Origin of the sequence: Pseudoalteromonas xiamenensis (assembly GCF_030994125.1) — a bacterium.
In the GTDB taxonomy this organism is placed as follows: Bacteria; Pseudomonadota; Gammaproteobacteria; order Enterobacterales; family Alteromonadaceae; genus Pseudoalteromonas; species Pseudoalteromonas xiamenensis_B.
In genome coordinates this window covers 1,844,707-1,901,511 of the sequence record NZ_CP099917.1, presented here as the reverse complement: position 1 = coordinate 1,901,511, position 56,805 = coordinate 1,844,707, and the positions used below count along the sequence as shown (strand labels likewise).

Annotated in this window: 57 protein-coding genes, 1 tRNA gene and 1 pseudogene (2 of these 59 cut by a window edge); 44 read left to right on the top strand and 15 right to left on the bottom strand. The window is 44.6% G+C overall.

Annotated features, from left to right (window positions below):
• The 5 genes in view from NI389_RS08810 to NI389_RS08790 are tightly spaced (at most 57 nt apart) and all read left to right on the top strand, a layout consistent with a single transcriptional unit that may run on beyond the window.
• Positions 1–263: the 3' portion of a hypothetical protein gene (locus NI389_RS08810; protein ID WP_208844428.1), read on the top strand. Its footprint begins 70 nt before the window's first position; only the last 263 of its 333 coding nucleotides appear in the window; the start codon falls outside the window, past its left edge; the stop codon is at positions 261–263.
• A 1-nt stretch (position 264) separates the two neighbouring features.
• Positions 265–1,917, top strand: coding sequence for an Lcl C-terminal domain-containing protein (locus tag NI389_RS08805; RefSeq protein ID WP_308359329.1), 1,653 nt, complete (start codon positions 265–267; stop codon positions 1,915–1,917).
• A gap of 10 nt (positions 1,918–1,927) precedes the next feature.
• Positions 1,928–2,227, top strand: coding sequence for a hypothetical protein (locus NI389_RS08800; protein WP_308359328.1), 300 nt, complete (start codon positions 1,928–1,930; stop codon positions 2,225–2,227).
• Positions 2,205–2,462 (top strand): Lcl C-terminal domain-containing protein, encoded by a 258-nt coding sequence (locus NI389_RS08795; RefSeq protein ID WP_308359326.1) that lies wholly within the window; start codon positions 2,205–2,207, stop codon positions 2,460–2,462. The genes NI389_RS08800 and NI389_RS08795 overlap by 23 nt, the downstream gene beginning before the upstream one ends.
• Before the next feature lie 57 nt (positions 2,463–2,519).
• Complete coding sequence (locus tag NI389_RS08790; protein WP_208844425.1) at positions 2,520–3,287, top strand: YggN family protein; 768 nt, start codon at positions 2,520–2,522, stop codon at positions 3,285–3,287.
• 24 nt (positions 3,288–3,311) lie between these two features.
• Here NI389_RS08790 and NI389_RS08785 read toward each other — a convergent pair whose 3' ends face one another.
• The 6 genes from NI389_RS08785 to NI389_RS08760 all read right to left on the bottom strand — a co-directional run bounded on the left by NI389_RS08785 (position 3,312) and on the right by NI389_RS08760 (position 7,507).
• Complete coding sequence (locus NI389_RS08785; RefSeq protein WP_308359325.1) at positions 3,312–4,142, bottom strand: amidohydrolase family protein; 831 nt, start codon at positions 4,140–4,142, stop codon at positions 3,312–3,314.
• The gene (locus tag NI389_RS08780; protein ID WP_308359323.1) at positions 4,142–4,873 is read right to left on the bottom strand and encodes an SDR family NAD(P)-dependent oxidoreductase; all 732 of its coding nucleotides are present in this window, start codon (positions 4,871–4,873) and stop codon (positions 4,142–4,144) included. The genes NI389_RS08785 and NI389_RS08780 overlap by 1 nt, the downstream gene beginning before the upstream one ends.
• Before the next feature lie 9 nt (positions 4,874–4,882).
• Positions 4,883–5,371, bottom strand: coding sequence for an FKBP-type peptidyl-prolyl cis-trans isomerase (locus NI389_RS08775; RefSeq protein WP_308359321.1), 489 nt, complete (start codon positions 5,369–5,371; stop codon positions 4,883–4,885).
• A 42-nt stretch (positions 5,372–5,413) separates the two neighbouring features.
• On the bottom strand, positions 5,414–6,886 hold the full coding sequence (locus NI389_RS08770) for a transglycosylase SLT domain-containing protein (protein WP_308359319.1): 1,473 nt from the start codon (positions 6,884–6,886) through the stop codon (positions 5,414–5,416).
• A 90-nt stretch (positions 6,887–6,976) separates the two neighbouring features.
• Positions 6,977–7,255 (bottom strand): cell division protein ZapA, encoded by a 279-nt coding sequence (locus NI389_RS08765; protein WP_308359317.1) that lies wholly within the window; start codon positions 7,253–7,255, stop codon positions 6,977–6,979.
• A 33-nt stretch (positions 7,256–7,288) separates the two neighbouring features.
• Positions 7,289–7,507, bottom strand: coding sequence for a DUF904 domain-containing protein (locus NI389_RS08760; protein WP_308359315.1), 219 nt, complete (start codon positions 7,505–7,507; stop codon positions 7,289–7,291).
• A gap of 205 nt (positions 7,508–7,712) precedes the next feature.
• On the opposite strand from NI389_RS08760, the gene NI389_RS08755 reads away from it, so the two are divergent.
• Positions 7,713–8,549: a 23S rRNA (adenine(2030)-N(6))-methyltransferase RlmJ gene (locus NI389_RS08755; protein WP_308359313.1), complete on the top strand. Its 837-nt coding sequence runs from the start codon at positions 7,713–7,715 to the stop codon at positions 8,547–8,549.
• Positions 8,550–8,581: 32 nt separating this feature from the next.
• Here the strand turns inward: NI389_RS08755 and NI389_RS08750 are convergent, their stop codons facing one another.
• Positions 8,582–9,334, bottom strand: coding sequence for a substrate-binding periplasmic protein (locus NI389_RS08750; RefSeq protein ID WP_308359311.1), 753 nt, complete (start codon positions 9,332–9,334; stop codon positions 8,582–8,584).
• A gap of 165 nt (positions 9,335–9,499) precedes the next feature.
• Between NI389_RS08750 and NI389_RS08745 the strand changes: the two genes are divergently transcribed.
• On the top strand, positions 9,500–10,774 hold the full coding sequence (locus tag NI389_RS08745; RefSeq protein WP_308359309.1) for an EAL and HDOD domain-containing protein: 1,275 nt from the start codon (positions 9,500–9,502) through the stop codon (positions 10,772–10,774).
• A gap of 53 nt (positions 10,775–10,827) precedes the next feature.
• Here the strand turns inward: NI389_RS08745 and ppx are convergent, their stop codons facing one another.
• From ppx to NI389_RS08730, 3 genes are all read right to left on the bottom strand, one after another.
• Entirely contained in the window at positions 10,828–12,312 is a 1,485-nt protein-coding gene (ppx, locus tag NI389_RS08740) for an exopolyphosphatase (RefSeq protein WP_308359307.1), read from the bottom strand.
• A 3-nt stretch (positions 12,313–12,315) separates the two neighbouring features.
• Entirely contained in the window at positions 12,316–14,391 is a 2,076-nt protein-coding gene (ppk1, locus tag NI389_RS08735; protein WP_308359305.1) for a polyphosphate kinase 1, read from the bottom strand.
• A gap of 96 nt (positions 14,392–14,487) precedes the next feature.
• Complete coding sequence (locus NI389_RS08730; RefSeq protein ID WP_208844415.1) at positions 14,488–14,997, bottom strand: glycine cleavage system protein R; 510 nt, start codon at positions 14,995–14,997, stop codon at positions 14,488–14,490.
• A 321-nt stretch (positions 14,998–15,318) separates the two neighbouring features.
• Between NI389_RS08730 and NI389_RS08725 the strand changes: the two are divergent.
• The 10 genes and pseudogenes from NI389_RS08725 (at position 15,319) to NI389_RS08680 (ending at position 26,161) form a co-directional block, all read left to right on the top strand.
• Positions 15,319–17,553 (top strand): annotated as a pseudogene (locus NI389_RS08725) (ABC transporter permease subunit).
• 14 nt (positions 17,554–17,567) lie between these two features.
• Positions 17,568–19,217, top strand: a complete 1,650-nt coding sequence (pstA, locus tag NI389_RS08720) for a phosphate ABC transporter permease PstA (protein ID WP_308359302.1) — start codon at positions 17,568–17,570, stop codon at positions 19,215–19,217.
• A 28-nt stretch (positions 19,218–19,245) separates the two neighbouring features.
• Complete coding sequence (gene pstB / locus NI389_RS08715) at positions 19,246–20,073, top strand: phosphate ABC transporter ATP-binding protein PstB (RefSeq protein WP_208844413.1); 828 nt, start codon at positions 19,246–19,248, stop codon at positions 20,071–20,073.
• Between the two features lie 30 nt (positions 20,074–20,103).
• A complete protein-coding gene (phoU, locus tag NI389_RS08710; protein WP_208844412.1) occupies positions 20,104–20,805 on the top strand; it encodes a phosphate signaling complex protein PhoU in 702 nt (233 codons plus the stop codon).
• Between the two features lie 141 nt (positions 20,806–20,946).
• A complete protein-coding gene (locus NI389_RS08705; protein WP_308359300.1) occupies positions 20,947–21,624 on the top strand; it encodes a TIGR00153 family protein in 678 nt (225 codons plus the stop codon).
• Positions 21,625–21,662: 38 nt separating this feature from the next.
• On the top strand, positions 21,663–22,931 hold the full coding sequence (locus NI389_RS08700) for an inorganic phosphate transporter (protein WP_308359299.1): 1,269 nt from the start codon (positions 21,663–21,665) through the stop codon (positions 22,929–22,931).
• Positions 22,932–23,009: 78 nt separating this feature from the next.
• Entirely contained in the window at positions 23,010–23,921 is a 912-nt protein-coding gene (locus tag NI389_RS08695; protein ID WP_308359298.1) for a hydrogen peroxide-inducible genes activator, read from the top strand.
• 237 nt (positions 23,922–24,158) lie between these two features.
• Positions 24,159–24,689, top strand: a complete 531-nt coding sequence (locus tag NI389_RS08690) for an RNA polymerase sigma factor (protein WP_308359296.1) — start codon at positions 24,159–24,161, stop codon at positions 24,687–24,689.
• Positions 24,682–25,269: a hypothetical protein gene (locus NI389_RS08685; protein ID WP_308359295.1), complete on the top strand. Its 588-nt coding sequence runs from the start codon at positions 24,682–24,684 to the stop codon at positions 25,267–25,269. Before NI389_RS08690 ends, NI389_RS08685 begins: the two co-directional genes overlap by 8 nt.
• A 1-nt stretch (position 25,270) precedes the next feature.
• Positions 25,271–26,161 carry a hypothetical protein gene (locus NI389_RS08680; RefSeq protein WP_308359294.1) on the top strand — a complete coding sequence of 297 codons (891 nt, stop codon included), beginning with the start codon at positions 25,271–25,273 and terminating at the stop codon, positions 26,159–26,161.
• Positions 26,162–26,205: 44 nt separating this feature from the next.
• Here NI389_RS08680 and NI389_RS08675 read toward each other — a convergent pair whose 3' ends face one another.
• Positions 26,206–26,403, bottom strand: a complete 198-nt coding sequence (locus NI389_RS08675; protein WP_208844405.1) for a hypothetical protein — start codon at positions 26,401–26,403, stop codon at positions 26,206–26,208.
• A gap of 212 nt (positions 26,404–26,615) precedes the next feature.
• Positions 26,616–29,126, bottom strand: a complete 2,511-nt coding sequence (locus NI389_RS08670; protein ID WP_308359290.1) for an EAL domain-containing protein — start codon at positions 29,124–29,126, stop codon at positions 26,616–26,618.
• A gap of 229 nt (positions 29,127–29,355) precedes the next feature.
• Between NI389_RS08670 and queA the strand changes: the two genes are divergently transcribed.
• The 8 genes from queA to NI389_RS08630 all read left to right on the top strand — a co-directional run bounded on the left by queA (position 29,356) and on the right by NI389_RS08630 (position 38,549).
• Positions 29,356–30,396: a tRNA preQ1(34) S-adenosylmethionine ribosyltransferase-isomerase QueA gene (queA, locus tag NI389_RS08665; RefSeq protein WP_308359288.1), complete on the top strand. Its 1,041-nt coding sequence runs from the start codon at positions 29,356–29,358 to the stop codon at positions 30,394–30,396.
• Positions 30,397–30,568: 172 nt separating this feature from the next.
• Entirely contained in the window at positions 30,569–31,696 is a 1,128-nt protein-coding gene (tgt, locus tag NI389_RS08660; RefSeq protein WP_308359286.1) for a tRNA guanosine(34) transglycosylase Tgt, read from the top strand.
• Positions 31,697–31,731: 35 nt separating this feature from the next.
• Entirely contained in the window at positions 31,732–32,070 is a 339-nt protein-coding gene (gene yajC, locus NI389_RS08655; RefSeq protein WP_208844403.1) for a preprotein translocase subunit YajC, read from the top strand.
• A 16-nt stretch (positions 32,071–32,086) separates the two neighbouring features.
• The gene (gene secD, locus NI389_RS08650; protein WP_208844402.1) at positions 32,087–33,946 is read left to right on the top strand and encodes a protein translocase subunit SecD; all 1,860 of its coding nucleotides are present in this window, start codon (positions 32,087–32,089) and stop codon (positions 33,944–33,946) included.
• A gap of 9 nt (positions 33,947–33,955) precedes the next feature.
• The gene (gene secF, locus NI389_RS08645; protein ID WP_308359283.1) at positions 33,956–34,900 is read left to right on the top strand and encodes a protein translocase subunit SecF; all 945 of its coding nucleotides are present in this window, start codon (positions 33,956–33,958) and stop codon (positions 34,898–34,900) included.
• Between the two features lie 76 nt (positions 34,901–34,976).
• Positions 34,977–35,495, top strand: coding sequence for a hypothetical protein (locus tag NI389_RS08640; RefSeq protein ID WP_308359281.1), 519 nt, complete (start codon positions 34,977–34,979; stop codon positions 35,493–35,495).
• 268 nt (positions 35,496–35,763) lie between these two features.
• Complete coding sequence (locus NI389_RS08635) at positions 35,764–37,551, top strand: bifunctional diguanylate cyclase/phosphodiesterase (protein ID WP_308359279.1); 1,788 nt, start codon at positions 35,764–35,766, stop codon at positions 37,549–37,551.
• A gap of 185 nt (positions 37,552–37,736) precedes the next feature.
• Positions 37,737–38,549, top strand: a complete 813-nt coding sequence (locus tag NI389_RS08630; protein ID WP_308359277.1) for a substrate-binding periplasmic protein — start codon at positions 37,737–37,739, stop codon at positions 38,547–38,549.
• 70 nt (positions 38,550–38,619) lie between these two features.
• Here NI389_RS08630 and suhB read toward each other — a convergent pair whose 3' ends face one another.
• Entirely contained in the window at positions 38,620–39,423 is an 804-nt protein-coding gene (gene suhB, locus NI389_RS08625; RefSeq protein ID WP_308359276.1) for an inositol-1-monophosphatase, read from the bottom strand.
• Positions 39,424–39,630: 207 nt separating this feature from the next.
• On the opposite strand from suhB, the gene trmJ reads away from it, so the two are divergent.
• From trmJ to NI389_RS08550, 15 genes are all read left to right on the top strand, one after another.
• The gene (gene trmJ / locus NI389_RS08620) at positions 39,631–40,368 is read left to right on the top strand and encodes a tRNA (cytosine(32)/uridine(32)-2'-O)-methyltransferase TrmJ (protein WP_308359274.1); all 738 of its coding nucleotides are present in this window, start codon (positions 39,631–39,633) and stop codon (positions 40,366–40,368) included.
• Between the two features lie 181 nt (positions 40,369–40,549).
• Positions 40,550–41,041 (top strand): Fe-S cluster assembly transcriptional regulator IscR, encoded by a 492-nt coding sequence (gene iscR, locus NI389_RS08615; protein ID WP_308359272.1) that lies wholly within the window; start codon positions 40,550–40,552, stop codon positions 41,039–41,041.
• Positions 41,042–41,064: 23 nt separating this feature from the next.
• Positions 41,065–42,279: an IscS subfamily cysteine desulfurase gene (locus NI389_RS08610; RefSeq protein WP_308359271.1), complete on the top strand. Its 1,215-nt coding sequence runs from the start codon at positions 41,065–41,067 to the stop codon at positions 42,277–42,279.
• Between the two features lie 81 nt (positions 42,280–42,360).
• A complete protein-coding gene (gene iscU, locus NI389_RS08605) occupies positions 42,361–42,744 on the top strand; it encodes a Fe-S cluster assembly scaffold IscU (protein ID WP_308359269.1) in 384 nt (127 codons plus the stop codon).
• A gap of 14 nt (positions 42,745–42,758) precedes the next feature.
• Positions 42,759–43,082 carry an iron-sulfur cluster assembly protein IscA gene (gene iscA, locus NI389_RS08600; RefSeq protein ID WP_208844394.1) on the top strand — a complete coding sequence of 108 codons (324 nt, stop codon included), beginning with the start codon at positions 42,759–42,761 and terminating at the stop codon, positions 43,080–43,082.
• 71 nt (positions 43,083–43,153) lie between these two features.
• A complete protein-coding gene (hscB, locus tag NI389_RS08595; RefSeq protein ID WP_308359266.1) occupies positions 43,154–43,678 on the top strand; it encodes a co-chaperone HscB in 525 nt (174 codons plus the stop codon).
• Between the two features lie 46 nt (positions 43,679–43,724).
• Positions 43,725–45,587: a Fe-S protein assembly chaperone HscA gene (gene hscA, locus NI389_RS08590; protein ID WP_308359264.1), complete on the top strand. Its 1,863-nt coding sequence runs from the start codon at positions 43,725–43,727 to the stop codon at positions 45,585–45,587.
• Between the two features lies 1 nt (position 45,588).
• A complete protein-coding gene (gene fdx / locus NI389_RS08585; RefSeq protein ID WP_208844391.1) occupies positions 45,589–45,927 on the top strand; it encodes an ISC system 2Fe-2S type ferredoxin in 339 nt (112 codons plus the stop codon).
• 195 nt (positions 45,928–46,122) lie between these two features.
• Positions 46,123–47,553 carry an NAD-dependent succinate-semialdehyde dehydrogenase gene (locus tag NI389_RS08580; RefSeq protein ID WP_308359260.1) on the top strand — a complete coding sequence of 477 codons (1,431 nt, stop codon included), beginning with the start codon at positions 46,123–46,125 and terminating at the stop codon, positions 47,551–47,553.
• 109 nt (positions 47,554–47,662) lie between these two features.
• On the top strand, positions 47,663–48,580 hold the full coding sequence (locus NI389_RS08575; protein WP_308359258.1) for a nucleotidyltransferase family protein: 918 nt from the start codon (positions 47,663–47,665) through the stop codon (positions 48,578–48,580).
• Positions 48,581–48,587: 7 nt separating this feature from the next.
• A complete protein-coding gene (locus tag NI389_RS08570) occupies positions 48,588–49,658 on the top strand; it encodes a phosphotransferase enzyme family protein (RefSeq protein WP_308359256.1) in 1,071 nt (356 codons plus the stop codon).
• 130 nt (positions 49,659–49,788) lie between these two features.
• Complete coding sequence (locus NI389_RS08565) at positions 49,789–51,171, top strand: Gfo/Idh/MocA family protein (protein WP_308359255.1); 1,383 nt, start codon at positions 49,789–49,791, stop codon at positions 51,169–51,171.
• A 73-nt stretch (positions 51,172–51,244) separates the two neighbouring features.
• Positions 51,245–51,499: a hypothetical protein gene (locus tag NI389_RS08560; protein ID WP_308359253.1), complete on the top strand. Its 255-nt coding sequence runs from the start codon at positions 51,245–51,247 to the stop codon at positions 51,497–51,499.
• Between the two features lie 3 nt (positions 51,500–51,502).
• Positions 51,503–52,126 carry a nicotinamide riboside transporter PnuC gene (gene pnuC / locus NI389_RS08555; RefSeq protein WP_308359251.1) on the top strand — a complete coding sequence of 208 codons (624 nt, stop codon included), beginning with the start codon at positions 51,503–51,505 and terminating at the stop codon, positions 52,124–52,126.
• Positions 52,113–52,919, top strand: coding sequence for a phosphotransferase (locus NI389_RS08550; protein WP_308359249.1), 807 nt, complete (start codon positions 52,113–52,115; stop codon positions 52,917–52,919). The genes pnuC and NI389_RS08550 overlap by 14 nt, the downstream gene beginning before the upstream one ends.
• Positions 52,920–52,925: 6 nt before the next feature.
• Here NI389_RS08550 and NI389_RS08545 read toward each other — a convergent pair whose 3' ends face one another.
• Entirely contained in the window at positions 52,926–53,108 is a 183-nt protein-coding gene (locus NI389_RS08545; RefSeq protein ID WP_308359248.1) for a helix-turn-helix domain-containing protein, read from the bottom strand.
• 213 nt (positions 53,109–53,321) lie between these two features.
• On the opposite strand from NI389_RS08545, the gene NI389_RS08540 reads away from it, so the two are divergent.
• A tRNA-Arg gene (locus NI389_RS08540) sits at positions 53,322–53,396 on the top strand.
• A 17-nt stretch (positions 53,397–53,413) separates the two neighbouring features.
• Here NI389_RS08540 and NI389_RS08535 read toward each other — a convergent pair.
• A complete protein-coding gene (locus NI389_RS08535) occupies positions 53,414–54,391 on the bottom strand; it encodes a zinc transporter ZntB (protein WP_308359247.1) in 978 nt (325 codons plus the stop codon).
• Between the two features lie 226 nt (positions 54,392–54,617).
• On the opposite strand from NI389_RS08535, the gene NI389_RS08530 reads away from it, so the two are divergent.
• The 3 genes in view from NI389_RS08530 to NI389_RS08520 are tightly spaced (at most 13 nt apart) and all read left to right on the top strand, a layout consistent with a single transcriptional unit that may run on beyond the window.
• Positions 54,618–55,046, top strand: coding sequence for an ATP-dependent zinc protease family protein (locus NI389_RS08530; protein ID WP_308359245.1), 429 nt, complete (start codon positions 54,618–54,620; stop codon positions 55,044–55,046).
• 13 nt (positions 55,047–55,059) lie between these two features.
• Entirely contained in the window at positions 55,060–55,965 is a 906-nt protein-coding gene (gene rimK / locus NI389_RS08525) for a 30S ribosomal protein S6--L-glutamate ligase (RefSeq protein WP_308359244.1), read from the top strand.
• A protein-coding gene (locus NI389_RS08520; protein ID WP_308359242.1) for a succinylglutamate desuccinylase/aspartoacylase family protein crosses the window boundary here: on the top strand, positions 55,952–56,805 show its 5' portion. 208 nt of this gene lie beyond the right edge of the window; the window shows 854 of its 1,062 coding nt (coding positions 1–854); its start codon is at positions 55,952–55,954; the stop codon falls past the right edge of the window. Before rimK ends, NI389_RS08520 begins: the two co-directional genes overlap by 14 nt.

Below are 56,805 nucleotides of genomic sequence, written 5' to 3'. Positions count from 1 at the left end.
TGGTGATAGTCAACGGGGATAACCATCCTAAGATCAAGGTTACCCACATGGGTCTTGTACCGTTTAAAGAAGAATTACCACGTAATCGACGTGAAGCTAAAGAGCGAGATTTGGAAATCGTTCAGATTTCGCATAATGATGTCTTTGGCGAGGTCAAACGTTTGTTGTTTATACAAGCGCTTGATGGTAAAGAATATAAAGTTGATTACAGTAAAATAGGCACAAAATTGTTTGTGCGTATTCATCAGGATAGTTATTTATAACATGAAATCATATCACGCCATTGTATTGTTCATTTGTACCTTGCTATCTGCCTGCGGAGGCGGTGGAGGAGGAAGTGGCAATGGCAGTGTTAAAGCCAGCGTCAATGTTGGTGATGATATTAGTGCAGACGAAAAAACGTCAGTCAAACTTTCAGCGGTGGTATCACCATCTGGTGGTACGGTGACTTGGTCTGTAAGCCAAGGTGACAGCATCGATGGTTTGCCCGAAGAAGGCGAATCTATCGATCTGGAGATACCGGATGTTAAATCAAATAGCACTTATACAATCAAAGCAGACTATCGAGCGCCCGATGGTAGCCTTGTGTCGGACACTCTCGTTCTTCAAGTCGCTTCACTCAATCAGGTACCAACCGTCTCGGTTACACAGACTGGGCCGGAAGAGCTTCCAAGTAAATGGGGTGATACCGTTGTGCTTAGCGCAGAGGAGTCTGAAGATCCAGATGAAAATGGCCAAATCGTCTCATATCAATGGCAGCAAACTGGCGGTGTGAGCATAACACCTGCATCGCTCACAGACAGTACACTACAGTTTGAGCACCCGTTACTTGCGGCGAGTTCTACAGTGAGTTGGCAAGTTACCGTCACAGATGATGAAGGTGGACAAGCGAGTAACAGTATTTCAATTGTCTTGGCAAAGAACGACCAACTTGTTTTTGCCAAAGCTGGAAATGATGAACTGATAACCGAATATGAAACCGTTACGTTGGATGGATCTTCAAGTCAAAGTGTAAGCGCTGACTATCGCTGCAATTGGCAGCTAATCAGCGGACCTTCGGTTACATTAGCTGATGCCAATGCGTGCGTAACAACCTATATGGCACCTGATGTGGATGCCGAAGTAGCAATGACGTGGCAGCTTACGGTAACAGACGTGGCGGGCTACACGGGGACAGACAGTAAAGTCGTGACAATCACACCGATGAAACTTGGTTACCTCAATGACTCCGGGCAAGTTAGTTGTTATAACACAACTGCCAAAATAGAGTGTGCGAGTAGTAATGATTTTGCGGGTCAAGACGCTAAAACAGGGCGTGATAGTGTAGTTGCAAGGCTTGCTAAAACTGGACAAGGCGACAATGGATTTGATTTTACCAAACTTGACGCGTTTGCAGATGAGTTACCCAATGACAGCACATCGTTTAGCTGCGTTCGGGATAACGTGACCGGTCTCATTTGGGAAGTGAAAGAAGTGCCTGTCGGAACATTACCAAATGTAACGTTACGTGCCTCTCATAACCGCTACACTTGGGGATTTGCGGGTGTCACAGGCAGTGTTTTCGGGGCAGCAAATAGCACGTGTGAAAGTGACGTCAATTGTTCGCTTGAGGCCTATGTGCAAGCCGTGAACGCAACAAATTACTGTGGTGGTGTGAATTGGCGTGTGCCTACTTATGTGGAGTTAATGGGATTATTAGATTTTGAAAAACGTAGTCAGAACGTAATGATACCTACCCATTATTTTCCTAACAGCCCAGCAGCATCACTCAATGGAAACTTGTACTACTGGACCAAACAGACGAGTGCAGATGGTACCAGCTTGTCCCAAGCTTACGTGATTGACTTACAGACGGGCAATGACGTTGCCTACCCGAAAGCGAACACCGCGTATGTTCGTTTAGTGAGAACCCCATAGGAGTTTCTACATGAAGCAAAAGTTCAGTTTAGTCTTTGCTCTGTTGGTGCTGCCTTCGATTGCGTTTGCTCAAACATGTTTCACCTCTCAAATTCCAGCTTCAACACCGACGACGCGATTCGCGGTGAATGAAGATGGCACGGTGTCTGACTCGAAAACAGGCCTTATGTGGCAATTGTGTTCATATGGTCAAACGTATTCAGTCGCGGATAAGGTGTGCACGGGCACCGCAGCGAGAGTCACATGGCAGCAAGCTCTTGTGGTTGCAAAAGCAAATGATGATTGGCATGAATACAACAGCCAACCATGATGATTGGCATGTACCTAACATCAAAGAATTATCAACCGTTGTTGAGCATCAATGTGTTGAGCCGTCGATAAATGAAAACGTGTTTATTGGTACACGTAACGAAAACTATTGGACCAGTACATCGGATCAGGTAAGAACCGATCATGCGTGGGTCTACCAATTCGCCGATGGTAAAAATAACCTCAAAGAAAAAATTTCCGACTTGTATATTCGGCTCGTTCGATTCGAAAAATAAGCTTCCCGCTGTTTCCAAATTTTGCTACGCTCTTCGCGATATTGGTGGGAGAGTTACATGCGTGTTGTTAGTTTAGTCGTTGCGTTTGCATTACAGTGCGGTGCCGTACAGGCTGCGACAAGTAAGTGTGATGTCGAGCTTGGTCATGGTTTGATCATTACGGATGACAGCATTCGCATTGTCGATAACAACCAAACGCGTGTACAAATCAATCACGATGATCAATTACTTATCGGTGGGTATTGGATCAATCTTAATGAAGCCGATACCATTGTATTACGGGAATATTCCCAAGGGATCCGTGATACGGTGCCGGAGCTCGTGAACCTCGCCACAGATGGGGTCAACTTAGGCTTGTCGGCCATTGAACAAGTCGTTGAAAGTATGTCAGACAAAGAACCTGAAGTACTTAAAACGCAGCTTCAATATGTCGAGCGGGCACTAATGGACAAGTTTAAGCGTGGAGATGACTTTTTCTTTATTGCGCCACAGTCGCTTTCTAAAATTGATGATTTTTTTACAAAAGAGATCAGTCAAAAAATCCATTCAGCCGTTCATGGTTCGTTGGGGGCTATTTTAGTGTCGTTGGGAGATGCGTTTAAATCTCGTGAAGGCAATATCGAAGATAGGATCAACGATATGGGACAGCGTATGGATATCATTTCTAAAGAAATTGATAAGTCATTGCAAAAGAAAGCACATCAACTTGAAGCGAAAGCTACAGAATATTGTGAATGTTTGAATCGTTTAGACGATACGGAGTCACGTTTACAGGCAATTGTACCGCAATTGCTGGATTATGATTTAGTGAGAATTCGTTCTTAACTCAAGTCTGCCAAGCGTGCCCGACTACAAGCCATAGCACCTTTTTGCATTGAAATAAGCTACTTTGTAAAAACTCGATGGCGATGGCCACGACGTTAAATAATGCTGCCACACCATTTCATACGTCATTTGCTGTAGGCATACCGGATAATTGGATGCGAGCATTATTCTATCCTCACCAAATGCCGCAATAAGGAGTTCAAACGCTTTTTTTGCTTCTACAGGGTTGGACAGCATTTCTTGCCCCGAATACTTTATCCAAATGTTGGGTGCGCTGGCTAATTCCTGTAAAACGTCAAGCAAGTTTTCTCTTTCTTCCAAAAGTCCAAAGTGCGTGACGACAATGCGAAGTTCAGGACACGCAAGAGCGAGTTTGAGCAGTGTTTTTCGCGCCAATTCCAGTCCGAAATGACCTTGAGCTTCCCAAATAAGCGAGCGTTCACTCAGCGATGCTAAATTCGCAAGTACATTTGGTGATTGTAGGCGCTGATAGTCTTCGTTTTCTGTAATATCCCGAATACCAATCAAAGCTTCTTTAGGCAGCTGTTCCAGACGATGCAAAAACTCGTGTGGCTCTGCATCAATGGGGCAATAAGCGATTGCTCTATAGGGAAATTGGCCGAGTGTTTTCGCTAGCCACTGAAGTTCACGCTCAGGATGTGTATTATCGAAGCCGGCTTCGATATGTACAATGCCTTTGAGGGCAAATGAAGTGATGTTTTGGATGTCCTTTAAACCGTGGTCTTGCTTGATTTTATCAAGATTTTTCCAAGGCGGCGGTGTTGAGCCCACAAGCCAAGAATAGTTGCCTTCTTGAAGTGCAAAAAAATGCAAGTGAGGGTCAATAATGTCCATTATTGTGCTGTATATCCGCCATCGATGGCTTGTAGGCTGCCCGTAATAAAGGATGCGTCGTCACTCAGCAAAAATGCAGTAAGCGCAGCAACTTCCCCGGGTTGACCTAGACGGCCTAGAGGCTGTAGAGCGGCCTCTTCACTAATAATATCTTGCTTATTTGCGCCAGAGCGCGCGCAGTATTTATCGATAGCATTGTGAAAAAGCGGTGTCTCGATTGTACCCGGACATACGGCATTAGCACGAATGTTGAACGGTGCATAATCCAACGCGGTTGTTTTAGCGATAGACGCGAGAGCTGCTTTTGTAAGGTTGTAAGCAAAAGAATTTCGTTTACCTACGAATGCCTGATCGGATGCGACAAGTACAATCGAGCCTGTGTTTACGGCCTTCATTGTCGGGAGTACGGCTTGAATAGCGGCATACGCCCCTTTGACGTTCAAAGCGAACATCGCATCGAGGGTATCTTCATCCGTTTGCTCAATATTAGCACTCAGGTGCTTTCCCGCATTTGAAACCAGTGCATCAACGCGTTGGGTTTCGGCAACAATCGTCTGAATCGTTTGTTTAACGGCAGTGACATCTGATACATCACAATGGCGATATTCACCTAATTCACTTGGGTGAATATCGAGATTAAACACCCGATAATTCAGATCTTGTAATTTTTTGACGACAGCATGGCCGATACCCAAACTGCCGCCCGTAACGATTGCAACGCGTTGAGACATAACGAATCCTTAGTGCGAGTGGCCACAACCGCCAGCAGCATGTACGTGACCGTGAGCTAATTCTTCCGCCGTTGCTTCACGCACTGAAACTAACTCAACAGCAAACGTTAAGGTTTTGCCAGCTAAAGGATGGTTCAAGTCACAATCTGCATTGAAACGACCTACTTTAACGATAGTGACTTGGTGACGACCTTGATCAGTGTGAATGATTGCAGTCATACCCGGTTTCCATACCTTTGCACCTTGTAGGTGTTTAAGTGGAATACGTTGTACAAATTCGTCGCGACGCTCACCATACGCTTCTGCAGGTTCTAGCGTTACACTGAATTTATCACCAGCCGCTTTACCTTCCATCGCAGCTTCAAGACCAGGCAGCATGCCTTCATTGCCGTGCAAGTAAACGAGCGGCTCACCGCTTGTGTGGCTGCTTTCAATTTGGTTGTCTGCTTCGCTTAGCGTGTAGTGAAATTCAACTACGGTATCTTTTGCAACTTGCATGATAAATTCTCGAAAAAGTGAAAACGGTTATTCTACGTGAGCTTAACGCGGTTGGCTATTTTGTTTCAATTTTAGTTGGAGATCGGCAAGCGGATCGTTGGATGACATTGGTTCTGGGGAAAGCGGACGGGGAAGTTTAACGGTGAGTATTTGCCCCAGTTTGAGCAAGGACTTTCTGCCTAGTTTATTCCAGTCACTTAAATCACGCATACTGACATGGTATTGCTGACTGATAGACCAAAGCGACTCACCTGACGCGACGATATGTTGGTGATCGGCGAGCGTTATTTTCGGTTTATTGAGTTTGGCTAAGAAGGGGCTGATTTCATAGTCGACCAATAAATTAGCCTTTTTCGTAGGGCGGCTGACTTTGAGTGTATCACCCACTTTGAGTAGATTGTCTTGCTTGTTGTTTAACGTACGTAGCGAGTCTAGGCTCATACGGTGGTTCTTTGCTATCTTGTACAGGGTATCCCCAGAAATTACACGATAGTTCAGGGTAAAATGTTCTTTAAAAAAAGGTTTACTTACGAGCGCCGATTCAGCAAATGGAAACAACACATTTTGTGGCCCTTTTGGTGAACTACGGTGTTGTAAAAAACCGGTATTCAAACGATGAAGCTTGTCTTTGTCTACTCCCGAAAGTTTAGCCAGTACTGCAAAGTCAAAAGGCTGTCCAATATCCAAAACGGTCGTGATCGGCCTGTTGGCAATAAACGGTTGCTTAAACTTCCCATGTTGAGTTTTCAGCAAGTAAGACAGGGCGAGTAATTTAGGTACGTACTCAGAGGTTTCTTTTGGTAATTTCAGGTGCCAAAAATGTGTACTTTTTCCTTGTTTGCGATTTTTTACAATGGCTTGTTTTACACGCCCTTCACCACTGTTGTAGGCAGCAATGGCATGCAACCAGTCACCGTTAAACCGTGTATGGAGGTATTTTAAATAAGCCAATGCCGCGTCCGTTGAGGCCAACACATCGAGTCTTCCCTCATACCATTCATCTCGTTTTATACCAAAGTGATGAGCGGTAGAAGGCATTAATTGCCACACGCCGAGCGCTTGCTCAGATGAACGTGCTTTTAGGCGAAAATCACTTTCAACAAATGGCAGCAATGCCAGTTCCATCGGTAAATGCAGTTGTTTAACGCGTTTAACGATGTGATAGAGATACGGTTCAGCTCGTCTATTTGCACTGGTGAGATAGGTCGGTTGCTGCAAATACCAGTCGATACGTTTTTGTAAACGCGGATGAGATTGGGTATTGAATTTTAGGTTCGCGCCGATTTCGTCCCAAAGGTTATGGTAAGTCACTGGTGCAGTCGGCTTTTGGGGCGATTTCACTTCGGATTTCGGCGCCTCGACTTTACGTGTTGGGACGTCGAGCGACGCGACAACCTGCTGGGCCGAGGCGTTTTGTACGCTAAAAGGCGTTGGTTTCTCGGCAGTTGGGAGCGATTTACAAGCCCCCAAAATTGAGATGGAAAATATAAAAATCAATAGCTTAAGGTGAGACATCTGCACTTCCTCATATCATCCATTATTGTAGCAGGAGATCCATTCCACTGCGTAGGATTGTGCAACAAATAACCAAGCTAGTGTGCCTGATTATTTCGTCGAGCTCAACTTTTCACACAGCGTTTTGAGCGCAGAAGACGTGTTGTTGGCGTCTTTATTAAGTGCATTCACTTCATGGCAAAGGTGTAGCGCCGCCATTAATAAGGCATTGTGCTCATTTCGTACTGTCGAGCGATTCTTCATTTCCTCGACTCGTCGATTCAACAGCGAAACCGCATCATAAAGTTCCTGCTCTTGACCTAGCGTACAGGTAAACTGCTGTGGTTTACCAAGTACGTCAGCGGTCACTTGAATCGTTTTGTTGGCCATAATGATGTGGAAATCTTTATTTCGTTAAGCGAATTAATCGACGCTTTGAAGCTTCGACAGTAATCCAGCCAATGCAGTGCTGGTTTCTTTCTGTTTTTCTTCGCTTTCTAGGATCTCTAGTTGCAGGGTTTCATTCTCGTCAATCAGTTTTCCAACTTGTTCCTTCAATGAGGAGACTTCACTATTGAGTTGTTGGTTTTTCTCTAATAATTTTTCAATCAGCTGTTCGAGTTGAGGAAGAATTTCGTTCATGTAAATAGCGCTCATAGTTACGGTGATTGGTGCCGCCAATGTAAATCAAACGCCAAGGCAATACCAGTATTTACGCTACTTTGTGCTGATTTTTGTGAAGATTTCGGCGATAATGCCGATAACAAATGTTTCCGTTCATTTTTAATTCATCGACTGACTAATAAATCATCGATGTTTTTGTTCGCTTCAGCGTTTTGAGGACACTATGCTCAGCTACCGACATTCTTTTCACGCGGGGAATCCTGCGGATGTAATAAAACACTTAGTACTGGCGCAAGTTCTCGATTACATGAATCGTAAGGACAAGCCGTATGATTACATTGATACGCATTCGGGAGCTGGTTTCTTCGAACTCGCGAGTAGTGATGCGCAGAAGACGCTGGAATTTGAACAGGGGATTGGGAAGCTTTGGCATGCTCCACTTTCGCATCCAGCACTTCTTGATTATGTCGAACTAGTAAAACAGTTCAACAAAGAGAAATTGGCTTTTTATCCAGGCTCACCAAAAGTGGCAGAGTCGTATCTTCGTCGCCAAGATAAAGGGTGGTTTTTTGAACTTCATCCACAAGATTTAAAGCGACTCGAAGCGAACACAGAGCACAAGAAGTCATTGCGCGTAAGGGCAGAAGACGGATTTAAGGGGTTACTTGGTTTGCTGCCACCTTCAAGTCGTCGAGCGGTTGTATTGATGGATCCGCCCTATGAAATAAAAAAAGATTACGATACGGCAGTGGAATCCATTGTGAAGGCGTATAAGAAGTTTGGTTCAGCTACGTACATGATTTGGTATCCGGTGGTTGAACGTGAACGAATTGACGGTATGGAAACCCAATTGAAAGCATCTGGTGTCAGAAACATTCAGTTGTATGAATTGGCGACGAGCGCGGATACGTTGGAGCGCGGTATGACCGCATCAGGGATGATAGTGATAAATCCGCCTTGGACATTGACCAAAACGATGTCAGAAGTGTTACCAGAATTGACTGCATTGCTAAGTGATGCAGGTGGCTTCTATCGCTGCGAAGAGCTTGTGCCTGAATAAAGGAACGCCTAGCGCCACATTTCACTGGCAAATCAGTTAGGATCGTGGGGCAAAGTATGTAAATTCGTCACATAGCTTTGCTCTATTTCTGTAACCCGACCACTGTCACGCAACACTCGTATAGCAGCATTTAACTTCGGTAAAAGTAGGTGATGTTTGGCGAGCAAACGCAAATGCAAAGAACCGCTGGAATGCTCTGCCTTGAATTCGAAATCAATTCCGAGTTTTTCACCCCAGTATCGAGCGGGTAAATCACCGATGATTATTCGGTCCACTCGTCCCATCTTTAGTGCCTGCAGTAATTCCCTTTCTGAACTAAAATCAAGGCGCTCAAATAACATGTCGTCGTGGTAGTAATACCCTCTCACTGTGCCGACCTGTTGACCTCTTAGCAATGGGCCTTTTGGTGTTTTCTGTTGAGTGACCACAAATTCTTTGATGTCCATGATGGGCACGGAAAAAACAAACTTTGGGTTACGCTTTTCTTCTTCGGTAAGCCAGCTTGGGCTTAGAATATCGAAATCGATTTGCTCAGTGTTCAAGTATTGAATGGTTCGTTTAGCGGGCAACTCTAGATTCTCGCCTTGAATATTGGCCGTGGTCAAAATAGCTTTAACAATTTCTGGGAGAATGCCGGGTTTGTCTGCATCGTGGGTGTAATACGGATAATAGTTACCTGAGCCGCTTAGACAATATTTTAAGGTCGTAGCAACTGGGTTAGGAGTATCTTCACTCGCCACTGAGGCGAACGGCAGAAGGAAATAGATTATTAAGATAAACCTCATTTGCTCATCATAGCGTATTTTTTTCACAATGCAAAACTGTTGCTTTGTCTCTAAATTTTTTCAATTTTGTTATCGCTTTGGTTTGCCGTGGCCGAATTGTTACCGTATGCTCAAAGTATAGATAGTAAGTGTAAATCACATTAATTAGCTTGATGTAGGAATGGGATGTTAATGAGCGGTATTGAAGCGAAAGTAAAGAATTCGACCGTGCAGTTTATTGCTCGACAGGCAATCCTTGACGCGGAACAGAACATATTCGCCTACGAATTATTATATCGAGATTCACACAATAATGCGTTTCCGGTGGGAGTGAGCGATGCGCAAGCAACTGGGCGTTTGTTCTTCAATTCACTAATGTTTATTGGTATTGACCGCTTAGCGGCTGGCCAACGCGCATTTATTAATTTATCGGACGAGTCTTTACTACAAGAACTACCAAGGTTGTTAAAACCAAACAATTTAGTGATCGAAATCGTTGAGCGCTCACAAAATATTCCCTCGTTAGTTGAAACGGTGACTAAGCTCAAGAAGCAAGGGTACAAATTTGCGCTCGATGATTACGACGGCGACGAAAAGTGGGAGCCGTTACTCGGGTTGATGGATTACATCAAGTTAGAAGTGCAAGAACCATTAATTAAGACCACGATGGCATTAAAAAAATTAAAACGCCAATTCGCCAACGTGAAAATAGTGGTTGAACGTATTGAAGACATGAACACCTACGAGTACTTGAAGCAAGCTGGTTGTGATTTGTTCCAAGGCTATTACTTTGCCCACCCAGAAATGATGAATCATGGCAACATTGAGCCATCAAAAATGGTGGTATTCGAATTACTACGTTGCACTGCAAAAGCAAATATCAACTTCAAAGAAGTTCAAACTATGGTGGCAAAGGACATCAGTTTGACTGCGCGTATTCTAAAGTTGGCGAACGCCCGCTCAGGTGAAGGACGGTTAGAAATGAAATCCATTTCACAGGCCGTTGTTTATCTTGGTGAAGACGCTATTCGACAATTTGTTCGCGTACTTGCGTTAAGTGAACTTGGTGTCGACAAGCCGACAGAACTAACCAAAATGGGGCTCGCTCGCGCTCGATTTCTTGAGGTATTTCTATTCCCTGGAGGCCCAGAAATGGCCGAGCAGGGCTATTTGATTGGTTTGATGTCCATCCTTGACGCCATTCTAGAAATAGAACTCGCTGCAATTGTTGCTGAGTTCTCTTTGGATTCTTCGCTCTCTAGTGCGCTGCTGTCCTATCAAGGTATGCTCGGGGGCAGTTTACAACTTGCTTTAGCTGTTGAACGCAACGATTGGCAAGAAGCGGAAAATATTCTACTTGCTATTCGTCCAGCCACGCCAGTTACAAGCTTGTATGAAATGGCATTAGAATCCCGTCAGTACAGTGATGACATTTTCAGTGTGGTGAGTGACATCGCTTAACGCAATGTCACTTTGCTTCACGTCCAACCAAGCAAGCGGAATGTGCTTGTCCTCTAATTGAACTGCAAATGGAAATTGATTGAGCGCCAGTAATTGGCCTCTCGGTCTAAATCTGCAGCAAAGAGTGTATGCTGTTCAAGCCATTCAGGGTCTTCAAATTGTATGGTGAGACTTTGTTCTGTCGGGTGCAATTGAACCGCTGGTCGTAGTTCTGGCTGTCGCTTTTGGTTGAGCAGTACAGCGAGTCGAAACACGAGAAGTAATCTAAAAAAATGGTGATTGCTGAGTGTTAAAAAAAACGGCATCTCATTAATTTTCAGCTTCTTACGGTAAAAACGGATCAAGCTGCTCAGCAACTGTTGTTGTTCTTGTGTAAACCCAGGTAACTGTGTGTTACTCACAATATAGGCGCTGTGCTTATGTAAAGCCGAAGAGTTTATCGACAGGCCTACTTCATGAAGTTGTGCAGCCCATTTCAGCAACTTGATGTCCATTTTTCCCAGTTGCCAAAGCTCACTGACTTGCGCAGCGAGTTGTTGAATCGAGTCGCAAATGTTTGAGGCATGAGTGGTGTCCACCGCATAACGTTCACTCAGGGTGTTGATGGTATTTGCCCGAATGTCGACGTCATAGTACGACTGCTGCATGTCGTGCAGTAACCCTTCGCGAAGCGCGAAATCACAGTAATGCATTTCTTTCAGTTGTAACTGATTAAACACGGCAATGAGCACGGCCAGCCCTCCCGGCAAACTGGTTACACGGTCTGGTGTTATGCCTTTCACTTGCAGCTCACTGAGTGAATTCGCTGTCGCTAAGTCCGCTTTTATGCTGTTCAAGCGCTCTAACGTGATGAGCGGGTCTTGCCAGCGATCTTGGCAAATTGCACTGATTGCTTTAATTGTTCCGGAAGTGCCATAACAAATTTGCCAACCGTGTTGGCAATATTTACCGGAAATATTTTCTAACTCTTGTTCCGCTGCAATAATGGCTTTACTGAGGCGTTTTTCTGTTAATTTATCATCAGCAAAGTAGCGTTGAGTGAGGGTAACACAGCCACAATTGCGACTCGCAAGTAAGCTGTGCTGTTGATGTTTACCGATAATAAGCTCGGTACTTCCACCACCAATATCGACAACCAGACGATGGTGAGCATCATGTAAGTGCCTAGCAACTCCTTGATAAATCAAACGAGCTTCTTCTTGGCCTGAAATCACTTCGATTCGGTAGGGAAAAACTTTTGCCGCAAGACTCAGAAATTGTTGAATATTTTTAGTTTTTCTCAGTGTGTAGGTAGCGACAACTTTGACGTTTTCGGCTGGAAAACCTTGCAACGTGGCGGCGAACTGTTGCAATACAGCGATACCACGTTCAATGGCTTCTAAAGACAAATTATCGTCCTCATCTAAACCCATCGCGAGAAAGACACGTTGTTTTTCACGGTGCAACAGTTGCATCTGGCCATCCACTTCGCGTGCAACAACCAGATGAAAACTATTTGAACCCAAATCGACAGCAGCAATAGCAGGGTAGTCTGACATTTATTAAGTGCTCTCCCACTTTTTCAGCAAATCGTAAATGGCGATTTGCGAGCGAATTTTCTTATTATTACCTCGTCTGACGTAGGTATTCTTTTGTTCGGCATCGATAATTCGAGCTTTAGTGCGATCTTTAAAATGCATCTCAACAATATCAATGAGCAATTGCTTAAGTCGAGGGTCCAAAATAGGCGTGCCGACTTCAATGCGATGATCAAGATTTCGAGTCATCCAATCAGCGGACGACAAATACACCTGTGGATCGCCCGCATTATGAAAAATCATGACACGTGGATGCTCTAAGAAGCGATCGACAATACTGATCACTCTAATATTCTCACTGAATTTTGGCAATCCCGGCACAAGGGAACACATCCCTCGAACGATAATACGAATTTTCACACCTGCTCGGCTTGCTTGATAAAGCCTATCAACTAACTCTTTATCAACCAAATTATTGATTTTTATAGTTATGCGTGCTGTTTTGCCTTCTTTAGCGGCTTTTACTTCATTCCGGATCAAGCGGTATAGCTTTTCGCGAACATTGATTGGTGAAACCATCAAATGTTCGAACTTGTATTGGCGAAAACTACTTTCGATAAAGCGGAAAACCATATCACACTCTTCCGTGAGTTCTTCGTGTTTCGTGAACAAACTGAAATCAGTGTATATTTTTGCCGTCTTTTCGTTGAAGTTACCTGTACCGATATGGGCGTATTTTACGATTTGCCCTTTTTCTTTTCGGTGTACAACACACAGCTTACTGTGCACTTTCAGGGCTTGGATCCCCATTAATACTTTTACGCCGGATTCGCTCAGGGTTTTCGCCCACTCGATGTTGTTCTGTTCATCAAAGCGAGCTTTGAGCTCAACCATGACAGTAACCTTTTTGCCATTCTTCGCTGCGTTGATCAACGAAGAAATTAGGCGCGATTTAGACGCTACACGATAGATGTTGATTTTGATTTGAGTAACATCGGGATCAAAAGCAGCTTGACGGACAAACTCCAACATATGGTTGAAGGTATGGTATGGGTAATACAGTAAAATATCTTGGTCGCTGATGGACTTAAACACACTTGCATGACGTAAAAAGGCAGAAGACTGCAAAGCGGGCAGCGGTTTGTTTTCCAAGTAGCCTCGACCCACATTCGGAAAGCTAATGAAATCGCGGAAATTGCGGTATCGGCCACCAGGGATCAGCGCATCGTGAGAGGTAATACCAAGGCGCTTACGCATAACCTTCTGCATTTCTTCAGGCATCGACTGCTCGTAGACTAGCCTCACGGGTTCTGCATACAGACGTTGCTTCAAACCTTTCGACATTTTATCCAAAATGCCTTCTTCAATTTCGTCGTCAAGGTTGTATTCGGCGTCTCGTGTTACCTTAATTGAATAACCTTGAATGCTGGTGAACTCAAAAAAGCTATTGAAAACATCAGCAAGGAAATAGCGGATCACATCATCAAGCAAAACAATGGTTTTATGGCGACGCGTGCGTTCAGGAGGCAACAGAATAAAACGATTCAAACGGTCAGTAGGAATCTCTAGAAACGCGTAGTGGTTCTTCTGACCAATCATTTCAACGAATAAATAGGTCATTGTATCGTTGATGTTATCCGAATAGTCGATGGCTTCAGTTAACAGCATCGGTGCCATGTGTTGCAATACTTCATCTTGAAAGTAACGCTTTAACCAGTTTATGTGAAATTCCGATAATTCTTCTGGCTGAACTAAGTGAATATTGTGTTCGTGTAAATCCAGCAGGATTTGTTGATAAATGCTATTAAATTTCTTACCAAGCTCCAATACCTTGCTTTGCATAACAGACATTAGTTCTTCTGCTTCATCAAAGTTCGTGTCGGGCAAGTTATTCAAAAGAATACGGCGACGTACGTCGGCGACACGTACACGAAAGAATTCATCTAAATTGTTGGAGAAAATGCCGAGAAAGCGAATTCGTTCGATAATTGGATTGGATGGGTCTTTTGCTTCTTGAAGCACACGGTCGTTAAAGGATAACCAACTCAATTCTTTAGGAAAGTAATTGATCACGTGCGTCGGTTGGGTTGAGGCGTTCATTTTTCTGTCCATGATACTGCAGGCCATACTATACTAAGTGGCGCTTGTGACGCTTTTGTGACAAACGCCGGTTTCGCGGCGCTTGTCCCGTAATGCCTAGGCTTCTTCTACGTCGACTATTAAATCGGATGTAATATTCTCCAAAGCATCAATAACCGCATCTTTATTCATTCCAGGCGGAAGTGTAACAGTTGCCATAGCACTAAATATTGGCACACCCCAATTAGGCGCACTACGTTGTTTCGAACTAAGCTGGGTTATGTTCGCCCCTTTGTGGCGAATAACTGATGCTAATTCTTGAACAATGCCAGGGCGGTCGTTTCCTGTGATGATTAAATTGATGCGTTCAGCTTCTTTGTTGGTATCCATTTCGCCGTCACCGCATTCAATGCGGATATCAAGACTAGGAAGCTCTGATAAAGCGGATTGTAATGGTTGCAAATGTTCATCTGCGACTTCAAGTTGAACAATCCCTGCGAAATGTCCGGCCAAGTAACTTAAATTACTTGTGAGCCAGTTACCGTGATGATTGAGTACAGTGGTCGAAATTTCTTCCACGAGACCAGGTCGGTCCTTACCTATGATAGTTAAAACTAACTGCTTCATGATGCATGTCTCTTATTATTGTGGGCCTGATGAGTGTGGCCAATTTGTAATACCGTTTGTCATAAAACTTACTCTAAGTGTGTAAATCTTAAAGCGTATTGGTACAAGTCTTAGCGCACTTTTAAGTATTAGCGTTGTAATTCCTTTTGTCCAATTTATTAAGACAGGAAAATATCTATTTTTGCAAATAAAAATAACGTAAAAATGAATAACTATGCGCCTTTCTAGGCCTTGTCATTGCTGTAATTAATGCGCGTTGTAACATAACTGTCATCTTCGCGTCATATAATGTTGGGAATTATCGTAATTAAGGGTGTTTTGATGACTTCCAATCCGCACAAACCGTCTTTTACAACGGATAGAAGCCGTCTCATCAAAGATCGTTTTGCACAGTTTGGTATTTCAGCTGGTGGCTTAATGGTGTTGGTGGCTTTGCTATTAATCTTCTTCTACCTCTTGTACGTGGTTCAGCCCATTTTTGAATCCGTGAAAGTAGAAAAGCGTGCTGAAGTGAGCTTGAACGACGCAACTCGATATGTCGGAGTTGGTGTTGAAGAGCAAACGGAAGTGGCTTACGTGTTGTCGAACACAGGTGAAGTGGATTTCTATCAAGTTGCAGGTAAAAGCACAGGTAAACCGCTCATTCAGGCACAAGTTACGTTAGATGGCAACGTAACCAGTTTTGCGAAATCGGCACCACATGAAGGCCTGTTTGCTTATGGTTTGGACAATGGCTAAGTGCAAGTTGTTAAACCAAGCTTTCTTGTGACGTTCCCAAACAACAAGCGTTTACTAACACCAACCGTACGATACCCGCTTGACGAAAAGCAGCTTGTGGTTGATGAACAAGGCAAAGCGTTGACTAAATTCGCGTTTACGCACACCGGTGAGAAAACCGCAGTCGTGGCACAAACATCGGATAAACGTGTGCTTTTTGCCTCATTCACGCAAGAAGAAAACATGTTCTCTGGCGAAGTTGAGTGGACGTCTCTGCGGACGGAATTGAATGTTGAAGGTCGAGTCGACGAGTTGCTTATTACACCCGATAGCAGCCGTGTATTCGTTCGTTCAGCGAATCAAATTTACATCTACAATACGCGCAACGCAGACGATGTTGAATTAATTCAAGTGCTTGCTGCAAATGAGGAAAATGCCAACTTAACGGGCATGAATCTGCTAGCTGGTGCAAACTCGTTAATGATTGCAAACGATAACGGTGAAGTCTCACAATGGTTTGAAGTGAACACGGACGAAGGCCGTTTGTTTACCAAAGTTCGCGCATTTGAAGGCGTGAAAAAAGCGTCAATGGCGCTTCACAGTGAGTTTTATCGTCGCTCATTTTTCACCACAACCAATCACGGTGACCTAGGTGTGTATTACACGACGAGCCAAGCTACGCTTTGGAAAGGCAAGATCAGTGACGGTGCGATCAGCCAATTTGCCATTGCGCCACGTGCAAACGCCGCAGTTCTTTTGACAAACGATACCCTTGTTGTTTTGGATATTCACAACGAACATCCAGAAGTGACGTGGTCAGCGCTTTGGCAAGAAGTATGGTACGAAGGGTATCCAGAGCCAGATTATGTATGGCAATCAACCTCAGCCAGTGATGATTTCGAATCTAAGTTCTCACTCGTACCAATTTCGTTCGGTACGATTAAAGCCGCGTTATACGCGATGCTGTTTGCGGTTCCAATAGCGCTTTCCGCTGCAATTTATACTGCATACTTTATGTCGAGTGAATTACGTCGTGTGGTTAAGCCGACGGTCGAAATTATGGAAGCACTTCCAACGGTTATTCTAGGTTTTCTAGCCGGCCTGTGGCTGGCGCCATTAATTGAAGAAAATTTGCCAGCGGTCATTGCTATCTTATTCCTGCTTCCTTTAGGAATATTAGCTGCGGCGTTCTCTTGGACCAAGTTGCCAGAGACTATCCGCCACCGCGTACCTGAAGGTTCTCATGCTATCTTGTTGATCCCGGTAGTATTGGTGATCGGTTGGTTGTCATTTGCAATGAGTGAGACGCTTGAGCTTTGGTTCTTTGACGGCAATGTGCGTAAGTACCTGACCAACGATTTAGGTTTGACGTTTGACCAACGTAACTCGCTAGTTGTTGGTATTGCAATGGGCTTTGCCGTTATTCCGACGATTTTCTCAATCGCTGAAGATGCGGTATTCAGTGTACCAAAACATTTATCAAACGGTTCGTTGGCGCTAGGTGCAACACAATGGCAAACGTTAGTACGAGTTGTATTACTGACGGCAAGTCCGGGTATTTTCTCCGCAGTAATGATGGGCTTGGGCCGTGCCGTTGGCGAGACGATGATCGTGCTTATGGCAACAGGTAACACGCCAATTATGGACTGGAGTATTTTCCAAGGGATGAGAACACTCGCGGCAAATATTGCGGTTGAAATGCCGGAATCTGAAGTAGGTAGTTCACATTACCGTATCCTGTTCCTAGCCGCGTTTGTACTGTTTGTGTTCACCTTTATTTTCAACACGATAGCTGAATTTGTTCGTCAGCAGCTACGTGAAAAATACAGTTCAATGTAAAGGAGAGACGAGACATGGTAAAGCAGTGGTTTAAGTCAGGTTCTCCTTGGATCTGGATGACAGGCGGTGCGGTAAGTATCAGCCTTATCTCAGTAATCGGTTTGCTCGCAATGATTGCTTGGAAAGGCTTGTCCTTCTTTTGGCCATCCGAAGTTGTGCAATTAGAATTGTTGTCAGCAAATGGCAAGCAAACCGTTATCGGTGAAATATACGACAAAGAGCTCGTGCCAACATCGCGCCTGAAGGCAGCGGGTGTGGATGTGTCAGCTATGAACACGGATCACGTCGAGCGTTTCTTGGTAAAAACAGGTAACCGTGAATACGTGGAATTGGATTTCCGTTGGGTATTGGAAACCGACATCACGAACAAATCAGCGCCAGCTGCGTTGGCCGTATTCGAGCGTAGCAAAAACGGAAACTTTTATGGTTACGTAGAACGCGTTATTGAAAATGGCCAAGTGGTTGCAGAAAAACCCGTTGAGCGTCTTCACGAACTAGTCGAACGTGCTGTTGAGCTGAATGACAAAGCATTGAGCCTGCAAAATGGTGATATTGGTCATATTAACTACGAGCTAGAACGTCTACGTTTAAAAGAGCGCGCGTATTTATTGGATGATGCGCTGACGGATGAGCGTGTGGCAGAACTTGCAGAGCAACGCAAAGCGTTACGTGAACAATATAAAGTCTACGAAACAGAATTGTTTGAGTTACGTAAAGAAGCGAAACGTGACCAAGTGATTGTTCGCGACATGCGTGGTGAAGAAGTGACTTTACCGCTTTACCAAGTGCTCGACGTGTGGTTTCCAAATGACATGAACTTCGCGCAAAAACTAGGTCACTATTTAGTTCAAATCAGTAAGTTTGTTAGTGATGATCCGCGTGAAGCAAATACGGAAGGTGGGGTATTCCCAGCCATCTTCGGTACAGTGTTTATGGTTATGTTAATGGCGGTTATCGTAACGCCGTTTGGGGTTATTGCTGCCATCTATTTGCATGAATACGCAGCGAAAAATGCTATTACGAAAATGGTGCGTATCGCGGTTATCAACCTCGCGGGTGTCCCTTCAATCGTTTATGGTGTATTCGGTCTAGGTTTCTTTGTGTACATGTTAGGTGGTTCTATTGATGAATTGTTCTATCCTGAAGCATCACCGAGTCCAGTCTTTGGTACACCAGGTGTTATTTGGTCAGCTCTGACATTGGCGATTCTAACGTTGCCGGTGGTGATTGTTTCAACGGAAGAGGGTTTATCGCGAATTCCAAGTGCTGTACGCCATGGTTCACTCGCGCTTGGTGCGACGAAAGCTGAAACGTTGTGGCGCATCGTTGTGCCGATGGCAAGTCCTGCGATAATGACAGGGTTGATCTTGGCTGTTGCTCGTGCAGCGGGTGAGGTTGCCCCATTGATGTTAGTCGGTGTTGTAAAAATGGCGCCGACTTTACCAATCGATGGTAACTTCCCGTTTGTGCACTTAGATCGCAAATTTATGCACTTGGGCTTCCACATTTATGATGTGGGTTTCCAAAGTCCAAACGTAGAGGCGGCACGTCCGCTTGTGTATGCCACCGCATTCTTACTGGTAACAGTTATTGTGGCACTGAATATTACGGCTATCGGAATCCGCAATCACTTGCGTGAAAAATTCCGTTCACTTGAACACTAAGCGTAAAGAATTAAAGTAGGTATTGAAAATGATTACAGTCGCGCCTCACGTTAATCAGGCAAACGGTCAGTTAAAGCTTGATTTAGAAAATCTAAGCCCAGAGCTTACTGCACTAGAGATCAAAAACCTCGATCTTTACTACGGTGAAAAGCAAGCGCTGAAAAGCATTAATATGAAAATCCCAAAAGGCCAAGTGACCGCGTTTATCGGTCCTTCCGGTTGTGGTAAATCAACACTACTCCGTTGTATTAACCGTATGAACGACCTTGTTGATTCATGCCGTGTAGAAGGTGAAATTAACCTTCACGGTCAAAACATTTATGACAAACGCGTTGACGTAGCGGCACTGCGTCGTAACGTTGGTATGGTGTTTCAGCGTCCAAACCCATTTCCGAAGTCAATTTATGAAAACGTCATCTATGGACTTCGTCTTCAAGGCGTTAAAGATAAACGTAAATTAGACGAAGTCGTTGAGCGTTCACTGCGTGGTGCAGCGCTTTGGGATGAAGTAAAAGACAGACTTCATGATAGTGCCTTTGGTTTATCCGGTGGTCAGCAACAACGTCTTGTTATTGCTCGTTCTATAGCGATTGAACCGGAAGTGCTATTATTAGATGAGCCGACATCAGCACTTGACCCTATCTCAACGCTGGTGATCGAAGAGCTGATCAATGACCTGAAAAATAAATACACTGTTGTAATCGTTACGCATAACATGCAGCAGGCGGCACGTGTGTCGGATCAAACCGCGTTCATGTACATGGGCGAGCTAATTGAGTATTCCGACACTAACACGTTATTCACTACGCCTGTTAAGAAGAAAACGGAAGATTACATTACGGGTCGTTACGGTTAATTGTTGCGCGGATTGACGAGAGGTTAGGCTATGGAACACAACATTAGTAAACATATTTCTGGACGCTTCAACGAAGAGCTTGAAAACGTTCGTAACCATGTACTGAGCATGGGTGGTTTAGTTGAGCAGCAATTAAACTTAGCACTTGAAGCAATCGCTGAAAACGACGCGGATAAAGCAAGAAAAGTCAGTGAAACAGACTATCGCGTTAATGCGATGGAAGTGCAAATTGATGAAGAATGTACGCGTATTATTGCGAAACGTCAGCCAGCAGCCAGTGACTTACGGTTGGTTGTTGCGATTGCGAAGACAATTGCTGATTTAGAACGAATTGGTGATGAAGCAGAGCGTATCGGTAAAGTGGCACTCGATTCATTCACGAAAGACCAGCAGGATTTGTTGGTCAATCTTGAAAACATGGGTCGCCAAGTATCAAAAATGCTTCATGACGTACTTGATTCATTCGCGCGTATGGACGCACGTCGAGCATTCGAAGTGCATAAAGAAGACGTAAAGATTGACCGCGAATATGAAGCGTTGACGCGTCAAATCATGACTTACATGATGGAAGATCCTCGTTCAATTCCAAAAATTATGGATTTGATTTGGTCTGTTCGCTCGTTAGAGCGCATCGGTGATCGTTGTCAAAATATCGCAGAATACGTGATTTATTTTGTAAACGGCAAAGATATTCGTCATACATCTCAAGAAGATATCGAAAAAAGTCTGTGATGTAAGGTGAATTTAAGCAAAAAAATTTAGCGGTATTTTTGCTTAAGATGGCGGCTTTTTGCCAAATAAAAGCGTTCAAAATCGTGTTGAATGCTGTAAAATTCATACCGCAAGCATATAAATATGATTTAAGGGTCAGTTATGCCTACAAATGCGTTTTTAGGAGTATTTGCAAAATCTCCTATTAAACCAATCGAAGAGCATATCAAAATTGTGCACCAAGCGTCTGAGACCTTGGTTCCATTTTTTGAACATGCCTTCAAAGGTGAGTGGAAAGAGGCTGCTGAATATCAGCAGACAATTCGTAATCTAGAGCGTGAAGCCGATGAGCTTAAGCGAGTCGTGCGTTTAACGTTACCTCGTGGCTTGTTTATGCCTGTAGAAAGAACGGATTTGCTCGAACTAATTACGCACCAGGATAAAATTGCGAATAAGGCGAAAGACATCGCAGGTCGTGTAATCGGCCGTGAACTGCCTATTCCTGCTGCAATTCAAGAAGATTTCCTTGCTTATGTGAAGCGTTGCGTTGACGCAACGAAACAAGCATCAGAAGCTATTAACGAGTTAGACGAACTATTGGAAACCGGTTTCCGTGGTCGTGAAGTCACTTTCGTTGAGAAAATGCTTGTTGAGCTTGACGCAATTGAGCAAGACACGGACGACATGCAAATCAAAATTCGTCGTGAACTTCATGCCATTGAAGGCCAATTAAACCCCATCGATGCTATGTTCCTATATAAAATCATCGAATGGGTTGGGACGCTTGCTGATCAGGCTGAGCGTGTTGGTTCAAGACTAGAGTTGATGTTAGCGCGCTAACGTCTCGACGTTCTTTTAAAAAAGGTTAAGGTTTTACAATGGATATCATTGCATCCTACGGCTCTGTGCTGGTTATTATTGCCGCGCTTGTGGGCTTTTTCATGGCTTACGGTATCGGTGCTAACGACGTTGCAAATGCGATGGGTACATCTGTAGGCTCAAAAGCGCTTACAATTAAACAAGCTATCCTCATCGCGATGGTTTTTGAATTCGCTGGTGCTTATCTTGCTGGTGGTGAAGTAACTTCAACTATCCGTAAAGGCATCATTGATGCGACACCATTCATGGACTTACCAGAGCTCATGGTACTTGGTATGATCTCGGCGCTATTTGCCGCTGGTGTCTGGTTATTACTTGCTTCATATCTTGGTTGGTCGGTGTCAACTACACACTCAATCATCGGTGCTATCATTGGTTTCGCGTTAGTTGCAGTAGGCAGCGAAGCAATTCAATGGGGTAAAGTAACGGGTATCGTAGGTAGTTGGATTGTCACACCTGCCATTTCTGGCTTTATTGCGTACCTTGTATTCATGAGTGCACAGAAATTAATTTTTGATACGGATGAGCCGCTTAAAAATGCGAAACGTTTTGTTCCAGTGTATATGGGCTTAGCGGGTTTTGTAATGGCGCTAGTGACTATCAAAAAAGGACTTAAGCACGTGGGATTACAAGTTGGCAATGTAGAAGGTTTTGCATTGGCAATTGCAATCGCTGTGGTTGTGGGCATCATAGGTAAAATAGCAATTGGTCGCTTGAACATTGACCCATCTGCAGATAAAAAGATGCAGTTCAACAACGTTGAAAAAGTGTTCGCCGTTCTGATGGTAATGACAGCATGTTGTATGGCTTTCGCACATGGTTCGAACGACGTTGCAAACGCGATTGGTCCACTTGCTGCGGTTGTGAGCATCGTTGAACACAATGGTGAAATTGCGAAGAAAGCGGCACTAGCGTGGTGGATTCTACCACTTGGTGGTTTTGGTATCGTTGCGGGTCTTGCTATCCTTGGTAAGCGCGTAATCAAAACAATCGGTGAAGGCATTACACATTTAACGCCAAGTCGTGGCTTTGCTGCAGAACTAGCAGCGGCTTCAACAGTAGTTATTGCTTCAGGTACGGGTCTACCAATTTCAACTACGCAAACGTTAGTTGGTGCGGTACTCGGTGTGGGTATGGCGCGTGGTATTGCGGCTCTGAACATGGGTGTTGTAAGAAATATCGTTGTTTCTTGGGTAATTACCTTGCCAGTTGGCGCTGCACTCTCTATTGTTATATTCTACATCCTACGCTTAGCATTCGGCGTTTAAGTAGAGACAGACTTTTAGCTTGAAAAGATCTCAGTGCCGTTGGTGCTGGGATCTTTTTATTTTTGGGGTATCTGAAACGTGACAAACCTACCTAGTATCAAACAACTTCAATATTTAATCGCAGTTCACCAATACCAACATTTTGGTAAGGCGGCAACCGCGTGTTTTATTGGCCAATCAACATTGAGTAGTGCCATTCAAAATTTGGAAGAGATCCTAGGTTGTCAGTTAATTGAGCGTGAAAATCGTAGTTTGATGTTCACGGATATTGGTGAAGAGGTTGTTGAGCGAGCAAGAAAGATTATTGATGACACCATGAGCATCAAAGAGCTGACTCGCAGTTTCAAGCATCCGTTAAGTGGTAAGTTAACGCTCGGTGTGATTCCGACAATTGCGTCGTTTATTGCTGCACCGTTATATCAGTATTGTAAGCAGGTTTTTCCTGATCTTAACTTTGTCTTGGTTGAAGACACCAGCGACAATCTACTCGACAAGCTCGAACATGGTCACGTTGACATGGCGTTACTTGCACTGCCTTATCGTACCGACCGATTCCACACTCAAATATTGGCTCAAGATCGTTTTTCTTTAGTGCACCACAAAGATTACGATGCGGCAAAAGCGGTAGTTGATTTCAACGAGCTTCCTGAGCACAGTGTCTTTTTATTGGAACGAGAACATTGTATGACAGGTCATGCTTTGAGTGCGTGTCACTTGAATCGTAGTGAATGCATCAATCCTTTTGAAGCATCGAATTTACACACGTTGCTTAGCATGGTTGAATATCAAAATGGTGTGACGTTCTTACCGCAAATGGCAATCAATGCGGGAATCCTTGCTGGCAAAGATATGGTTGTAAAACCTTCACAAGGTGATGCATACCGAGATATAGGCCTAATATGGCGCAAGACAACAGGCCGTATTCGTGATTTTCGTTTATTCAGTGATAAGGTCGGAGAATTCGTCCAAACACGCTGTGAAAGTAAATAGGATTCCACTTCACCGCGCCATTTCTTAATTCATGCCCTGCGGAAGTGGGGCATTTTCCTGTTTTATCGCCACAACTAATGGGTTTTGGCATTGCCGCCTCTCTATATATCGTAAATTTTTAAAAACTTTCGCGCAAATTAAAACTATTTTCGATTGCCAGTCGACTAATTGAGTAAATGAATTCATGTTATTAAGTGACCACCGGGCACACATGGCATCCGAACACAAAGAGGTCTCGTGATTTTTTCAACGGAAGCAGGGCTAATCAAAAAAGCACAAGCTGGACATAAGCAAGCATGGCTTACTTTGGTTACGCGTTATGAAAAGCAGGTGTTCAATCATTGCCTACGTATGGTGGGACATCGTGAAGACGCGTGTGACTTAATGCAGGAGGTGTTTGTAAGCGTGTTTACTGCTTTGCCTCAATTTGCAGGGGATAGTCAATTTTCAACGTGGTTGTACAAAATTACCCATGCGCGCTGCGTTGATTTTTTTAGACGCAAGAAACCGCTTGAAATCATCGATGAAGAGCAACATGACTTAGGTGCAGAGCAGTCGCTGGTGATTGATGCAACGAACAGAGAAGTGTATTCAGCCCTACAGCAATTGCCGATAGAGCAAAGACAGATTGTTGAACTTAAATTTTTCCAACATCTTACGTTTGAAGAGATTGCCGACATAACGGATCTGAGTACGAACACCATTAAAACGAGGCTCTATAGCGCGCTGAAGAAGATGAAAAATCAATTAGAGGTGGTTCATGGCTAGTGCAGAAATTTTATTCGCAAAATGGCTGGATGGCATAACGCTATCAGACGATGAGCTAAAGCAATTGCGTCTTGACGCTGATTTTGGCCCTATGTTGGTAGAAGCGCAAGTTTGGCAATCTCGGGCACAAAGTTCGTTAGATGAGGACGTTCCCGCGTGGGACAGAGAATCAACCTATATTGGTACTAAAAGGATAGCAAGCCGATGGTACGCCATTGCTGCCAGTGTGGCGGTCATCGCATTGGCAAGTTGTGTCATTATGTGGTCCCAAAATCAGCAACTGACAGAACAAATGGCTTCACAACAGCAGCTTGTGCAACAGCAACAGCAACAAATCACAACCTTGCTTAGTCGGTTAGACAATCAACAGTTTAGCCAAAACTCAAAGTTGTTAGGTGCGGTAGAACACGTGCTGGCGACAAGTCGAGATGAACGACGTGAAGACATGAATGCGTTACTGCAACTTTGGAAAACACAAAGGGCACAAGACCAAGCTTTACTTCGATTGCAATTGAATGACATAGCAGAACAAGTTGAACACCTACCACAAACGAATGTGGCTAAATTAGAGGATCGTTAGTATGAAGATGAATTATATCGTTGCTGCATTCGCGGTTGCCCTAAGTGGTAACACCCTAGCAAAAGACCCTGATCTCAGCGCGATGGAAAGAGACGTGAGTATTTTTGAAAATGTGCTGGAGAGTGCACTGCAACATGACGTGGGTAAGTCCATTCGTGATGTTAAGGGGTTCTATCTTAAGCATCAAGGGATTGTATTTAATGTCAACGTTAAGACAGGGAATCGCTGGTTTTCACGATTCAGTGACGACAGTGGCGATGGAGCAATGGCATTCATGAGTCTTGACCCTGAAAGCCTTGACGCAATTGCAGAGCATTTGGGGAATTTCGGTGAAGATTTGGCCGATGCCTCGCGCGAAGCATATCACCAAACCATGGAAAATACGCGTCTGCAGGCTGAGGAAGTGCGAAGAAGTGCAGAGCAAGAGCGAGAGCTGAGTCGGGAAATCCGTGAACTGGAGCGGGAGCGAAGAGAACTCGGGTTCGCAAAAGGCTTAGAAGATAAGGATGAAAAAGCGGAGACTGAGCAGCGACTAAAGGAATTGGAAGCGAAAATTAAGACGCTTCAATCTCAACAAGAAACCTTAGCTGTTGAACAAAAAGAGCTTAAGCGCACAATGGCAGACCAAAAAGCAAAGCAGGCGTCGCAAAAACAAGAAGCACAAGCTGCAACCCAAGAAAAGTTAGATCAAGCATTGAGCAAATCGCTCTGTGATTATGGGGCAGGTTTAAAAACACTACCTGATGATGAACACGTAAGCTTTATTGTCACGGGCCTTACAGGCAATGGAAAACAGGTACATGTGTTTACAAAGGATGATATTCAAGCATGTGTGAGTGGCAAGCTCAGTGTTGCCAAATTGCGAGAGAAAGTAGAACGTTACACATTCTAAGAAATTAGGTGGCATTAGCCACCTTCTCGTATAGCTAAAATGGCTCAGTATTGGTGAAACCGACCTGTTTCAGCGAGATTTGGCAAGAAGAGTAAATACACCCACACGACCAAATTAAAATAAGGAATAAAGCCTAGTCCTGCAAACAGCTTAACTGGATATCCTTTCAAGTGCGCATTTTTGTAACATTGGTAAGCGATAAAGCAATTGGCTACCAGTAAAAAAGAGAGCAAAGCGAACATAATGAATCTCCTATTTATCCATGACGAGCCAATATCCATCAAACTAAACTATGTATGATCTAATTTAGGTAATCAGTAAGTTATATCGATTGATGTTTCTTAGCTCGATGTCGCCTATTTATCTGGAAAATCCCATTCCAAGGCGACATCGCTCGTAATGATCAGTATAGACGCTTCTAGGGGAAGTGGAAGCAAAAAATCGTGTAAAAGTGTTATGAAGCTGTTTTCTCGAGCAAAATAGTTTTGAGGGCGAGTGATAATTTCTCTATTGGCAATGGTCTTGAAATGTAATATCCCTGTCCATAATCCACACCAATTTCCTTCAATGCATCAAAAATTTCTTCATTTTCAACGTATTCAGCAACAGAACGCTTGTCTAGTGATTGGCTAATGTCATGCACCGCTTTGACTAGTGCGTGATCAATCGGATCATTCAACATATCGCGAACGAACGAGCCATCGATTTTAACGTGTTGGGCCGGTAGCTGTTTTAAGTAACTGAATGTACTAAAGCCAGTTCCAAAATCATCAATTGAGAAATGGCACCCCAAGTCATTGAGCTTTTCAATCATAGATCGAGTCGCGTTCAAATTGTTGATACTCGCTGATTCCGTGATCTCAAAGATGATCTTTGCAGGCGAAACTTGATATTCCACCAAGCAGTCTTGAATATGTGGCAATAATCGCTCATCCAAAAACGATTGTGCAGAAAGGTTAATTGCAATTTGGTTAAGATCTCTATGTTGTGACACGGCATGAATGGCATTGCGAATCACACATTGGTCCATTAAATAAGTGTCGTTCAGCATTTCTAGAGACGGAATAAATTGATTTGGGAATATCAGCTCATCGTTGATTTTAAGGCGCAGCAACACTTCAAAGTAAGCGACTTGAGCACGCTTAAAGTCCCAAATTGGTTGGTAGTGCAGTTCAATTTGATTGTTTTGCAGAGCCTGGCGTACGTTGTGTCCCCATTCAAGACCGGTTTGCATCGCATTGTTGTGTGAATCTTCTTTTGAATAACAATGGACAAGATTACGACCAAGACTTTTAGCAACATAAAGCGCGATGTCTGCTTGTTTTAGACATTCGCTTGGGTCACAGTTTTCTGTGGTAATTTGAGTTAATCCGATTGAGCAGCTGATTGCATAGCTCTGTTCTTCAGAGTGAAATTGGTGGCTATCAATCGCCATACAGATGCTTTCTGCAATTAAATGCGCGTCCAGCAATGACTTGTGTTTTAACAGTACCGCAAATTCATCACCGCCAATACGGAAAATTAAATGTTCGTCATCGATGTTGTGATTAAAAAGTTCAGCCACTTCTTTTAAGACGATGTCACCCTGCTGGTGGCCTTTTGAATCGTTGATGATTTTAAAGTGGTCAAGGTCGATGTAAATCAACGCATGCTCTTCATCCTCTGCCGCACGCGTTTCGTTGCAGAGGTTATTAAGCTGTTGGTCAAAATAGTAGCGATTATGTAGACCGGTTAATGTGTCATGCAAGGCAAGATGACGTAGCTGTAGTTCTGCTTCCTTACGCTCATGGATGTTGTCGAGCGTAGCGGTAATTGTTGCTCGGCTAGTTGAATTTTTAATGAGCTGAAAACGACATTCTACCCAAACCTCTCGTCCATTTTTGTGCATAAGACGAATTTCAGTCTGTGCCTGTTGTTCGTGCCCCGACAGAATACGCGCCATGACATCACGAAGCGGCTTTCGGTTTTGTGGAACCGTAAATTCGGTTAATTCATGCCCAAGGCTCATTTTTATGCCATGGCCAGAAAGCTGCTCCCACGCTGGATTAATAAAGCGAATCAACCCTGTTTCATCAAGCTCCATAACCACCGTGTTGAGATGAAGCAGAATCCGTTGGTGGGCAGAGAAAAGGTCTTTATAACGTTGTTCACTGCGGCTGAGCTGTTCCACTTTTTCGGCAAACTCGGCGTAACTCACCATAAAATCTTCACGACGTGCGGCATGGTCACAGACTTTGCTCAAAATGGAAATATCATAAGGTTCGCGCACGAAATCCGTGACCCCCAAAAGCAGTAACTGTTCAGCGTAATCCGCATCACGGTTATCTATGATGGTAACAATTGCTTGGTTGGGGTTGTGCTTTAGAATGTTTTCAACGAGTTGCTTTGCTGATTCTGAGCGTGTGGATGTCGCGTCAAGCAATACAATGGCGTATTGATTTTGAAGATATAAAGACAACGCCGCGGTGTGTGATGTGACATGAGTACAAGCGAAGTTCAGCGCAAGGTGCTGACAAATTTCTTCTGCGCGCTGTGGATTCGGTTCCAATAACAGTAAATTTAACCGGCTGCTTTTTTCTAAATGCGTAGACAATACGTTTGCGAGCACTTGCGGCAAAATATCTTGGCGTTCAAAAGGAAGCACCGCATCAATGCTATAGCTCCGTGCGGTGGTTTCTGCAATACGTTCGCAATAAGTCGGTGGAGTGAGCAATATCGGTGTGTTTTTGGGCGTGTGCAAAAGCCCTGAACGCACCATTCGCGCGAAACGCCAACCATCGATACGACCTACGTTAAGCCCCGTAATAATGACATCAACGGATCGCGTTTTAAGCAGTTGCAATGCAGCTAAGCTGTCGTCACTTTCAATGAATTGAAAAACGTCGAGGTTACTGAGGGTTTTTTTAATTATCGACCGTTCAGTATCACTGGCATTCAAAATGAGTAATGTCAGTTGTTCAGCCATGAAGAGAACACTCCAAGCCGATGTTGAGGTGATAAACCAAGTGCGCCTCGAATCTAATATATTGCTTCATAAAGTAAAATAGCAAAAGTAATGTGCCGAAACAGGTAATGTATAGCAATTACTTACGGTTGAACGGTTAGATTAATGCCTAATTGAGTGATAGACAAGCACTTGATTATACCTTTATTGCGCAATAGACTTGCGGCAATTTTGGTAAAAGAGGTCTGTCATGCGCGTAGCTGATTTTAGTTTTGAACTTCCTGATGAATTGATTGCACGATTTCCAAAGCAGGAGCGTTCGTCGAGTCGTCTTCTCACACTTAACGGCAACTCGGGTGAAATCGCACACAAAGTCTTTACCGATATTCTCGATTACATCGAACCAAACGATTTAATTATTTTCAATAACACCAAGGTGATCCCGGCTCGCATGTTTGGACAAAAAGCCTCGGGTGGCAAAATTGAAGTGCTAGTAGAGCGCGTGCTGGATGAACACCGAGTGCTTGCGCACGTGCGCGCGAGCAAAGCACCAAAAGCGGGCGCCAAATTGTTGCTTGAAGGTAAAGTCGACGCGACGATGGTGGGTCGTCATGGTGAATTATTTGAATTGCATTTTGATTGCGAACAAACGGTTTTCGATGTCTTAGAAGACATTGGTCATATGCCTTTACCTCCTTACATCGACCGCCCTGACAATGATTCAGACAAAGAGCGTTACCAAACCGTCTACGGTGAAAAACCCGGCGCGGTTGCTGCCCCAACGGCAGGATTACATTTCGATGAGCCGCTTTTGGAAAAGTTAAAAGCCAAAGGCGTGGATATGGCATACGTGACGTTGCATGTTGGTGCAGGCACATTTCAGCCAGTGCGTGTCGATTCGGTAGAAGAACATGTGATGCACTCTGAGTACATTGAAGTGCCTCAAGATGTTGTGGATGCGGTAAAAGCAACCAAAGCCAAAGGTGGACGAATTATTGCGGTAGGGACTACGTCGGTACGCTCGCTCGAATCTGCAGCAAAAGCCCATGGCGGGGAGTTAGCGACATTCTATGGTGACACTGACATTTTTATTTTCCCAGGCTATCAATTTAATGTGGTTGACGCCATGGTAACGAACTTCCATTTGCCTGAATCAACCCTCATCATGTTAGTGAGTGCGTTTGCAGGGCAAGATCATATTATGAATGCGTACGATGTCGCGATTAAAGAACAATATCGCTTCTTTAGTTATGGCGATGCGATGTTCCTTACACGACAAAACGAAAAATAAAAAAAAGCCTCGAGTTTCTCGAGGTTTTTTTTTACGGCTCTTTAATTGTGGTTTTTTGGCTCAATAATTAGAATTGCTTCTCCAAACAAGGTAAAATCGGGCAGTTTTAATCCATTGAGTTGAGCTACAACTCCTAAGCAGTTGGACTGTTTTTCCGACAAAAGAGGTCAAGATGAAATTTGAATTGGACTGTACAGACGGTAAAGCCCGTCGCGGACGCCTGATTTTTGAACGTGGTGTTGTTGAAACACCTGCCTTTATGCCAGTAGGTACTTACGGTACAGTTAAGGGCATGACGCCTGAAGAATTAGCCGGAACTGGGGCGCAAATTTGCCTGGGTAATACGTTCCACCTGATGTTGCGTCCTGGTACAGAAATCATCAAACAACATGGTGATTTACACGATTTTATGAATTGGGACAAACCCATTTTGACCGATTCAGGCGGTTTCCAAGTCTTCAGTCTTGGCGCAATGCGTAAAATCAGTGAAGAAGGCGTGTTGTTCAAGTCACCAGTAAATGGTGAGCGTATTATGCTAACGCCAGAGAGAGCGATGGAAGTACAGCGCGACTTAGGGTCAGATATCGTAATGATTTTTGACGAATGTACACCATACCCAGCGACTGAAAAACAAGCGCGCGATTCGATGGAATTGTCGCTACGATGGGCGAAGCGTTCTAAGCAAGCGCATGAAGGTAATGATTCTGCGCTGTTCGGTATTATCCAAGGTGGTATGTATCCAAACCTACGAGCTGAATCTCAGCAAGGTTTAGAGGAAATCGGCTTTGATGGTTATGCGTTAGGCGGTTTATCCGTCGGTGAGCCGAAAGAAGACATGATCAACATTTTGGACAATTGTGCCTATAAGATGCCAGCAGATAAGCCGCGTTACTTAATGGGCGTTGGTAAACCTGAAGACTTGGTTGAAGCAGTACGCCGTGGTATCGATATGTTTGACTGCGTTATGCCAACTCGTAATGCGCGTAACGGGCACTTATTTGTGTCAAATGGTGTCATTAAAATCCGTAACGCAGCGCACAAAACAGATACTAGCCCGCTAGATGCTGAATGTGATTGTTACACCTGTAAAAATTATTCTCGTGCTTACTTACATCACTTAGACAAGTGTAATGAAATCTTGGGAGCACGTTTGAATACGATTCACAACTTACGTTTTTATCAACGTGTTATGGCTGGTCTTCGCAACGCCATCTCGGAAGGTAAGTTAGATGAATTCGTGGCAGATTTTTATGCAAGACGTGGACTGCCTGTACCTCCTCTTGCGGAAAACGAAGAATAAAACATTAAAAATTTAAGAAACTAAGAGGAAGTGTTATGAGTTTATTTATCTCTTCAGCACACGCAAGTACTGCTGGCGCAGCGCCTGCTGGTGGTGGTATGGAAATGTTGATTATGCTGGGTATTTTTGGCCTAGTGTTTTATTTCCTAATATACCGCCCACAAGCTAAGCGTGTGAAAGATCACCGTGAACTAATGGGTGCATTGGCTAAAGGTGACGAAGTTTTAACGCAAGGTGGTCTTGTCGGCCGCATTACAAAAGTGTCGGATGACAAAGATTTTCTTGTAATTGCGCTGAATGACCAAGCAGAAGTGACTGTGCAAAAAGGTGCGGTTACGGCTGTGTTGCCTAAAGGCACAATGAAAGCACTATAACAATAAGGACTAAGCAGTGTTAAACAAGTATCCTTTATGGAAATACTTGCTAGTACTTACCGTTTTGCTTATGGGGATGCTCTACGCAGCTCCAAACTTGTATGGCCGTGATCCGGCCATTCAGGTTTCTGGTACGAAAGGTGCCAGTGCAGATTTGACGGTACTTGAGCAAGTAAATACCATCATCAACAAACACCAGCTCACGCCAAAATCATCTCGTCTAGAAAATGGTCAAATTCTCGTGCGTTTCAAAAACGTAGAAGACCAATTAAAAGCGCAAGATGCATTACGTGAAGAGTTAAGCAGCGAATACATTTCCGCAATTAACATGACGCCAGCGCAACCAGAATGGTTAAAACAACTCGGCGGCAACCCAATGAAATTGGGTCTGGACTTAAGTGGTGGTGTTCATTTCACGATGGAAGTGGACATGTCTACTGCGCTCGACAACGCGTTGTCACAAATGGAACAAGACTTCCGCTCAAGTCTACGTGATGAGAAGCTTCGTTATCGCACGGTACGCCGAGTAGCTGGAAGTGAGCGTATTTTGGTTGAAATGCGTTCAGCGGAAGACAAAGATGCAGCGGAACGCTTCTTGAAAAAGCGCGATCCATTAAACGTCTTTACTGATGACAGCAGCAACGAAAATGCGTTTTATGTCGCCTTGAGCGAACAAAAACTCAAAGAAATTCGTGACTACGCTATCAAGCAAAACGAAACCATCATTCGTAACCGTATTAACCAGTTAGGTGTTGCAGAACCAAACGTTCAACGCCAAGGTGCAGAGCGTATCATTGTTCAGCTTCCTGGTGTTCAAGACACGGCTTTAGCAAAAGAGATCTTAGGTGCAACCGCCACGCTTGAATTCCGTGAAGTAGACGAAGAAGCGGATGTGCGTGCTGCCGCAGAAGGACGCGTACCACCAGGTGCTGAAGTGCTGAAGCATAAAGATGGTTACCCTGTTGTGCTGAAAAAACGCGTTATTCTTGAAGGTAGTCACATTACGGGTGCGCAAAATAGTCTTGATGAATACCAACGTCCACAAGTTAACATTAACTTAGACAGCGCGGGTGGTGCAAAAATGAATGCATTCACGAAGCGTGCGATTGGTAAACGTATGGCTACAGTCTTTATCGAATACAAGCCTTCAGGTAAAAAAGACGCCAACGGTAAAGCGCTTCCTCCGACGAAAGTGGAAGAGGTGATTAACGTGGCGACTATCCAAGCGCGTTTAAATAGCTCATTCCGCATTACAGGTATCGACAGCCCAGCAGAAGCACACAACCTTGCGTTATTACTTCGTGCCGGTGCGTTGGTGGCCCCAATCCAAATCGTTGAAGAACGTACCGTAGGCCCAAGCCTTGGTCAGGAAAATATTGATGCGGGTATGATGGCTGTGGTGCTTGGCTTCGTGTTTGTACTCGCGTTCATGGCGATTTATTACAAAGGCTTTGGTCTTATTGCAAACTTAGCGCTTGCAGCAAACCTTGTCATGATTGTAGGTGTTATGTCGATGATCCCAGGTGCAACACTCACTTTGCCAGGCATTGCCGGTATCGTACTTACGGTCGGTATGGCGGTTGATGCCAACGTACTTATCTTTGAACGTATTCGTGAAGAGTTGGCGGAAGGACGTAGTCCTCAGCAAGCAGTGCACCATGGTTATGACAGCGCGTTTAGCACGATTTTTGATGCGAACATTACCACGTTAATTGCGGCGATTATTCTGTTCGCAGTCGGTACTGGCCCAATTGCGGGTTTCGCAGTAACGTTAGCGATTGGTATCATGACGTCGATGTTTACAGCGATTGTCGGTACTCGTGCGGTAGTGAACTTACTCATTGGTGGTAAGAAAGTCACTAAGTTGTCGATTTAAGGAGCGAACATGCAGTTATTAAATTTACAAAGCACCGTCCGCTTTATGTCCGTACGCAATCTAGCGATGGCGTTTTCGGGTTTACTGATGTTGGCAGCCGTTGTGTCTATGTTCACAAAAGGGATCAACTTTGGTTTGGACTTTACGGGTGGTACTTCGGTAGAAGTGAGCTTTTCACAACCAGCAAATCTAGCTGAAGTGCGTAAAGTACTTGCTGAAAACGATTTTTCCGATGCCTCTGTACAACTTTATGGTAGTAGTACTGAAGTATTGGTGCGATTAGCCCCTCGTGAAAGCAGCATTAAAGCGGAAGTTATTGGGAACCAACTGATTTCAGTTTTAAAAACAGTTGACCCTCAAATTGTCATGCGTAGCATTGAGTTCGTGGGCCCAAGTGTCGGTGAAGACCTCAAAGAGCAAGGTGGTCTTGCTATGCTGACCACGCTCATCTGTATCCTTATCTACGTAGCGTTTCGTTTTGAATGGCGTTTCGCCGTCGGTGCGGTATTGGCACTTTTCCACGACGTGTTATTGACTGTCGGTTTATTCTCGGTGTTAGGTCTTGAATTTGACTTAACTATCCTTGCAGCCATCTTGGCGGTAATCGGTTACTCGTTGAACGACACCATCGTTGTGTCGGATCGTATCCGTGAGAATTTCCGTAAAGTGAGAATCGACGACACGATTGAAATAGTTGATATTTCATTAACGCAAACCTTAAACCGTACCTTGATCACTTCATTAACAACGATTTTAGTACTTATTGCATTGTTCGTTTGGGGTGGTCAAACTATCCACGGTTTTGCGACTGCGCTGTTGTTTGGTATCTTCGTGGGTACTTATTCATCCGTTTATATTGCAAGTTCAATCGCCATTTTAATGGGGATCAGCAAAGAAGATTTGATCCCGGTTGAAGTTGAGAAAGAAGGTGCAGAGTTCGACGCAATGCCATAGGCACGTCGATGCTCTATCTTTAAACGCCGCGACCTCGCGGCGTTTTGCTTTTAGAACCTGACATTTGGAGAAGTCCATGCAGACCAAATGGCTTGTAAATGCCTTAACTCCTATCTTGTTCACGTTGCTTGTCGCGTGTGGGCCAACAAGTCCTAATGAATCGAATCTACCACCACCTGCTTTTCCGTTAGATGACGTACTAACAATACAAATTGAAATGCAATTTGTTTTGGATGAGCTGGACGCTCAGCATGATACTGCACGAATTACTCGTCATATCTTAGCGGTGCTTGGACTGGTGAATTTAATGCAGGAAAGCATAGTTCAACAAGAACGCTGTATAGCCGAATTCAAAGTGACCGAGGCGTTATTTGGTGCGTTAGAACAAGAAATGGAATTGCGCAGAATGGAAAAGGAATACGAGCGCATTAAACAAAAGAGCTCGGAGCCCGCGTGCTTTTACATCAATGCGACAGTCTGGCAGCTCGCGCGTGCAAACCAACAAGTTGAAAAAGGTGAGTATGAAAACAGCCGATATCATCTCTTATTGGCTCTGACTTTTTTTGATCAATACATTCGTACAAAGACCCGTTAAGTGATTGAAAAACATTCAAGGACAACCCACTGAATTCTATCTAGGTGTACTTTGATCAAAAAACAATAATGAAAGCGTAAATTGGTGTAGTTTCTGCAAAAATTATCTGAAATATAAAACAAATCTAGCTAAAGTTGTCAAAGAATAAGCAATTTAATGTTTTGAGTCACCTCAGTTACAAACAGGTACAAGCTGAAAAACTGCCATATTAGTGTAATAAAGTACTGATAACGTCAGTCATCTTTCATGTTCTTTAGGTTTTTGCGCAGTGAGCGAGCAGCAGGTATTACACAGCATCATTGAAAAAGGGGAAATACAAACGGTATTTCAACCCATATTTGATATTGCGAAAAAGCAAATACTTGGCTACGAAGCGTTAAGCAGAGGACCTAAAGGATCGGTGCTTGAATCACCTGATAGGCTATTTACAACCGCGAATGAAGCCGAAAAGCTCTCTGAGCTCGAGCTTCTTTGCCGAGATAGCGCCATCAAACATTTTGTCGCACTCGACCTCCCAGGTAAGCTGTTCATTAATGTCAGTCCTGTTACGTTACTCGACCCTCATCACCCTAGAGGAAAAACGCTTCATTTGCTTGATAAGTATGGCTTATCGGCCAATCGGGTGGTCATCGAAGTCACAGAGCAAGACAAAGTAGACGATGGGTTTTTGTTACTAAAAACGATTGCTCATTATCGCGAACTTGGCTTAAGTATTGCGATTGATGACTTAGGTGCAGGCTATTCAGGGCTAAAACAATGGTCGGAATTGTGTCCTGATTTTGTCAAACTTGACCGCTATTTTGTCGACCATTGTGACCAAAGTATCGTAAAGCGCGAGTTTTTAAAAACCATTATTGAATTGGCGAAAGCAACAGGGACCGCTGTGATTGCTGAAGGCATTGAACGTTCTGAAGAGCTCCGGCTACTTGAATCCTTGGGCATTGCACACGCGCAAGGCTTTTTGTTAGAGCGTCCTTCAAACAAGCCAAGTAAAGCACTGCATGACAATCGCTTATCGCAACTAAATCTAGCCGGTCCGAAAAGTACCTTACAAACATCGATGGTGATCGGTAATTTGGTACTAAAGCAACAGGCTATCGCGAGTTATACCAAGTGCAAAGACGCACATCATGTCTTTGAACAAGACAAGCGCGTTGTGAGTCTTGCAGTGGTGAACGAGTTTGGTCAGCCAATTGGCTTGCTGCACCGTGACCAACTCACGGAGGTATTTGCAGGTCCATATGGACACGCTTTGTTTGCGAAAAAGGCCGTGACGGAATTGATGGATAAGCAGCCATTGATAGTTGACGAAAACGATAAGCTAGACGTTGTTAGTCATCAGATCACCGAGCATGAATTTGATATTCGTCGCCACATCATTGTGACGCGCCACAGCAGCTACTTGGGTCTGGCACCGCTGCGTGACATTTTGAAACACATCACGGAAGAAAAAATTCGTCATGCACAACACGCTAACCCGCTAACGATGTTGCCCGGGAACGTGGCAATTAACGAAGCCATTGAACATCGGCTACGGTCGCAAAATGATTTTTCACTTGCTTATGTCGACCTAAATCACTTTAAGCAGTTCAACGATTTGTATGGCTACGCAAGCGGAGACAGTGTCATAAAATTGCTTGCGGATGTTACGGTACAAGTCTGTGCTGCGAGCCACTCTTTTGTAGGTCACATTGGTGGTGATGATTTTATGGTGGTATTCGATGGCGATGATGCGGAATTGCTATGCCATCAAATCATCGAGCAATTCGAAACTCAATCGAAAGCCTTTTTTACACCAGAGCACGTGAAATCCGGTGGGTATTGGGCGACAAATCGGGAAGGGCAAAAACAATTTGTACCCTTGCTGACGTTGTCGATTGGCCTTGTCAGACCGGATCTAGAGTTTTGTCAAAATAGTCATCAGGTTGCGGCATTGGCTACGGATGCGAAGAAAGAGGCGAAACGTTACCGTAACAGTTATTTGTTCGTCTGCAATCGCCGCAAACCCTCAGCGCCCATTGTACGACTGGCAAAATCAACGCAAGAAATGGTGTAAATAAGCCCCCATTTGACTCCATTTTACCGGACTCAATGAGTCCTTTTCGCTCTAAACAACACGTTTTAGAGTGTGATATTTCTCTTTTATACGTTGTTAAGCCTTCATTCCAAATAACAATTATTTCACTTGAGTATTTGCACCAGCCTGTGTAGCTTAGTTTAAACACAAAAAGGGGACAATCCATGAAGTGGTTAGTGACGCTGTTGGTATTGAGTCAAAGTTTTTGGGTCTATGCACTCGACACGGTGTATGTTGTGAAAGAGCAGCGGCCATTGTATGACAGAGATGTTTATCTCTTTGAGTTATTAGAAAAAGCGCTTCAGGCAGCAAAGTACAACGCACCTCTGGAATACGTAAAAGTGCATCCTCATCAACAACGCACGTTAATGATGTTAGCTCAAGGCAAGGTCGATGTACTTTGGAGTATGACGAGTCCTGAACGAGAAACCTTAGGTATCGCCGTTAAGGTGCCCCTGTTTAGAGGTTACATTGGAAAACGTGCGATATTGGTGAATCAAGATCAATTGGACCGCTTTGCCAATATCACAACGCTGGATGCGCTTCGTCCACTCGTCGCCGTCCAAGGTCATGACTGGCCTGACACGAAAATACTTGCCCACAATGACCTGACTGTTCGCCCTCAAGCTAAATACGAAGCGATGTTTTCGATGCTCAATAGCCATCAGGTTGATTATTTTCCTCGCGCCTTTATCGAAGTGTCCTCAGAGCTTGCATCATTTCAACGCTTTCCGTTAGCCATTGTGCCTAATGTTTACCTTCATTATCCAGCCGCATTTTACTTTTTCGTGAACAAAGACAAGCCTGCACTAGCCAAGGCGATAGAAAATGGGTTGGCGATTATGGAAAAAAATGGCGAGTTTAAATCGTTATTTGATCGCTATTTTGCGGCCAGTATCGCCGCGCTGAAGTTAGACAATGCGACCGTTATTGAGTTGGAAAATCCATATTTTGAGGTTGGAGCGACTGGGGGTTAAGCGTAGACGTCACTATAGGGCAAAAAAAAGGCTCGTCCTCGAGCCTCTTAAATGGAGAATTCTAAGTCGCTTACTTGAGTAAAGACTCTGTAAGTACTGGACGAATTTCTTTCACGATAGCTTGGCAAAGCTTCGGCGCACCACAAATGATGTTGCCGCTACGGTTGTAGTTTGCACCACCTGCGAAATCAGTGATCATACCACCGGCTTCTTTTACCAGTAATTCACCAGCTGCTGTATCCCAAGGCTTAAGACCGATTTCATAGAATCCGTCTACGCGACCTGCTGCAACATACGCCATATCCAACGCCGCAGAACCTGCGCGACGAATATCTGCTGTGTGCACGAAAAGGGCTTTGAACGCGTCTAAGTAAGCATCCATGTGGTGCTTGTTTTTAAATGGGAAACCTGTCGCAAGTACAGTACCAGATAAATCGTTCGCATTTGTAACACGAAGACGCTTGCTGTTAAGTTGAGCCCCTTGGCCACGGCTTGCCGTAAATAGTTCGCTACGTACAGGGTCGTATACAACCGCTTGCTCTACGCGGCCTTTAACTTTAAGTGCAATAGAAACTGCAAAGTGAGGAATACCCTTGATGAAGTTTGTTGTGCCATCAAGTGGATCGATAACCCAAAGGTAATCTGCATCTGTTCCTTCGATTTGACCTAGTTCTTCGCCCACAATTGAATGATTTGGGTAGGCTTTTAGAATTGTTTCGCGGATAACCGCTTCAGCGTCTTTATCTACATTCGTTACAAAGTCATTGCTGCCTTTTTGTGACGCTTCAACTTTTGATAAATCTTCACAAGCACGAAGGATAACTTTACCTGCATTACGCGCAGCGCGTACCGCAATGTTTAACATTGGATGCATAGCATTACCTTTAAGTTTTAAAAGAACAGGATCATTTCAAGCCGGCGTATTTTAGTGATTTTTATTCCGTTGTAAACATCTATTCGAAAAATTTTAGTGTAAAATTTGAACAGCGTTGTTATCGCTGACAAAATATGCAAAAGGCTAGGTCACGTTGCGAGCCTGTGCTAAAATCCGCGCCCGTTGTAAAGATTAAGAGTTGTGCTAATGGCTTTAAGTGATATTCGAATTGTACTGGTGAACACCTCCCACTCTGGCAATATCGGCTCGGTAGCCCGAGCGATGAAGACGATGGGGCTGTCAAAGTTATATCTTGTCGATCCTGCGTGTGAAGTGGATAGTCATGCAAGTGCACTGGCTGCTGGTGCAACGGATGTACTTGGCGCAAGTCAAACGGTTGCTTCGTTGCAAGAAGCCATTGCGGACTGCTCATTGGTGATTGGCACAAGCGCGCGTTCAAGAACGTTGTCTTGGCCGATGGTTGAACCACGTGAATGTGCGGATAAGTTAGTTGCAGAAGCCGTTAATGGCCCAGTTGCGTTAGTGTTTGGTCGTGAAAACAGCGGCTTAACGAATGAAGAATTGCAGCTTTGTAACTACCACGTATGTATTCCTGCGAACCCAGAATATAGCTCGCTAAATCTTGCGATGGCCGTCATGACGCTTAGTTATGAAATCCGCATGTCGCATCTCGCCACTCAAGATAAAGTGATTGAAGAAGACGACGTACGTTACCCAACTCAACAACAAATGGATCTGTTTTTCGAGCATTTAGAAAAAACCTTGAATGAAACGGGTTTCATCATCAAACAGCACCCAGGTATCGTGATGACACGCCTGCGTCGCTTGTTCACACGCGCAAGACCAGAAGATCAAGAACTTAATATTTTGCGCGGTATTCTGACGTCTATAGACCGTTCAATTAATGACAAAAAAGTAGACTAATCGCTAAGACAAATTCTGAAACGCGACGTCTATAATACTTGACTAATTTACTCAGGTAATTAGAATGTGAGCTAATACCTGAGTAAATTTATCAAGTATTCGCTGTTAACTGAACAACAATACTTGACTATCTTAGTCAGGTAATTAAAATTTGCGGTCTGGTTTTTAGCAAGGGGCGTGCATGAAACTCACATCAAAAGGTAGATACGCGGTTACCGCCATGTTGGACGTGGCATTACACGCGAGTATTGGGCCAGTTCCCCTTGCCGATATTTCCGAGCGACAAGAAATTTCATTGTCCTATTTAGAGCAACTTTTTGCTCGTTTACGTAAACACGGACTTGTCAGCTCGGTACGTGGCCCAGGCGGTGGTTATTTACTCGGTCGTGAAGCCGCGGCGATTTCTGTTGGTGACGTGATTAACGCGGTTGACGAATCGGTTGACGCGACACGTTGCCATGGATCAACCGGTGGTTGCCAAAGTGGTCTACGTTGTCTGACCCACTCTTTGTGGTCAGATTTGAGCATTCGAATAGAAGACTTTTTGAACAATATTACACTCGCTGAGTTGGTATCGAATACAGATGTTCAATCTGTGGCGACACGCCAAGATAACCAAGTCAAAAATACAGTGCAGCAATTAAATAATATTCAGGTGAGCTGTCAACTTTAGGTTGAAGCACAGCGGAGATAGAGATGAAGTTACCGATTTACTTAGATTATGCAGCAACTACTCCTGTGGATCCTCGCGTTGCAGAAGCAATGATGCAATGTTTAACGATGGATGGCACATTTGGCAACCCGGCTTCGCGTTCACACCGCTTTGGCTGGCAGGCTGAAGAATTGGTAGATCAAGCGCGTAACGATATCGCTGACTTAATCAACGCAGACCCGCGTGAAATCGTGTTTACCTCTGGTGCAACTGAATCAAATAACTTAGCGATTAAAGGTGCTGCGCATTTCTATCAAAAGAAAGGCAAACACCTAATCACGGTAAAAACAGAGCACAAAGCGGTGCTTGATACGTGCCGTGACCTCGAGCGTCAAGGTTTTGAAGTCACCTACATGGACGTGGAAGAAAACGGCATGTTGGATCTTCAGAAACTTGAAGCGGCAATGCGTGACGACACGATCCTAGTGAGCGTAATGCACGTAAATAACGAGCTAGGTGTTATTCAAGACATCAACGCAATCGGCGAAATGTGCCGCGCGCGTAAAATCATGTTCCACGTAGACGCTGCACAAAGTGCGGGTAAAGTGGAAATCGATTTACAGTCGCTGCCAGTGGATTTTATGTCTTTCTCAGGCCACAAAATTTATGGTCCAAAAGGCATCGGTGCTTTGTATGTTCGTCGTAAACCGCGTGCACGTTTAGAAGCACAAATGCACGGTGGTGGTCATGAGCGTGGTATGCGTTCAGGTACTTTGGCGACACACCAAATCGTTGGTATGGGCACGGCGTTCCGCGTCGCGAAAGAAGAATTTGCAAAAGACCATGCACACATCAGCAAGTTACGTCAGCGTTTGCTTGACGGTGTGAATGGTATGGAAGAAGTGTATTACAACGGTTGCCCAGAATCGTCAGTCCCGGGCATTGTGAACGTAAGTTTCAACTTTGTGGAAGGCGAATCATTACTGATGGCAGTAAAAGACATTGCGGTTTCTTCAGGTTCTGCATGTACTTCTGCAAGCCTTGAGCCATCTTATGTACTTCGTGCATTAGGTCGTAATGATGAGCTAGCGCACAGTTCAATCCGTTTCAGCATCGGTCGTTTTACAACTGAAGAAGAAATTGATTACACCGTTGATTTGATTAAAAACTCAATTGGTCGTCTGCGTGAAATGTCTCCACTTTGGGAGATGTTCAAAGATGGTATCGATTTGGACAGCGTTGAGTGGGCACACCACTAAGCCGCAATTACCGAGCAAGTAAAGATTTCGGGTAGTCAGAAGTGAAGGCTGGTTACCCAAACGAGTAGTGAGGAAAGCGTTATGGCGTACAGTGAAAAAGTAATTGATCACGTGGAAAACCCACGTAACGTTGGCTCGTTAGATAAAAACGACCCAAGTGTAGCGACAGGCATGGTTGGGGCTCCAGCATGTGGCGACGTAATGAAGCTACAAATCAAAGTGTCTGAAGATGGCGTAATTGAAGACGCAAAATTTAAAACTTACGGTTGTGGTAGCGCGATTGCTTCTTCATCACTTGTAACTGAGTGGGTGAAGGGTAAAACGCTTGATCAAGCTGCTGAAATCAAAAACACGGATATCAGTGCTGAGCTTGAATTGCCACCAGTGAAAATTCACTGTTCAATTTTGGCAGAAGACGCAATCAAAGCAGCAATTGCAGATTACAAGAGTAAACACGCGAAGTAAGAGAGTCGTAAACGATGGCAGTGACATTGACAGACGCAGCAGCCAGCCGCGTTCAAGCATTTTTGAAAAACCGTGGTAAAGGCGTTGGTTTGCGCGTAGGCGTTAAAACCACCGGCTGTTCAGGTCTTGCTTATGTACTAGAGTTCGTTGACGAAGTTGCAGAAGATGACGAAGTTTTTGAATTAAAAGACGTTAAGATCATCGTTGATGCAAAAAGCTTAGTGTACATTGATGGCACTGAGTTGGATTACACCCGCGAAGGTCTCAATGAAGGGTTTAAGTTTACTAACCCAAATCAAAAAGACGAATGTGGATGTGGTGAGAGTTTCACCGTCTAACGCCTATTACTTTGCTTGAGTCCGAAGCCCTGCCTTGGTGGGGCTTTGCCGTATCATAAAGATAGGACATTATGCGCTATTTTGAACTTTTTGGATTAACGCCAAGCTACCAAGTAGATTTAGCCAAGCTAAATCAACACTATCTCGAACTACAACGTGCCGTCCACCCTGATAAATTTGCGGGCAAAAGCGAACGTGAAAAATTGTTGGCCGTACAAAAAACGGCAGAGATCAATGACGCCCTCGCCACCTTAAAACACCCCGTGAAACGTGCAGAGTATATGCTTAGCGAAAAAGGCGTGGACATTCGTGCGGAACAACAAACTCTCCAAGACCCAATGTTCCTGATGGAACAAATGGAACTGCGTGAAGCCTTAAGTGAGATCCCAGACGCTGCAGACCCTGATGATGCGATTGCTGATTTCGAACAACAGATTAAAGTGTTGGATAAACGTTACAGCAGTGAACTGGGTGAGTTATTGAGTTCGGATGACAATGCGCAATTACAAAAAGCAGCAGATCACATTCGCAAATTGAAATTCGTTTATAAACTTAAAGACGAATTATCACGCATTGAAGACAGTTTATTGGATTAAGCATTAGTAGAGCATTGACCTCTATTTATGACGAGTGAAGAGCATCATGGCATTATTGCAAATTGCTGAGCCGGGGCAGAGCGCGGCACCTCATCAACACAAATTAGCTATCGGTATTGACCTTGGCACAACCAACTCTTTGGTTGCGACGGTACAAAGCGGAGAAGCAAAAACGCTAGTTGATCACGACGGTAAAGCCATGCTTCCGTCCGTTGTTCATTACCAAGAGAGTCGCGTTGTTGTCGGTCAAACAGCGTTAGATAACGCGATAAACGACCCTAGTAACACGTTGGTGTCGGTAAAACGTTTCCTTGGTAAGACAGCCACAGAGATCACAGCAAGCTATGGTCAACTACCCTACGTATTCAATGAAACGAGTGGTAGTTTGATGATTGAAACTGCGCATGGCCTCCAAAGTCCAGTGCAAACGTCCGCCGAAATTTTAAAAGTCCTAAAAGCGCGTGCCGAGGAAAGTTTTGGTGGTGAACCCATTGTCGGTTCAGTCATTACCGTGCCTGCCTACTTTGATGATGCTCAGCGCCAAAGTACAAAAGATGCCGCGGAACTAGCTGGCCTAAATGTGTTACGTTTATTGAATGAACCGACAGCAGCCGCAGTCGCTTACGGTCTGGATTCGGGTCAAGAAGGTGTGATTGCCGTTTATGACTTAGGCGGTGGTACATTTGATATCTCGATTCTGCGTTTGAACAAAGGGGTCTTTGAAGTACTTGCTACCGGCGGGGACTCGAGCCTAGGTGGTGACGATTTTGACGCCATTTTGGTTGAACACTTCAAAGCGCAAACGGGCATTACGGATCTCAACAACAAAGAACACCGTTTATTCATCAATAAAGCAAAAGCCTGTAAAGAAGCGTTGAGTAGTTATGAGAAAGTCAATGTAGGCCTTGAGCTACGTGATGCTCAGCATATGGTGACCGTCACGCGTGCACAGTTTGCTGAGTTAGTTGAAAGCTTAGTGAAAAAGACGCTTCGAGCGTGTCGTCGTGCAGTTAAAGATGCGGAAGTCGAACTCGACGACATCATCGAAGTCGTGCTGGTAGGTGGTTCAACTCGTATGCCGGTTATTCGTGAGGCTGTTGAAGAATTCTTTGGCAAAACGCCTCTGACGAGCATTGACCCTGATCGTGTTGTTGCTATTGGAGCAGCGATTCAAGCGGACGTGTTGGTAGGTAACAAGCCGGACTCTGAAATGTTGCTTTTGGACGTGTTACCACTTTCATTAGGACTCGAAACCATGGGTGGATTGGTGGAGAAGATCATTCCACGCAATACCACAATCCCCGTTGCAAGAGCGCAAGAGTTTACGACGTTCAAAGATGGTCAAACGGCGATGTCTCTGCACGTACTACAAGGTGAGCGCGAGTTAGTGGATGATTGCCGTTCGCTTGCTAAATTCAGTTTGAAGGGTATTCCACCAATGGCTGCGGGTGCTGCACACATTCGTGTGACATTCAAAGTGGATGCGGACGGATTACTCAGTGTAACGGCGATGGAAAAATCCACAGGTGTGCAAGCTGAAATCCAAGTGAAGCCTTCCTTTGGTTTGTCAGATGACCAAGTGGCAAACATGCTGAAAGAGTCCATCAGTCATGCTCGTGATGACATGAAGCTACGCATGCTCAAAGAGCAGCAAGTTGAAGCGTTACGCGTATTAGAAGCGCTTGAAGCATCACTTGCGACCGACGCACATTTATTGGATGAAGAAGAACTTAATGAACTTCGCGTTGCTATGAACGCGTTAAATGTGAAACGCGAAAACGCAGCAGACCCAGATGAAATTAAAACGGCAATCGAAGCCGTAGATAAAGCGAGCAGTGAATTTGCTTCTCGCCGTATGGACCAATCAATCAAGCGAGTACTGCAAGGGCAGTCAATCGACGAGGTGTAACATGCCACAAATTATTTTCTTACCCCATCATGAGCTTTGCCCTGAAGGTGCGGCAATTGAAGCCAAAAGTGGCGAAACAGTACTTGATGTTGCATTGAAAAACGGCATTGCGATTCCTCATGCCTGTGAAAAATCGTGTGCCTGTACGACGTGTCACATTGTAATTCGTGAAGGCTTTGATTCGCTCGAAGAAAGTGATGAGTTAGAAGAAGACATGCTCGATAAAGCATGGGGATTGGAACCCGAGTCACGCCTCGGTTGCCAAGCGGTTATTGCAGACGAAGACTTAGTTGTCGAGATCCCGAAATACAATCTGAATATCGTGAACGAAGATCACTAATCGAATGCAGAAAAGAAAAGGCGGTTTACGAAAGTAACCGCCTTTTTTGTTTGTGTATGGAAGGTTTCGTGTTGCAGTGGATATTAAATCTATCGAGGTTAAGAGATAATTCACCCTTTCTCCCCTAAAGTTAGGGTTAAAACGGTTCACGTCACTATGAATTCCATCAATTTAATGACTTCTAGGAGTAACGCTATGGATAAAATCATATCTCGTTTTGAAGGTGGTTGGCAGCAACCTGAGTCAGCACAAGCAGGCCACTTTGCCGTGTACGATCCTGCCACTCAAGAAGTCATTGCCCGTGTTGAGGAAACTGTACTGGATTCATTAGCGAAAGTGGTCGTTAATGCACAAACTGGGTTAGCCGCTCTTCGTCAGAAAACGGCAACTCAACGAGCACAAATTTTGCGAACCTGGTATGAGTTGATTGTTGAAAATCGCGATGTGTTAGCTGAACTTGTAACACGAGAAAGTGGTAAACCTTTGAGTGAATCGCTCGCCGAAGTGGATTACGCAGCAGGCTTTGTAATTTGGTACGGTGAAGAAGCGAAACGAGCTTACGGACAAATCATTCCCGCGACAGCCATTAATCAGAAAGTCTCCACGATTAAACAGCCTGTTGGGGTGGTGTTTGGTATTACACCATGGAATTTCCCACTGGCGATGATCACGCGTAAAGTCGCCCCAGCCTATGCCGCAGGATGTAGTTTTATTTTAAAACCGTCGGAAACCACGCCGCTTAGCGCTATTGCGCTACATCATCTTGCACTTGAAGCAGGTTTCGAAGTGCAAGATTGGCAACTGGTCCATACACAAGAACCGAAAGCCCTCGCGTCCTATTTCTGCGGTTCAGCAGCGGTGCAGAAAATTACGTTTACTGGCTCAACTCAAGTGGGCAGAAGCTTAATGGAGCAGGGGGCATCGACGATTAAACGCTTGTCTCTAGAACTTGGTGGTAATGCGCCGTTTATTGTTTTTGCGTCCGCGGATGTAGATGCTGCCGTGGAGGGGTTGATAGCTGCAAAGTACCGTAATGCGGGGCAAACCTGTATTGCAGCGAATCGCGTGTTTGTTGAATCGGCTTGTTATGAGGAATTTTTGACGAAATTAACGGCCAAAGTAGCGACACTCAAACAAGGAAATGGTCTGCAATCGGGTATTGCCTTAGGGCCTCTCATTAATGCGAAAGCAAAAGAACGCGTAACTTCGGTTGTAAACGAGGCGCTTATTGCGGGGGCTACTTTGCATTATCAAGCGAAAGATTTGGGTGGGAATTTCTATCCGGCCACTATTTTGACTGAAGTTAAGGCTGAGATGGCGGTGGCGAATCAAGAGTTGTTCGGCCCGATTATCGCCATTCAGCAGTTTACGACTGAGGATGAAGTCATCGCCTTCGCTAACAACGTGCCGGAAGGTTTAGCGAGCTATTTCTACAGTTCGCATGCCGGGCAAATTGAACGTGTGGGCAATGCCCTGCAGTGTGGGATGGTTGGCATAAACACGGGGGCAATATCCAATCCCGCCGCGCCTTTTGGGGGGATGAAGCAATCAGGTTTGGGTCGTGAAGGTGCGCAGATTGGATTGGATGAATATTTGGAAGTGAAATACCTTTGCCAAACTTTTTGATCAGTGAATCATCTTCGCATGACGTTGCTCGACCTATGGTCTATTGCAATTTCACCTGATGACGCTAGACTCTCGAACCTATTATTGTTTCTAAATCTAGTTCAATGGCATGACTGATCCTGTCTCTGTTTCGTTGTTTATTCTAGCCGGTGGTTTTGGGAGTCGCTTTGGTGGCGATAAGCAAATCGCCGAACTGCCTCATTTTCGTAAAACGATTATGGAGCTCAATACGCTAGACGCGTATCAAGCGGGGATCCGCAAAGTGGTACTTATCATTAATGACAAAGTTGAAACAGTGATCAGAGAGGTGATTCTGCCGAGGCTTCCCAACGATCTTGAGGTTGTCCTAGTCAATCAGCGTATAGCAAACGTACCAAAAGGGTTTGAGCTTAAAGCTCAAACGCGAGAGAAACCGTGGGGCACAGGTCACGCGCTTTGGTGCGCTAGAAACCAAATAATTGGACCCAGTGTGTTAATCACCGCGGATGATTACTATGGTGATGATGCATTTTCACAGATTGTCGCGCATTTTGCCAAAAGGTCCGCGCAGTGCGCTATGGTTGCTTATCCACTGGAACACACATTGTCAGAGTCGGGTGGAGTGAATCGAGGTATTTGTCAGGTGAAAGAAGGGTTACTCGAACTCGTTGTAGAGCACTTAGACATTGCCGTTTATGCTGGGCAACTAACGGGGCGCACAGATGCAGACGCGAGAGTCCTGCTTGATAGTAGCGCACCATCATCAATGACGTTTTGGGGTTTAACACCAGCCATTATTCCTTGTTTGGAGGCGGGGTTTGGCGAATTTATGGAAAAGTATGACACCGATGTCAAAAAAGAGTACTATTTGCCCGATTGCATCCAGCAAGCAATCATTGCTAACCACATTGAGGTTGCAGTATATACTGCAACTCAGCCTTGGTTTGGTATGACTTACCAACAAGAATTAGAACGCATTTCGGAAAAGATTTATGAATCACGTCAGGGACGCTATTCAAACTGCCCAGCCAGTGACATCAAAGAGTAGTTTAGATATGAGTAATTTACCCCTCGCTGTAGAACTTGCCGGCCTGTTTGGGCTTTCTGAGCAAGGTCTAAAATTAAACCCTATCGGTAATGGTCATATCAATACAACAATGTTACTTCGTGACAAAGAACAGGCTTTGGTCGTGCAGAAGTTGAATACGGACGTATTTCCAGATCCGGAACAGCTGGTGAATAATGCTCGTTTGATTGAAAAGCACCTATCAGAAAAAGCAGAAAACGCGCTTTATTCGCTGGAGATAATCAAACATCTCCCAACCACACAAGGCGAGTTTCTTGCGGATATAAATGGTGAAAAATGGCGTGCTCTCGAATTTATCGGGGGGAGTTTTAGCGAAGAAGTCGTGAAAAGCGCCGAGCAAGCAGAAATTGCAGCAAGTGCGTTTGGGCAGTTTGCTGCTGCACTACAAGACTTTGATGCCAAGCAATTGTTTCCTGTTATCCCTAATTTTCACAATTTGGCGATGCGTGTTGAATTGTTTAAAGACAAAGTGGCAAAGGACGTGGTTGGTCGTGTTGTCACCGCGCAAAATGAAATCGCATTTTGTTTTGATCAATTTGGTTTAGCGGATGAGTTGGCCAATTTACGCAATGTGCCGTTACGTCCATGTCATAACGATACGAAAATCAACAATATGCTTTTCTGTACTGAAACAGAAGTCGCCAAAGCGGTGATTGATCTAGATACGTGTATGCCGGGATACTGGTTGTGCGATTTCGGCGACATGGTACGCACATGCTGCTCACCCGAAGCGGAAGACTCTACAAACTTAGAGAACGTTAAGGTACGAGAAGATATCTTTCATGCACTTGTGAAGGGCTATGCGAAGCCTCTTGCGCCATTTATTACAAATGATGAACTACAGAGTTTTTGGCTCGGTGCGAAAGTGTTGCCGTTTATGATTGGTTTGCGTTTTTTGACGGACTACCTCGACGGAGATAACTATTTTTCGACTAAGTACGCCGAGCATAACTTGGTGCGAGCCCGTAACCAATTTGCGTTATACCAAGACGTGTGTCGCCAAGAATCGGTCTTAAAATCGATGCTGGAAGCGATTTAAAGTCGCGTCGACAAGACAATGATTACTGTAAAAAGCGCCTTGGCGCTTTTTTTGTTTGCTGAACGCAATGTTTTGATTTTAGAAACTGCTTGAGCTAGGTTCGATACAAAAGAAACACCAAGGAAATGTAATGAAACACGTGAATCGTCGCGACTTTTTAAAAGCCGCAGGGGTCGCCGCGGCTGCGGGAGTCGTGGCTGGCTGCGCCAGTTCATCAAATGCCACTGCAACGTTGACACCTCGTCGTCAGGGAGAATCGGTGATTGGGCTAGTTGTTCCCAAAATTCCGGTTGTTCGTGTGGGGTTCATTGGGGTCGGACAGCGTGGATTCGGCCATGTTAAGCGTATGAGCCATATCGACGGGGCACAGATTGTGGCGTTATGTGATACGCACGATGAAGTCCTTGAGCGTTCCGCTGCGTTTTTGGTTGAACGAGGTCTTCCTAAGCCAACGTTATATCGAGGCAGTGACACGGCTTATCAAGCGATGCTTAATCGCGACGACATTGACATCGTCATCATTTCTACGCCGTGGCGTTGGCATGCGCCTATGGCCATTGATACGATGAACAGTGGCAAGCATGCCTTTGTTGAAGTGCCATTGGCTTTGACGGTTGAAGAAATGTGGGCCATTGTCGACACCGCAGAAAAAAACCAAAAGAACTGCATGATGATGGAGAACGTCAATTACGGTCGTGATGAGTTAATGGTCTTGAATATGGTTCGTCAAGGCGTCTTCGGTGAGCTTTTACATGGGGAAGCGGCCTATATTCACGAGTTGCGTTGGCAAATGAAGGAAATAGAGCACAAGACGGGCTCTTGGCGCACCGCGTGGCACACACGCCGAAACGGAAACTTATACCCCACACATGGTCTTGGCCCTGTTTCGCAATATATGAACATTAACCGTGGCGACCGTTTTGATTATCTGACGTCAATGAGCTCACCGGCTCTTGGCCGTGCCGCTTACGCGCGACGTGAATTCGCCCCCGAACACGAACGTAATCGCTTGAATTACATCGCGGGTGACATGAATACAACGCTCATTAAAACAGTGCAAGGCCGCAGTATCATGGTGCAGCATGATACCACTACGCCACGCCCATATTCGCGCCACAATTTAATCCAAGGTACGAATGGCGTATTCGCCGGATTCCCTAACCGCATTGCACTGGAAGAAGGGGGATCGCAATCGTTTCACGAATGGGATTACGAAATGGAAAGCTGGTATCAACGTTACGACCACCCGCTTTGGAAAAAAATGGGGGCGGAAGCGGAGCGCAATGGTGGGCATGGCGGTATGGATTTCTTAATGTTCTGGCGCATGATTTATTGTCTGCGTAATGGCGAAGCGTTGGATCAAGATGTCTACGATGGTGCTGCGTGGTCAGTGATTTCTCCATTGTCGGCGCAATCGGTCGCGAACCGCAGTGATTCCGTTACTATCCCCGATTTCACTCGAGGTGCGTGGCAAACGGCAAAGCCGCTTGGGATCGTAGATATCAACGTTTGATCATGAACTTCGGCTCGGCTTTTCTGGTGTTTTTCAGTTACAATGAAGGCACAAACAACGAAAAGGCGAGCCAATGAAACTCTCTGTTGAAATCAGTAAATACCCTCTCCACAGTGATTATATTCCATTTATTAAAGACTTTATCGATCGCCTGAATCAGCATGAAGGTTTGCAAGTACTGACCAACACGATGTCGACTCAAGTGTTTGGAGATTATGATCTGGTTATGCGTGTGCTGACAGAAGAAATAAAGCGTTCACATGAGCAATTCGGCAAAGCAGTATTCGTGTGCAAATTCATCGGCGGAGATCTGTCGCCAGAGGCCTAAAACATGAGTGAGTTTTTTTCACAGACATTAACTGGCTTTACAGCGATGTCGCATTGGGAATACATCGCGGTGTTTTTTTCAGTTGTTTATTTGCTGTTCGCAATTAAAGAAAACAGTTGGTGTTGGCCTGCGGCGTTTGCCAGCACATTGATTTATACCTTGTTGTACTGGAATGGGGCGCTTCTGATGGAATCGCTGCTCAATGTGTATTATATGGTAATGGCCATTGTGGGATGGTATTGGTGGAAAAATCCCAAGCAACAAGCGCCGTTAGAGATCCAGTCATGGTCACTTGAAAAGCATACCGTGGTGATCGTGTGCACCGGTGTTGCAACATTGGTGTTTGGTTATTTTATGGATAACTATACGCGTGCAGAGATGGCCTACTTGGATAGCTTTACAACCTGCTTTGCCATTGTGACAACCTATCTCGTGGCTCAAAAAGTGTTGGAAAATTGGCTTTACTGGGTCGTGATTGATGCCGCTTCAATGTACTTATACTACGCAAAAGGGTATTACCCTACTTTGGCGCTCTTTGTCTTCTATACATTAATGGCAATGTGGGGGTTCAAAACGTGGTATGAAGAACTGGAACAGCGCACAGGAAAGAAACTTGTTGAATTGTGACCAATTGCTTGGTTTGGCGACGACGTTATTAAAAATTGATTCGACGAATGTAGCCTGTTCGCTTAGCCGTTTAGCAAAAGGGTTGAACAATAACAATTACTTGCTTGTTGTGGGTAAAGCTCGTTATTTAGTGAAAGAGTATCGAGCTCATATGCCGGTTGACGCGCTGTTTCAACAGCAACGTCTTTCCTTGAAAAACATCACCACTAATCCCATTGCGTGGCATACGAAAGCCCAAGTTGCTGTCTTTGATTATTGGCCAGGACAAGTCTATCGCGGCCAAGAGTGGACTCGGTTTCTACCACTGCTTCGAGACGTTCATCAGAGTTTTCGACCAAAAAAGCATTCTAAGCAAGATTGGAGTATCGACTTAACACAAGAGTTTCAACGTATAGTGTTTAACGATGAAAGTGAAAGTAAGGCTGTGGTTCAGGCGCTTTTACGCTTAAATGACTTTCCAGATTATACCGCGTATTGCCACAACGATTTAGTCATTGAAAATTTACTGTGCGATGGTGAGTCTCTGCGAATTATTGATTTCGAATTTGCGGGGTTTAATGATGTGTATTTTGATTTGGCGGCGTTGGCAGTGAGTCTACAATTGGCCGAGAGTGAAGCGATGCGTATGCTGCGGGCTTATCACGAATTCGATACCAGTTCGCCACAAGCAAATGAAGAAAAACTCAAAGTTTATCGTTATTTATATATTGTGCTGTGTAAACATTGGTATTTGACTCGAGGCTACACAAGGGAAGCCACACAATTAGACATGCAGCTTCACTTGTGGTCGTAAGGCAAATTAGATACCGCCTAAACGTTGTGCTAACTCTTTATATTTTTCAACGTCCGTTTTGTCGAAGGTTGGTTCGCCTTCGTCATCCTGGCCTTTCGCAACCAACAGATTTTCACGAGCAAGACGTCTTACACGCTCAACCTTCACTCCTAAAAATTCTGCAACTTGTTCTGTAGTCATTAGTGACATATTTGTATACCTCATTGATGAATGAGCGTGCTTTCTAGGAAATTAGTCGCTCATACTTAATTATTGTTCTTAAAGGATAGTTAAATAACGCGTTTTTAACAGTCTGTATAGTTTTTTTTGTTTTTTGATGGTTTATTAACCATATAAACGTTCCAAACTAGCAATTTACGCGTTATCTCATTATTATGGCGAAGTTCTTTGAACATGCGAAACGCTCTCGTGGTGAAATGGATATCACGTGGCCCTCCGGAGGCCAAGTTACAGGTTCGATCCCTGTCGAGAGCGCCATCAGCATCCTCACAAATTTAAAGCCATTTTCGCCAGCGAAAATACACGCCAATTCCAAACGTTAATACCACCAAAAAGACAACAAACAGTATAAACGCGAATGGGTTTTCAGTGCCTGGGATCCCGCCGATATTCACACCAAGTAATCCAGTTAAAAAGCCTAACGGCAAAAAGAGTGCCGCGACGACCGACATCACGTACATACGCTGGTTAAGTTGTTCCGACATTTGGCTGGTCATGCTCTGATGCAGTACGTTTGCGCGTTCAATACTGGTTTCAAGCTCTTCAATATAACGGGTTAAATCATTGACAATTTCGGCCAGTTTTAAGCGATCTTTGTCCTCGAGCCAGTCGACTTTTGCTTGACCTAGTTGCCAAATTGCCTCTTTTTGCGGGCGAATGTGTCTTTTTAGGCTAATTGCTTGGCGACGACATTGAGACAGTGTTGTTGTGTCATACGGTGGGGCATGCGCTTCAACATGTTCTTCGATAACGTCAAGCTGTTCGTCCAATGCGTAGATGACATCTTGCATTCGAATAGTGAGGCGATTGAGTATTTCATCGACTAACGCTGAAATAGAAGTAGGGCCCTGTTGCTGCTTAAGTGCACCAAGTACATCTTGCACTGAACGAATTAAACGTCTTCGACAGGTGATCAATAAATTGTCCCTGACGAAAAAGCGAATGGCGACCATGTCTTCTGGACTTTGGTCTGGATTAAGGTTTACGCCCCGCACGAACAACATATCGCCTTTTTGTGCTTTACTGAGTCGTGGACGTGTTTCATCCGCAATGAAGGACTCAAGTTCAAGGGTGGTGAATAAATTTTGTTTACTTAACCAATCAATTGAACTTTCATCACTAAAGTCCATATGGACCCAAAGCGGTTGTTCTTTTGTCGCCATGTTCATGGCTTCAGCCAAATTTGGAATCGCAATACACCCACCTTTCCCGTCAAGTTGTACGGCGTGTACGAGTCCTTTGAATTCTCTCATCCTAATACCTAAGCTAGTTTCTTTGAGTTGTTTATATCTTTATCGCTTATAGTTTAAATAGCAAACGGTTTCAGATCTAACGTATTGCAAGGCTTTTTAATTGTTTAAATGTCATTAAATATACATCGTTAGCTCAATAAAATTCCCTTATTTATTGGATAAAAATATCTTGCTGGCGTATTGTAACTGTTAGCGTATAAAGCACTTTTTTAGCGAAGAAGAGACGATGGCAGAACAGTTTCAAGTAGGATGGCGCGAGTGGCTGGCATTGCCAGAACTGGGCCTCGACCGTATTAAAGCAAAAATCGATACGGGAGCACGGACGTCTTGTTTACATGCTTTCGAAGTTACACCGTTTAAAAAAAATGGCGAGCAATGGGTGGAATTTTGGATTCATCCACATCAAAACGACACAGAAACAACGTTACGTTGTGAAGCTAAAGTGAAAGACAGCCGTGTAGTAACGGATTCGGGTGGACACAGAGAACGACGTTTTGTTATCGAGTCGATGTTGGAAATTGCCGATCATCGTTGGCTTATCGAAATCACGCTAACAAATCGAGACTCAATGAAATTTAGAATGTTGCTTGGGCGCACGGCGATGAATGGCCGAATAATTGTAGACCCAGCAGCATCATTTTTAACCGGACAATAGGACTTACAAGATTATGAAGATAGGTGTGCTCTCACGCAACAAATCCCTATATTCAACCAAACGATTAATCGAAGCGGCGCAACAACGTGGTCACGAAGTGGAAGTGATCGATGCACTTCGTTGTTACATGAACATTAATTCGGATAAACCTGAGATTCATTACCAAGGTGAAGAATTAACGAATTTTGATGCAGTTATTCCACGCATCGGCGCATCGGTGACATTCTATGGCTGTGCGGTTTTGCGTCAGTTTGAATCCATGGATGTGTATACGCCGAATGGCTCAGTCGCGATTACACGCTCTCGCGATAAATTACGTTCGCTACAGGTGTTGTCAAAGCGCGGCGTAGGCATGCCAATTACTGGATTCGCGAGCAAGCCTGATGACGTTAAAGATCTTTTAACGATGGTCGGTGGTGCGCCGGTGGTCATTAAATTACTTGAAGGTACGCAAGGCATTGGTGTGGTGCTTGCGGAAACGCGCAAAGCGGCAGAGAGCGTAATTGAAGCGTTTATGGGCCTTAAAGCTAACATCATGGTGCAAGAGTATATTAAAGAAGCAGGTGGCGCGGACATTCGTTGTTTTGTCATTGGCGACAAAGTGATTGCATCAATGAAGCGTCAAGCGCAAGAAGGTGAGTTCCGTTCTAATCTACACCGTGGTGGTTCGGCTGCGCTGGTACGTATTACGCCTGAAGAGCGTCGAACGGCGGTTAAAGCCGCAAAAGCAATGGGCCTTGGCGTTGCAGGTGTTGATTTACTGCGTTCAGAGCGTGGACCATTGGTTATGGAGGTTAACTCTTCACCTGGTCTTGAAGGTATAGAAACGGCAACAGGCAAAGACATTGCGGGTATGATCATCGACTACATTGATAAAACGCTTCAACAACGCAAAGGGTCGACTCGTGCCGAGGGGTAAGATAAACCAACCCTTTACTCTTTTAGATACGACCGTAGGTGTTGGCGAAAGGCGGACGCTTGATTTGGAAGTATCTAAATTATACACCCACACACCGTTGACGATCCCGATAGAGGTTGTCAACGGAGTGCTCAAAGGGCCTGTGCTTTTGGTGTGTGCTGCCATCCATGGTGACGAATTGAATGGTGTCGAAATTGTACGCCAGTTACTCTCCAAAATAGATCCAAGAACCCTGCAAGGTACGCTTATTGCCGTACCGGTTGTGAACGTGTTTGGTTTCATCCATAAATCACGTTATCTGCCAGACAGACGAGATTTGAATCGGTGTTTTCCTGGATCCGTTCGAGGTTCTCTGGGCGCTCGCATGGCTGAAATTTTTTACCGCCAAGTCGTCGGGAAATGCACGCACATTATTGACCTGCATACCGGGGCAATCCATCGCTCAAACTTACCACAAATTCGCGCCGACTTAAGTAACCAAGATGCTGCTGAAATGGCGAAAGCATTCGGTACGCCGGTGGTCATCGATGCGTCGTTACGAAATGGTTCTTTGCGTAGCGAAGCGGCCAGCATGGGGATCCCAGTCGTGACTTACGAAGCCGGTGAAGCCTTGCGCTTTGACCCGATTGCCATTGGTGCCGGACTGTTGGGCGTTGAAAACGTCATGCGGAAGCTCAAGATGATGAAAGGGCGAGGCAAAAAAGGTAAAGCCGACCCGGTCATTGCTGCAGCAACGAGTTGGGTTCGTGCGGATACGGATGGTATTGTTCGAGCGCAAGTAAGCCTAGGTGAACGCGTTGCTAAGGGACAAATACTCGCCTTTATTGATAATCCGCTTGG

What these genes read in the sequence shown, in the direction of transcription:
- NI389_RS08790 (WP_208844425.1), top strand. Translation starts at nt 2,520, where the DNA reads ATGCGTGTTGTTAGTTTAGTCGTTGCGTTTGCATTACAGTGCGGTGCC.
- NI389_RS08675 (WP_208844405.1), bottom strand. Translation starts at nt 26,403, where the DNA reads ATGTTCGCTTTGCTCTCTTTTTTACTGGTAGCCAATTGCTTTATCGCT.
- NI389_RS08630 (WP_308359277.1), top strand. Translation starts at nt 37,737, where the DNA reads ATGAAGTGGTTAGTGACGCTGTTGGTATTGAGTCAAAGTTTTTGGGTC.
- NI389_RS08575 (WP_308359258.1), top strand. Translation starts at nt 47,663, where the DNA reads ATGACTGATCCTGTCTCTGTTTCGTTGTTTATTCTAGCCGGTGGTTTT.
- NI389_RS08610 (WP_308359271.1), top strand. Translation starts at nt 41,065, where the DNA reads ATGAAGTTACCGATTTACTTAGATTATGCAGCAACTACTCCTGTGGAT.
- NI389_RS08570 (WP_308359256.1), top strand. Translation starts at nt 48,588, where the DNA reads ATGAGTAATTTACCCCTCGCTGTAGAACTTGCCGGCCTGTTTGGGCTT.
- fdx (WP_208844391.1), top strand. Translation starts at nt 45,589, where the DNA reads ATGCCACAAATTATTTTCTTACCCCATCATGAGCTTTGCCCTGAAGGT.
- NI389_RS08670 (WP_308359290.1), bottom strand. Translation starts at nt 29,126, where the DNA reads ATGGCTGAACAACTGACATTACTCATTTTGAATGCCAGTGATACTGAA.
- NI389_RS08530 (WP_308359245.1), top strand. Translation starts at nt 54,618, where the DNA reads ATGGCAGAACAGTTTCAAGTAGGATGGCGCGAGTGGCTGGCATTGCCA.
- ppk1 (WP_308359305.1), bottom strand. Translation starts at nt 14,391, where the DNA reads ATGAACGCCTCAACCCAACCGACGCACGTGATCAATTACTTTCCTAAA.
- NI389_RS08755 (WP_308359313.1), top strand. Translation starts at nt 7,713, where the DNA reads ATGCTCAGCTACCGACATTCTTTTCACGCGGGGAATCCTGCGGATGTA.
- tgt (WP_308359286.1), top strand. Translation starts at nt 30,569, where the DNA reads ATGAAATTTGAATTGGACTGTACAGACGGTAAAGCCCGTCGCGGACGC.
- NI389_RS08730 (WP_208844415.1), bottom strand. Translation starts at nt 14,997, where the DNA reads ATGAAGCAGTTAGTTTTAACTATCATAGGTAAGGACCGACCTGGTCTC.
- rimK (WP_308359244.1), top strand. Translation starts at nt 55,060, where the DNA reads ATGAAGATAGGTGTGCTCTCACGCAACAAATCCCTATATTCAACCAAA.
- NI389_RS08535 (WP_308359247.1), bottom strand. Translation starts at nt 54,391, where the DNA reads ATGAGAGAATTCAAAGGACTCGTACACGCCGTACAACTTGACGGGAAA.
- NI389_RS08800 (WP_308359328.1), top strand. Translation starts at nt 1,928, where the DNA reads ATGAAGCAAAAGTTCAGTTTAGTCTTTGCTCTGTTGGTGCTGCCTTCG.
- NI389_RS08750 (WP_308359311.1), bottom strand. Translation starts at nt 9,334, where the DNA reads ATGAGGTTTATCTTAATAATCTATTTCCTTCTGCCGTTCGCCTCAGTG.
- hscA (WP_308359264.1), top strand. Translation starts at nt 43,725, where the DNA reads ATGGCATTATTGCAAATTGCTGAGCCGGGGCAGAGCGCGGCACCTCAT.
- hscB (WP_308359266.1), top strand. Translation starts at nt 43,154, where the DNA reads ATGCGCTATTTTGAACTTTTTGGATTAACGCCAAGCTACCAAGTAGAT.
- NI389_RS08785 (WP_308359325.1), bottom strand. Translation starts at nt 4,142, where the DNA reads ATGGACATTATTGACCCTCACTTGCATTTTTTTGCACTTCAAGAAGGC.
- trmJ (WP_308359274.1), top strand. Translation starts at nt 39,631, where the DNA reads ATGGCTTTAAGTGATATTCGAATTGTACTGGTGAACACCTCCCACTCT.
- NI389_RS08780 (WP_308359323.1), bottom strand. Translation starts at nt 4,873, where the DNA reads ATGTCTCAACGCGTTGCAATCGTTACGGGCGGCAGTTTGGGTATCGGC.
- NI389_RS08760 (WP_308359315.1), bottom strand. Translation starts at nt 7,507, where the DNA reads ATGAACGAAATTCTTCCTCAACTCGAACAGCTGATTGAAAAATTATTA.
- NI389_RS08685 (WP_308359295.1), top strand. Translation starts at nt 24,682, where the DNA reads ATGGCTAGTGCAGAAATTTTATTCGCAAAATGGCTGGATGGCATAACG.
- suhB (WP_308359276.1), bottom strand. Translation starts at nt 39,423, where the DNA reads ATGCATCCAATGTTAAACATTGCGGTACGCGCTGCGCGTAATGCAGGT.
- iscA (WP_208844394.1), top strand. Translation starts at nt 42,759, where the DNA reads ATGGCAGTGACATTGACAGACGCAGCAGCCAGCCGCGTTCAAGCATTT.
- NI389_RS08545 (WP_308359248.1), bottom strand. Translation starts at nt 53,108, where the DNA reads ATGTCACTAATGACTACAGAACAAGTTGCAGAATTTTTAGGAGTGAAG.
- NI389_RS08560 (WP_308359253.1), top strand. Translation starts at nt 51,245, where the DNA reads ATGAAACTCTCTGTTGAAATCAGTAAATACCCTCTCCACAGTGATTAT.
- pstB (WP_208844413.1), top strand. Translation starts at nt 19,246, where the DNA reads ATGATTACAGTCGCGCCTCACGTTAATCAGGCAAACGGTCAGTTAAAG.
- NI389_RS08680 (WP_308359294.1), top strand. Translation starts at nt 25,271, where the DNA reads ATGAAGATGAATTATATCGTTGCTGCATTCGCGGTTGCCCTAAGTGGT.
- NI389_RS08705 (WP_308359300.1), top strand. Translation starts at nt 20,947, where the DNA reads ATGCCTACAAATGCGTTTTTAGGAGTATTTGCAAAATCTCCTATTAAA.
- ppx (WP_308359307.1), bottom strand. Translation starts at nt 12,312, where the DNA reads ATGTCAGACTACCCTGCTATTGCTGCTGTCGATTTGGGTTCAAATAGT.
- pstA (WP_308359302.1), top strand. Translation starts at nt 17,568, where the DNA reads ATGGTAAAGCAGTGGTTTAAGTCAGGTTCTCCTTGGATCTGGATGACA.
- NI389_RS08640 (WP_308359281.1), top strand. Translation starts at nt 34,977, where the DNA reads ATGCAGACCAAATGGCTTGTAAATGCCTTAACTCCTATCTTGTTCACG.
- NI389_RS08770 (WP_308359319.1), bottom strand. Translation starts at nt 6,886, where the DNA reads ATGTCTCACCTTAAGCTATTGATTTTTATATTTTCCATCTCAATTTTG.
- secF (WP_308359283.1), top strand. Translation starts at nt 33,956, where the DNA reads ATGCAGTTATTAAATTTACAAAGCACCGTCCGCTTTATGTCCGTACGC.
- iscR (WP_308359272.1), top strand. Translation starts at nt 40,550, where the DNA reads ATGAAACTCACATCAAAAGGTAGATACGCGGTTACCGCCATGTTGGAC.
- NI389_RS08745 (WP_308359309.1), top strand. Translation starts at nt 9,500, where the DNA reads ATGTTAATGAGCGGTATTGAAGCGAAAGTAAAGAATTCGACCGTGCAG.
- iscU (WP_308359269.1), top strand. Translation starts at nt 42,361, where the DNA reads ATGGCGTACAGTGAAAAAGTAATTGATCACGTGGAAAACCCACGTAAC.
- pnuC (WP_308359251.1), top strand. Translation starts at nt 51,503, where the DNA reads ATGAGTGAGTTTTTTTCACAGACATTAACTGGCTTTACAGCGATGTCG.
- NI389_RS08795 (WP_308359326.1), top strand. Translation starts at nt 2,205, where the DNA reads ATGAATACAACAGCCAACCATGATGATTGGCATGTACCTAACATCAAA.
- NI389_RS08805 (WP_308359329.1), top strand. Translation starts at nt 265, where the DNA reads ATGAAATCATATCACGCCATTGTATTGTTCATTTGTACCTTGCTATCT.
- yajC (WP_208844403.1), top strand. Translation starts at nt 31,732, where the DNA reads ATGAGTTTATTTATCTCTTCAGCACACGCAAGTACTGCTGGCGCAGCG.
- NI389_RS08765 (WP_308359317.1), bottom strand. Translation starts at nt 7,255, where the DNA reads ATGGCCAACAAAACGATTCAAGTGACCGCTGACGTACTTGGTAAACCA.
- NI389_RS08775 (WP_308359321.1), bottom strand. Translation starts at nt 5,371, where the DNA reads ATGCAAGTTGCAAAAGATACCGTAGTTGAATTTCACTACACGCTAAGC.
- NI389_RS08565 (WP_308359255.1), top strand. Translation starts at nt 49,789, where the DNA reads ATGAAACACGTGAATCGTCGCGACTTTTTAAAAGCCGCAGGGGTCGCC.
- NI389_RS08700 (WP_308359299.1), top strand. Translation starts at nt 21,663, where the DNA reads ATGGATATCATTGCATCCTACGGCTCTGTGCTGGTTATTATTGCCGCG.
- NI389_RS08580 (WP_308359260.1), top strand. Translation starts at nt 46,123, where the DNA reads ATGGATAAAATCATATCTCGTTTTGAAGGTGGTTGGCAGCAACCTGAG.
- phoU (WP_208844412.1), top strand. Translation starts at nt 20,104, where the DNA reads ATGGAACACAACATTAGTAAACATATTTCTGGACGCTTCAACGAAGAG.
- queA (WP_308359288.1), top strand. Translation starts at nt 29,356, where the DNA reads ATGCGCGTAGCTGATTTTAGTTTTGAACTTCCTGATGAATTGATTGCA.